Here is a 57,671-nt window from a genome sequence, read left to right on the forward strand (position 1 = left end):
AATCCAGCCCCTCCGGCGCCAGGCCCAGCTCCGGGTGGAAATCCAGCCCCTCCGGCGCCAGGCCCAGCTCCGGGTGGAAATCCAGCCCCTCCGGCGCCAGGCCCAGCTCCGGGTGGAAATCCAGCCCCTCCGGCGATTGAGGAGCGGGGTCCGGGGCGGAGCCCCGCGACCCGCGCTCGGACGCCCCGCGCCGACAAGCCCCCGCGGCCGCGCCCCGACGCCCCGCACCGAAGAACCCCGCACCAGATCCACCCCGCCGCCCCGCCCCCCGGCGGAGCCCTGAGCAAGCGCTTAGAAAAATGCGTCAGGCGTCACACGCCCACACCGGTGACCCGAGCGATACGTACGGGTAACTTCCCAAGCGGTCCTGCCATTCGCCGCACTCCCCCTGGAGCCGTGATGCCCGAAGCCGTTATCGTCTCAGCCGCCCGCTCCCCCATCGGCCGCGCCTTCAAGGGCTCCCTGAAGGACCTGCGCGCGGACGACCTCACCGCGACGATCATCCAGACCGCCCTCGCGAAGGTCCCGGAGCTGGACCCCCGCGACATCGACGACCTCATGCTCGGCTGTGGCCTGCCCGGCGGCGAGCAGGGCAACAACCTGGGCCGCATCGTGGCCGTGCAGATGGGCATGGACCACCTCCCGGGCTGCACCGTGACCCGCTACTGCTCGTCGTCCCTGCAGACGACCCGCATGGCCCTGCACGCCATCAAGGCAGGCGAGGGCGACGTCTTCGTCTCGGCGGGCGTCGAGATGGTGTCGCGGTTCGCGAAGGGCAACTCGGACTCGCTCCCCGACACCCGTAACCCCTTCTTCGCCGAGGCCGAGGCCCGCACCGCGGCCGTCGCCCAGCAGGAGGGCACCTCCTGGCACGACCCGCGCGAGGACGGCCTGGTGCCGGACGCGTACATCGCGATGGGCCAGACCGCCGAGAACCTGGCCCGCCTGAAGGGCGTCACCCGCGAGGACATGGACGCCTTCGGCGTGCGCTCGCAGAACCGCGCCGAGGAAGCCCTCAAGAACGGCTTCTGGGAGCGGGAGATCACCCCGGTCACCACCCCGGACGGGACCGTCGTGAGCAAGGACGACGGCCCGCGCGCCGGCGTCACCCTGGAGGGCGTGGCCGGCCTCAAGCCCGTCTTCCGCCCCGACGGCCTGGTCACGGCCGGCAACTGCTGCCCGCTGAACGACGGCGCCGCCGCCCTCGTGATCATGTCCGACACCAAGGCCCGCGAGCTGGGCCTGACCCCGCTCGCCCGCGTGGTGTCGACCGGCGTCTCCGGCCTCTCCCCCGAGATCATGGGCCTGGGCCCGGTGGAGGCCAGCAAGCAGGCGCTGAAGCGCGCCGGGCTCGGTGTCGGCGACATCGACCTGTTCGAGATCAACGAGGCGTTCGCCGCGCAGGTCATCCCGTCCGCCCGCGACCTGGGCATCGACGAGGACAAGCTGAACGTGAACGGCGGCGCCATCGCGGTCGGCCACCCCTTCGGCATGACCGGCGCGCGCATCACCGGCACGCTGATCAACAGCCTGCAGTTCCACGACAAGCAGTTCGGCCTGGAGACCATGTGCGTCGGCGGCGGCCAGGGCATGGCGATGGTGATCGAGCGCCTCAGCTGATCCCGGCGGGCCGAGCATGACCTGAATCCGGTCATGCAATCGTGATCCAATCTCCCCCAGGATGTGACGTACATCTCGGGGGAGAGTCGTTTTCGCAGGTCAGACCCGTACCCGCCCTATATGGGGGCTAAACGCCCGGCCAAAAGACCTGTCCAATTCGTGACGTAATGCACTGACAGCTGGTTCGTCCAGGCTTCAAGCTGATGTAGGAAGTCGGGGGTCGACTTGGAACCGGGAGTACGTCAGTGAGCGCCATCCCTCTTGCTTTGCTGCTCGCCACGGCCGCTGCCACGGCCGTCGGCGCCGCCACCCTGCACAACGTCCGGGGCCTGCGACGGCAGATCGCGGACCTGCGCGAGGAAGTGGCCCGCGGCCGCGCCACCGCCGCGCGGCCCGCCGTGCCCGCGGCGCGCACCACCACCGACGCGGACGCCATACGGGTCGCCGTCGCCGACGCCCTCGCCGAGGAGCGGGAGCGGGAGCTGGCGGAGGCGCGGGCGTTCTGGGCGGCGCAGGAGGCGCGCGACACCTCGGACCTGCCGCCCTTCCTGGCCGGCGGGGGCGCGCTGAGCGAGGAGTTCTTCCTGCCCCGGCAGGCCGACTTCGCCGGTCTTGAGCCGCTCGTCGAGTCGGCCCTGGAGCCGGAGGACGAGCTCTCCCCGCAGGACTCCGTCCCGGGCGGTTTCCCGGGTGAGTCGCCCGAGCTGGCGGCGGCCCGGCGCCGTCACCCCTCGCACCCGGACTTCGTCCCGGTCCAGTCGCCGGTCACCAGCGACCACGAGCGGACGGTGGCGTGTCTGGAGGAGCTGGCGCACACCCGCACGGCGCTCTGCGACGTCCGTCCCGGCCCGCTGGGCACGCTGGACGTCTACGTCTTCGCCGACGGTACGACGCTGTGCATGACCCCGGGCCACCGCGAGACGGCGGAACAGCTCGCCGCGGCGCTGCGGGACGGGGACACGCCGGTGCTGCTCGGCGGGTCCGGGGTCTCCGGTGCGTACGCCCTGACGTTCGAGTGCGGCGGGGACAACGTGTACATCCTGGCGGACCGGGTCATAGCGTCGGCCTGACCGGGCTCAGATGCCCGCCCGCTTCATGGCCGCCTCGACCAGTTCGACCGCCCCGGCCAGCGCCTCCCGGCCGGGCAGCACCACCGCCAGGTCCCGGGCCGCGACCGTCACCTGGTCCGCGGCGGCGAACATCCCCGCGTCCGGCATCTCGCGCACCACGCCCCCCGGCTCCTCCAGCTGCTGGGCCCGCGCGGACAGTTCCCTGGCCAAGGCCAGGGCCTCCGCGGCCGCGCCCCGTTGCAGCCGGCTCTGCGGCGCGGCCCGCAGCCGGTCCGCGAACTGGTCCACCGCGGCGGTCAATGGCGTCGTATCAAGCACTCGGCGACTGTAGCTGTTTACAAGCGGCCGGCGCTCAGGCACGGTGACGTCAAGGACCAGGCCACATCGAAGCGTTCCGGAGGCGCCGATGTCCCAAGTCTTCTCCGCGGAGACCCACCGCAATCTGCTGGCTCGCATCCCTCACTGCACCGGTCGTGAAGTCGCCGACTGGCTGCGCACCGTCGAAGACGGACCGTGCTTCCTTCGCTTCGAAGAGAAAGTCAGCTGGCTCCGCGGCGAGCACGACCTCGCGTACGGCCACGCCAAGGCGATCATCCACGAGTACGACCTGCGGCGCGCCGCGCGCAGGTTCGGCTAGGGCCTGTCGTCAAATTCCCGCCTGCCCCGCGACGCCTGGCACGCACTCTCGCCGCACCGGGCACAAGGCCAAGTACGTCCAGTACGAGGCCTTGCACCCGGCACGCCGAGAGCACGCACCAGACGCCGCGGGGCCGCCCTCCGGGCGACGGCGGGAATTTGACGACAGGCCCTAGCACCGCGACTCCCCCGCCCGCACACGGCAAAGGGGCCCGCGCACCCGGAGGTGCGCGGGCCCCTGACGTGCGGGACCGGGGTCCGCTAGTCGTTGCCCTGGAGGATCGCGAGGATCCGCAGGAACTCCATGTAGATCCAGACCAGCGTCATGGTCAGACCGAAGGCGGCGAGCCACGCCTCTTCCTTCGGGGCGCCGTACGCGATGCCGTCCTCGACCTGCTTGAAGTCCAGGGCCAGGAAGCACGCGCCGAGCAGGATGCCGACGACACCGAAGAGGATGCCGAGGCCGCCGCTGCGGAAGCCGAGGCCGTCACCGCCGCCGAAGACGGCGAACAGCAGGTTCACCGCCATGAGCAGGATGAAGCCCATCGCGGCGGCCATGACGAAGCCGTAGAAGCGGCGGTTGACGCGGATCCAGCCCGCCTTGTAGGCGATGAGGACGGCCGCGGCGGTCGCCATCGTGCCGAGCACGGCCTGCATGGCCGCGCCCTCCGCGATGCGGTTGTCCACGACGCTCGACACGACGCCGAGGAAGACACCCTCCAGCGCCGCGTACCCCAGGATCAGCGCCGGGGAGGCCTTGCGCTTGAAGGCCTGGACGAAGCCGAGCACCATCGCGACGAGACCGGCGCCGATCGCGATGCCGTACGACCTGGTGATGTTGGCGTCGTCGACCGGCAGCAGCGCCCAGGCGAGCGCGGCGGTGACGATGAGGACACCGAGGGTGGTGGCCGTGCGCATGACGACGTCGTCCATCGTCATGCGGCCGGTGGTGGCGGGCGCCTGCGGAGCGCCGTACTGGTCCTGCTGGGCGTAGGGGTTCTGCGCGTACGGGTTGCCGGCGGGTGCCTGGCCGTACGGGTTGGCCTGCGTGCCGACCGCGGGGCCCCCGGCCTGCGGCTGCTGCGCGGCGTGGAACTGCGCGTAGCCGTTGTCGCGGCTGAACCCCCGTCGCGAGAAGACCGGGTTGCTGCTCCTCATTTCACTCCTCCATGGCCACCGTGTATGGCCTTGCCACAAGAGTAATGGTCTGGCAAAGATCCGGCCCTAGTGCTCAGGGAGGATCTTTCCCATCCTGTTACCGGCAACGTCCGGGATACTCCCGGTGTTCCGCCCGGGGCAGGTCAGAAGGGAAATCCGGTGTAGGCCTCGGCCAGCTCGGTCTCCGCGGCGCGGGACGTGGTCAGACGGTCGAGCCCGGCGAGCTGGATGCGGTCGTCGAAGCCGGTGGCGCCGGGGGCGCGGTGCAGCAGCGTCGTCATCGCGTACGAGAAGCGCTCGGCCTGCCAGACGCGGCGCAGGCAGGTGGCGGAGTACGCGTCGAGGAGCGCCGGGTCGCCCGTGTCCAGGTGGGCCGTCAGGGCGCGGGCGAAGGTGACGACGTCGCCGACGGCGAGGTTGAGGCCCTTGGCGCCGGTCGGCGGGACGATGTGGGCCGCGTCGCCCGCGAGGAAGAGCCGGCCGTGCCGCATGGGTTCGTGGACGTGACTGCGCATCGGGGTGACGGAGGCGGCGGTGACCGGGCCGCGGGCCAGCCGCCAGGCGGGGTCCTCCACCTCCAGGCGGCGGTCGAGCTCGTCCCAGATCTCTTCGTGGCTCCACGCGCCGGCCTCCGTGCCCGCGGGCACCTGGAGATAGGCGCGGGTGACGGACGGCGAGCGCATCGACAGCAGGGCGAAGCCGCGGTCGCCGCGGGCGTAGACCAGCTCGTCGTGGGAGGGGGCGACGTCGGCGAGGATGCCGAGCGAGCCATACGGGTAGGTCCGCTCGTACGTGCGGGTGAGGGCGGCCGGGATCGCGGCGCGGGACACGCCCCGGAATCCGTCGCAGCCCACGACGTAGTCGCAGTCCAGGACGGCCTCGCGGCCCCGGTGGCGGTAGCGGACGCGCGGGCGGTCGGTTCCGGCGTCCTCCACTGCCAGCGCCTGGGCCTCGAACAGCAGCGGGGCGCCGTCGGCGAGGCGGGCCGCGATCAAGTCCTTGCAGACCTCGGTCTGGGCGTAGACGGTGACGGTCCTGCTGCCGGTCAGGGCGGGGAGGTCGACGCGGTGGCGGCGCCGGTCGAAGCGGAGTTCGATGCCGGTGTGTTCGAGGCCCTCGCGGTCCAGGCGCGCCCCGACGCCCGCGGCGCGCAGGGCGTCGGCGGTGCCCTGCTCCAGGATTCCGGCGCGCTGGCGGCGCTCCACGTACGGCCGGTCGCGGCTCTCCAGGACGACCGACCGGATCCCGGCGTTCTGCAGCAGCCTGCCCAGGAGCAGTCCGGCCGGGCCGGCTCCGATGATCCCGACGGTGGTGCGCATGCGGTTCCTCCCGCTCCCGGCGTTCGCCTGGCGAACTTTCGTTCACTACAGCCTCGTCCGGATCCTCCGCTCACCCCGGCCGGGTGTCAATGGATGTGCGGGGAGGTGCGGGGATGGGCGGGCAGCGCGAAGCGCCCCGCGACCGTGAGGAAGTGAAGGGTCGCGAGGGAAAAGCGGGGAAGGGGGTGCGAAGAAGTGAATCGGAGGTGCCCGGAACCGGACTTGAACCGGTACGCCCGCGAGGGGCAGCGAGGTTTAAGCTCGCCGTGTCTGCATTCCACCATCCGGGCAGGCTGTGGGGCTCCGCATCGACCGTCCGAGCCTATCCGGCGGCCTCCCCCGATCAGCAGGGCGACCTCCCTATGTTGTCTTATTTTATTGACGTCTGAGGGTGCATCAGCACCGGACAGTGGCCATACGCACTTGCCGGAGGCCCTTCCCGGGGCCTGCGCCGGTTTCTGCGGATTGACGGAATTTCACCTCCTGTCACGGTCTCGGCCGGGCGCTTCCCTCTCAGGGTCCCGTGTCATACCCAGGTATGACGTGGGCGGCTCCGGTGCGACCGGAGTCGCCCCCCGGAACGGGAACTGCGGCTGACTCCCCGCGCCCGATCGGCCGCGACGATGGGAACGTCCCCCCGCAGTCGTCCCGTCAGGAGCACCCCCGTGACCACCACCCCTCTCGCCGGCCGGACCACCACGGTGGCGGCCCGCGCCACGGAGCTGTCCAAGGTCTACGGACAGGGCGAGACCCAGGTGGTCGCGCTCGACCGGGTCTCCGTCGAGTTCCGGCAGGCCGAGTTCACCGCGATCATGGGCCCGTCCGGCTCCGGCAAGTCGACGCTGATGCACTGCGTGGCGGGGCTCGACACCTTCTCCTCCGGCTCGGTCCGCATCGGTGAGACCGAACTCGGCACCCTCAAGGACCGCCAGCTCACCAAGCTCCGCCGGGACAAGATCGGCTTCATCTTCCAGGCGTTCAACCTGCTGCCGACGCTGACCGCCCTGGAGAACATCACGCTCCCCATGGACATCGCGGGGCGCAAGCCCGACCAGCAGTGGCTGGAGAACGTCATCCAGATGGTGGGCCTCGCCGACCGGCTGCGCCACCGGCCATCCCAGCTCTCCGGCGGCCAGCAGCAGCGCGTGGCGGTCGCCCGCGCCCTGGCCTCCCGGCCCGAGATCATCTTCGGCGACGAGCCCACCGGCAACCTGGACTCCCGCTCCGGGGCCGAGGTCCTCGGCTTCCTGCGCAACTCCGTGCGGGAGCTGGGCCAGACCGTCGTCATGGTCACGCACGACCCGGTGGCCGCGGCCTACGCGGACCGCGTCGTCTTCCTGGCCGACGGCCGCATCGTGGACGAGGTGCACGGCCCGAGCGCGGACTCGGTCCTGGACCGCATGAAGCGCTTCGACGCCAAGGGCCGCACCAGCTGACACCGCCGCGCCCCGGAAGGGGCGCGGGGAACTGCGCGAGAACCGACGCACGCGCACCCGCCCACGAAACAGCAGCCCCTACGGCGAACAGGCCGGGGGCACCCCGCCGAACCCTGGACTGGCAGAAACCCATGTTCCGAACCGCCCTGCGCAACGTCTTCGCGCACAAGGCCCGCCTCCTGATGACGGTGCTCGCCGTCATGCTCGGCGTCGCCTTCGTCTCCGGCACCCTCGTCTTCACCAACACCATCTCCTCCGCCCTGGAGAAGTCGTCGTCCAAGGGCTTCGACCACGTCGACGTCGCCGTCACCCCCGGCTTCGTCAAGGGCGGCGCCGACAAGGTCGGCAAGGAGGTGAAGCTGACAGACGCCACCCTGAAGAAGGCGCGCAGCGTGCCCGGGGCGGCCTCCGCGTACGGCGTGGTCAGCGGGTACGCGGCCGTCGCCGACCAGGACGGCAAGCTCGTCGGCAACGGCTTCTCCACCAAGGGCGGCAACTACTGGGGCTCCGCGCAGGACCCGGACCCCCGCTACCCGCTGAAGGACGGCGCCGCCCCGCACGGGCAGAACCAGGTCGCCCTGGACGCCGAGACCGCGAAGCGCGCCGGGTACAAGGTCGGCGACCAGGTCCGGATGTCCGTCGACGGCCCGGTGCTCACCCCCACCGTGACCGGCATCTTCACCACCGACGACGGGAACGTCACGGCGGGCGGCTCCCTCGCCCTCTTCGACACCGCGACCGCGCAGTCGCTCTTCCACCGGCCGGGCGCGTACGACGAGATCGACGTGCGGGCCGCCGCCGGCACCAGCCAGGACCAGTTGCGCGCCGCGCTCGACTCCTCCCTGGGCAAGGACGCGGCCGACACGCAGACGGGTCAGCAGCTCGCCGACGACCAGGCGGAGGCGATCTCCCAGTCGATGAGTTCGATGAAGCAGCTGCTGCTGGGCTTCGCGGGCATCTCGCTCTTCGTCGGCATCTTCATCATCGCCAACACCTTCACCATGCTGGTCGCCCAGCGCACCAAGGAACTGGCGCTGATGCGCGCCGTCGGCGCCTCCCGCCGCCAGGTCACCCGCTCGGTGCTGTTGGAGGCGTTCGTCGTGGGCGCGGTCGCCGCGGTCACCGGTCTCGCCGTCGGCATCGGGATCGGCGCCGGTCTGCGCGCCCTGATGAACGGCACGGGCGCGATCATCCCGGACGGGCCGCTGGTCGTCTCCACCGGCACGGTCGTCTCCGCACTGGTCGTCGGCGTCCTCGTCACGATGCTGGCCGCCTGGCTGCCGGGCCGGCGCGCCGCGAAGATCCCGCCGGTCGCCGCGATGAACGCGGTGCACGCCGCGCCGACCGCCAAGTCCCTGATCCTGCGCAACACGCTCGGCTCGCTCGTCTCGGCCGCCGGCATCGCCGCGGTGCTCGCCGCGACGACCATGAAGGGCGACGCGGGGCAGGCCCCGATGGCGCTCGGCGCCGCGCTCCTGGTCATCGGCGTCTTCGTGCTCACGCCGCTGCTCTCCCGCCCGCTGATCGCCGCCGCGGCCCCGCTGCTGCGCGCCTTCGGGATCTCGGGCAAGCTGGCCCGGCTCAACTCCGTGCGCAATCCGCGCCGCACCGCCGCCACCGCCTCGGCGCTGATGATCGGCCTGACCCTGATCACGGGTCTGACGGTGATCGCGGGCAGCGTGCAGTCGGCGATCAACAAGATGGCCGCCGACTCCATCAAGGCGGACTACGTCGTCTCGATGGCGAACGGCAACGCGCTCTCCCCGGACGTCCGCGCCACCCTGGAGAAGACGCCGGGCACCACCGCCGTCAGCGGTCTTTCCACCTCGCCGTCGCGGATCGACGGCTCCGGCGAGGACCTGACCGGGGTGAACGGCAAGACGCTCGACCAGCTCGCCGAACTCCCGCTGAAGGACGGCGCGTTCACTGTCGGCGGCACGCGGGTCGTCGTCGACGACGAGACCGCGCGGGACCACCACTGGAAGGCCGGCTCGCCCTTCACCGTCACCTACGAGGACGGCAGGAAGCAGCGGCTGACCGTCGCGGGCGTCTACGAGGCCAACGAGATGATCCGCGGCATCATGGTCGACGCCCCCACCCTCGACCCGCACGTGACCGGCGCCGTCTCGGACATGCAGGTCATGCTGAAGGTGGCCGGCGGCACCTCCGACGGCGCCAAGGACAAGCTCACCAAGGCCCTCGGCGAGAACCCGGCGGTCAAGATCCAGGACCGCCAGGACATCTCCGACGAGGTCGCGCAGATGTTCACGCTGATGCTGAACATGGTCTACGGCCTGCTCGCCATGGCCGTCGTCGTGGCCGTGCTCGGCGTCATCAACACGCTGGCCATGTCGGTCTTCGAGCGGCAGCAGGAGATCGGGATGCTCCGCGCGATCGGCATCGACCGCAAGGGCATCAAGCGCATGGTCCGCCTGGAGTCCCTGGTGATCTCGCTCTTCGGCGGCGTGCTCGGCATCGGCCTCGGCGTCTTCTTCGGCTGGGCCGCGGGACAGCTCATCGGCAAGACCATGGCGACGTACGAACTGATCCTGCCCTGGGGCCGGATGGGCGTCTTCCTCGCGCTCGCCGCGGTCGTCGGCATCCTGGCGGCCCTGTGGCCGGCCCGGCGCGCCGCCCGCCTGAACATGCTCTCGGCCATCAAGGCCGAGTAGCAAAGGCGCGGTCGCGCGCGAGGGGCGCATCGGTGACGGGTGGTCGCCGATGCGCCCCTCGCGCGTGCGGGCGGGTCAGCCGGTCCAGGTGCGGGCCCGCAGCGGCATCCCCGACGTCCCGCTCTCGGGGGTCTTCACCGCGAGGATCTGGTTGACGCCGATGCGGTTGCGCTCGAAGCTCAACGCGGAGGCGGCCATGTACAGGCGCCAGACGCGGGCCCGGCCCGGGCTGACAAGCCGCAGGGACTCGGCCCAGCGCGCCTCCAGGTTGCGTACCCACTGGCGCAGGGTGAGCGCGTAGTGCTCGCGGATCGCCTCGACGTCCCGGACCTCGAACCCGGCCCGCTCCAGCAGGCCCGTGGTCGTGCCGACGGGCGCCAGCTCCCCGTCGGGGAAGACGTAGGCGTCGATGAACTCGTCGACCTCGTAGGAGGATTCGTCCGTCTGTGGCCGCCGGGCGATCTGGTGGTTGAGCAGCCGCCCGCCCGGCTTGAGCAGGGCGTACAGGTCGCTCGCGTACTCCAGGTAGCGCTCGGCGCCGACGTGCTCGGCCATCCCGATGGAGGAGATCGCGTCGTAGGGGCCGTCGCGCACGTCGCGGTAGTCCTGAACGCGGATCTCGACGCGGTCGGTGAGCCCTTCCTCGGCGACCCGCTTGCGGGCGTAGGCGGCCTGCTCCTGGGAGAGGGTGACGCCGACGACGCTCACCCCGTGCTCGCGGGCGGCGTGGACGGCCATGGAGCCCCAGCCGCAACCCACGTCCAGCAGGCGCATCCCGGGCTTGAGGGCGAGCTTGCGGGCGACCAGGGAGAGCTTGTCGTGCTGGGCGGACTCCAGCGTGGCGCCGGGCGACTCCCAGTACGCGCACGAGTAGACCATCGACGGGCCGAGGACCAGTTCGTAGAAGTCGTTGCCGACGTCGTAGTGGTGGCTGATGGCCTGCTTGTCGCTGCCCTTGGTGTGCAGGTGGAGGCGGCCCGTGCGGCGGGTCTCCTCGGCGGGCGGCGCCGGGGGCGGGAACGGTCCGGCCAGTTTGACCAGGTCGCCGGCGGCGGCCCGCACCGAGGGGTCCCGCAGCGCCCGCAGCAGGCTCCTGCCCTCGCCCCCCGCGTCGGGGTCCCGCTCCCAGATCAGCCCGGCCATGATGTCGAGCGCCGCGTACAGGTCGCCCTCGACGTCCAGTTCGCCGGCGACCCAGGCGCGGGCCAGGCCCAGCTCGCCCGGCTTCCACAGCAGGCGGCGCAGGGCGCGGCGGCTGCGCACGACGAGGAGGGGGGCGCCCGGGGGGCCGGCTTCCGATCCGTCCCAGGCACGAAGGCGCACCGGGAGCTCGGCGCCGAGCAGCCGCTCGGCGATGTTCTTCAGCCGCTGTGCGGCGTCCTGCATGGCGCACACCTCCGTGACAGGGGGGATCCCGGACCGGTCCAACACCACGTAAACACCGAGCGGCCGGTTCCGCAGTCCCGTTACTGCGTCACGGATGGGCAAAATACTTGTAGACACCACACACCCAGGGGTGCGGGAACGCCGAAGGGGCCACTCGCACCACGGATGGCGAGTGGCCCCTTCGGGCTGTTCACTGCTCGGAACTGCCCCGAGGTCAGGAGGCCTTGGCCTTCTCCTCGATCTTGTCGATCTTGTCGCTCTTCTCGGCGGCCGGCTTGGGCGCCGGAGCCGGCTTGGCGGCCTCGTAGAACTCCTCGCGCGGCGTCTCCAGGGCGCCGAGCGCGGTGATGTCCCGCTTCTGGAACATGTTGATCGTCCACTCGGCGATCACGCGGATCTTGCGGTTGTACGTCGGCATCGCCATGCCGTGGTAGCCACGGTGCATGTACCAGGCGAGACGGCCCTTGAGCTTGATCTTCATCTTGCCCATGACGATCATCGCGACGCCCTTGTGCAGGCCGAGACCGGCGACCGCACCCTTGTTGGCGTGCTTGTAGTCGGCCTGCGGGAAGCCCCGCATGCCGGAGACCACGTTGTCACCGAGGACCTTCGCCTGGCGCATGGCGTGCTGGGCGTTCGGCGGGCACCAGGCGCGCTCGGGCGGCGTGCCGTTCTTGAGGGCGACCAGGTCCGGGACCTGGGCGTTGTCGCCCGCGGCCCAGATGTAGTCGGTGCCCTGCACCTGGAGCTTCGCGCTGGTGTCCACGTGGCCGCGGGGGCCGAGTGGGAGACCGAAGCGGGCGAGCGCCGGGTTCGGCTTGACGCCGGCGGTCCACACGACCGTGTTGGAGTCGGCCTCCAGGCCGTTGCTCAGCACGACGTGACCGTCCACGCAGGAGGGCATCGTCGTCGAGAGGTAGACCTCGATACCGCGGGACTCCAGGTGCTTGCGGCCGTAGACGCCCAGCTCCGGGCCGACCTCGGGCAGCACCTTGTCGGCGGCGTCGACCAGGATGAAGCGCATGTCCTCGCGCTTCACGTTCTTGTAGAACTTGGCGGCGTCGCGCGCCAGGTCCTCGACCTCACCGATCGTCTCGGCGCCCGCGAAGCCACCGCCGACGAAGACGAAGGTGAGCGCCTTGCGGCGGATCTCCTCGTCCGTCGTGGACTCGGCCTTGTCGAGCTGCTCAAGCACGTGGTTGCGCAGACCGATGGCCTCCTCGACGCCCTTCATGCCGATGCCGACCTCGGCGAGGCCCGGCGTCGGGAAGGTGCGGGAGACCGCGCCGAGCGCGATCACCAGGTAGTCGAAGGGCACCTCGTACGCCTCGCCGACCAGCGGGGCGACCGTGGCGACCTTGCGGTCCTGGTCGATGGTGGTGACGCGGCCGGTGAGAATCTCGGCTCCCGGCACAGCGCGTCGCAGCGGGACGACGACGTTGCGCGGCGAGATGCTGCCGGCGGCGGTCTCGGGGAGGAAGGGCTGGTACGTCATGTACGAGCGCGGGTCGACGACCGTGACGGTCGCTTCCGCGTAACGCATCTTCTTCAGGATGCGTCGCGCCGCGTACAGGCCTACGTACCCACCCCCGACAATGAGGATCCTGGGACGCTCCGTGGTGCTCATGCCATCGAGTATCCACCCGTCTGGAGGGGGTCGCTCGTGCGCCCCTTCACAAGGACCGACGGTGCCTCTGCTACACTTCGCCGCCCACGTGAACCATGTCATGGCTCGCACGGGGAACCACGGTCGGCCGCCGGTCGTTGCTCACCCCTCTTGAGCAGCCACGGCGAGCCTTACGGTCCACTGGACCACTCCCGTCCCGGCACCCCGCGCAACACGCCGGAAACCCCGCGGACACCTCCCGTACGACCCCGCGGGCGACCCCGGACGGGCTCACGGCGGGCAATCATCGCCCAACGGGACCGAATTCCTTGTGAAGAACTTCACGAACTTTCCCGCCGGGGTCTCCCGGGACCGTGTCGCGGACCCCTGAGACCGTGCTCAGACGGTACGCGACACGCTCAGGCGAGATCATTCCGGGCCCTGCCCTCAGGCGAGGGACCAGCCGATCCCGTCCAGGATGTCGTGCTCGCTGACGACCACCTCGCAGGCGCCGGTCCGCTCCATGACCATCCGCAGCACCAGCGCCCCGGAGGCGATGACGTCGACGCGGCCGGGGTGGATCACCGGGTGCAGGGCACGCTGGTCGTGCGTGGACGTCAGCAGCCAGTCGGTGAGCTCCACGACCTTGTCGTAGGGGATGCGGGAGTGGTGGATCGCGGCCCAGTCGTACTCCTTGAGGCCGAGGGCGAGCGCCGCCACCGTCGTGACCGAGCCGGCAAGGCCGACCAGCGTGCGCGCGCCCGCGATCGGGACCTCCCGCTCCACCCGGTCCAGGGCCGCGGCGATGTCCCGCCGGACCGCCCCGACCTGCGCCGCGCCCGGCGGGTCGGTGACCGTGCCGTCCGCCGCGACGAGGTGCCGCTCCGTCATGCGGACGCAGCCGATGTCGACGGAGAGCGCGGCGCGCACGCCGTCGTCGCCGACCACGAACTCGGTCGAACCACCGCCGATGTCCACGACCAGATAGGGCTTCTCCAGGTCGGCGCGGCCCGTCAGCTCCTTCGTCGCGCCCAGGAAGGACAGGGCCGCCTCCTGGTCGCCGCTGATCACCTCGGGCTCGACGCCCAGGATGTCGAGGACGCCGCGGACGAACTCGTCCCGGTTCGACGCGTCCCGGGACGCCGACGTCGCGACGAAGCGGAGGCGCTCCGCGCCGTGCTCCTTGATCACCGCCGCGTACTCGCGACAGGCCGCGAACGTGCGCTCCAGCGCCTCGGGGGCGAGCCGGCCCGTCCGGTCCACGCCCTGGCCGAGCCGGACGATCGTCATCCGGCGGTCCAGATCGCGCAGTTCACCGGTGGCCGGGTCGGCGTCCGCGACGAGCAGGCGGATGGAGTTCGTACCGCAGTCGATGGCGGCGACCCGGGTCACTCGGCCACCTCCGCGGCCGCGGACACGCAGGCGCCCTTCCGCCACCACTCGGGCAGCATCGCGATCGCCTCGTCGCCCAGCGGGTTGACGCCCGGGCCCGCGGCCAGCGAGTGCGCCACGAGCACGTGCAGGCACTTCACGCGGTCCGGCATCCCGCCGGCGCTCGGGAAGTTCTCCAGGACCTCGATGGCGTCCCGACGGGCGATGTAGTCCTCGTGCGCGGCCCGGTACTGGCGGGCCAGCTCCGGGTCGGTCGCGAGCCGCTCCGTCATCTCCTTCATGACGCCGTTGGCCTCAAGGGTGCCGATGGCCGAGGCCGCGCGCGGGCACGTCAGGTAGTACGTCGTCGGGAACGGCGTGCCGTCCTCCAGACGCGGCGCCGTCTCCACGACGTCCGGGTTGCCGCAGGGGCAGCGGTGCGCGATGGCCCGCAGGCCGCGCGGCGGGCGGCCGAGCTGCTCCTGGAACGCGTGGATGTCGGCGTCCGTGGGCGCGGTGGGCTCGGTCTGGGGCGGGGGCGTTTCCATGCCTGTCTTTCACTTCGGTGGGTGCGGGGCGGTGGAGAGTAAAGCGGGTGCGCGGGTGCGCGGGTGAGCTGGTGCGCGGGCGGTGCGGGGGTGGGACGGGCGCGCGGGCCGTGCCGCGCTCAGTCCGCGCGGTCGGCCTTGTCGACGCCGTCCCACACGTTCGAGTACCAGGGGCGGTCGGCCTCGCCCTGCTCGGCGCGGCCGTCCTCGGTGGAGCGCGGATCGGGCACCACGTACCCGGTCTCCCCCGGCATCACCATGTGCAGGCGCTCGCGGATGCGCTGCTCGGCGTAGGCGTCGTCCTGCCAGCGCGCCTTCTCGTCGCGCAGCCGGTCGACCCGCTCCTTGGCCTCCTGCTGCTGGCGCTGCTGGTCGGCGATCTCGCCGCGCTGGGAGACGTACTGCCGCATCGGGTACGCGAGGGCGACCACCAGCGTGCAGACGACGAGCGCGAGCAGCGCCGCGCGGCCGGTGAGCCGCGAGCGGCGGGCCTGGCGCTTGTTCTGCGAGCGGTAGACCCGCTCGGCGGTCTGCTCGCCGAGCACGCGCAGCCGGGTGGCCGTGGAGAAGCGGGCCGAGTCGTCGCGGCCCCTGCTGCGGAGCTTTCCCGGCATCGCCTGGTGCCTCCCCGATCTGGTCCCCGTCTGGCTGCCTACGTGCGTACGTCCTCGCACACGGTACGGGACCGAGTGCGAGGACGTACGGAACTACGGCGCCGGAAGACGTCCCGGGGCAGGTCAGCCCTTGAAGCGGGGGAACGCGCTGCGGCCGGCGTAGACCGCGGCGTCGTCGAGGATCTCCTCGATGCGCAGCAGCTGGTTGTACTTGGCGACGCGCTCGGAGCGGGCCGGGGCGCCGGTCTTGATCTGGCCGCAGTTCGTGGCGACGGCGAGGTCGGCGATGGTGACGTCCTCGGTCTCGCCGGAGCGGTGCGACATCATGCACTTGAAACCGTTGCGCTGGGCCAGCTCGACGGCGTCCAGGGTCTCGGTCAGCGAGCCGATCTGGTTCACCTTGACGAGCAGCGCGTTGGCCGAGTCCTCCTCGATGCCGCGCGCCAGGCGCTCCGGGTTGGTGACGAACAGGTCGTCGCCGACGAGCTGGACCTTGTCGCCGAGGCGCTCGGTGATGGTGTTCCAGCCGGCCCAGTCGTCCTCGTACAGCGGGTCCTCGATGGAGACGAGCGGGTACGCGGAGACGAGCTCCTCGTAGTACTCCGTCATCTCGGCGGCGGAGCGCTCCTTGCCCTCGAACTGGTACTTGCCGTCCTTGTAGAACTCGGAGGCGGCGACGTCCAGCGCGAGCGCGACCTGCTGGCCGGGGATGTAGCCGGCCTCCTTGATCGCTTCGAGGATGAGGTCGAGCGCGGCGCGGTTCGACTCCAGGTTCGGGGCGAAGCCGCCCTCGTCGCCGAGGCCGGTGGACAGGCCCTTGGTCTTCAGCACCTTCTTGAGGGTGTGGTAGACCTCGGTGCCCCAGCGCAGCGCCTCGGAGAAGGACTCCGCGCCGATCGGGGCGATCATGAACTCCTGGATGTCGACGTTCGAGTCGGCGTGCGACCCGCCGTTCAGGATGTTCATCATCGGGACGGGCAGCAGGTGCGCGTTCGGACCGCCGAGGTAGCGGAACAGCGGCAGGTCGCTGGCCTCGGACGCGGCGTGCGCGACGGCGAGGGAGACGCCGAGGATGGCGTTGGCGCCGAGCGAGCCCTTGTTGTCCGTGGCGTCCAGGTCGAACATCGCCTGGTCGATCAGGCGCTGCTCGGTGGCGTCGTAGCCGACGAGCTCCGGGCCGATCTGCTCGATGACGGCGAGGACGGCCTTCTCGACGCCCTTGCCCTGGTAACGGTTGGGGTCACCGTCACGGAGTTCGATGGCCTCGAAGGCACCGGTGGAGGCGCCGGACGGAACAGCAGCACGACCCGTGCTGCCGTCGTCGAGGCCGACCTCGACCTCGACCGTGGGGTTGCCTCGGGAGTCCAGGATTTCCCGGGCTACGACGACGTCGATGGACGGCACGAGCATCTCCTTCTGGGATGTGACACAACAGCGCGGGCGGCTGGCCCGCACCCCTGAGCGTAACCGGCTCCGGGGCATCAGCCAGTCGGCCGACCGGGTTGTGGACAACGCCGATAGCGAAATGTTTCCAAACGGAACAAAGACGGCGACCCCCACTCCGGAGGACCGGAGCGGGGGTCGCCGACGTGAGCGGCCCGTGGACGGGGCGGTGCGGTGCGGCCGGGCCCGGCGTCCGCCGACGCCGGGGCCGCCTCCGCGAGGGGGTCCCTCGGTGCGCGAGGGGTCCTCTTTACTTGAGGTGCAGCTGCTGGTCCGGGTAGATCAGGTTGGCGTCGCTGATGATGTCCTTGTTGAGCTCGAACACCTTGTGCCAGTTGGTCCCGTGCGCCTCGGCGATCTTGCTGAGGGTGTCGCCGGACTTCACCTTGTACTCGCCGTCGCCCTTCTCGACCTTCTTGCCGGTCGGGGTGGTGACGGTGTCCTTCTTGGTGTCCTGCTGCGGCTGCGGCTGCGCCTGCTGCTGCTGCGGCTGCTGGCGCTCCTGCGAGCGGGTCGTCGTGGAGGAGTCGGAGCGCTCCTGCTGCTGCGGCTGCGACTGCTGCGACGACTCGGCCGGAGCGGAGTTGCTGGTGTCGGCGCCGGACAGGCCCACGCCACAGCTCGGCCAGGCACCCTTGCCCTGCGCGGCGAGGACCTTCTCGGCGACCGATATCTGCTGCGCCTTGGACGCCTGGTCGGCGGAGGAGGCGTAGGAGGTGCCGCCGTACGCGGCCCAGGTCGAGGCGGAGAACTGCAGGCCACCGTAGTAGCCGTTGCCCGTGTTGATCGCCCAGTTGCCACCGGACTCGCACTGCGCGACCTGGTCCCACTCGGAGGTGGAGGCGGCGGAGGCGCCCGTGGCACCCATCAGCGGAACGGCGACGGCGGCACCGGCGACGCCGGCGAGCGTGGCGACACGAACGGCCTTGGACGGACGACGGTGCTTGCCCGTGTTGGAGAACAGCATGAAGAGATCCCCTCACCGACGCCTACGAGGTGAGCTGTCGGGTTCGGACCAGTGAGTGCCCGGCGCGCATCCTGTGCGCGACTTGACCCCAAGCCGGATGTCCGGCGCTTACCTTGGGTCCCCCGCTCCTGCCTACGGCGCTGACGCGTCGACTGTTCCCGTACGGACGTCGGCAGGATTCGGCGTGACGTCCGTCGGGGCCCGCTGTGGCGAGCGGTCACGACCGTAAGCAGTCGATCCGCCCGATTTCAAAGACGATCAGGGTCTTTGAGACTCATGTCTCACTCTCGCAAAGCCGGACATACGAGCCTCAACCGCCCCTGAACTCCCGCTACTTTTCACCCGATTCGAGGCCAAGATCCAGACTCTGACCAGGCAGGATGAGGTCGGGGTCGGAACCGACCGTCTTCTTGTTCAGGTCGTAGAGCGCATCCCACCCGCCACGCACGTCGTGCGCGTCCGCGATGTCCCAGAGGTTGTCGCCGGAGCGGACCGTGTACGCCCCGTCGGCGCGCTGCTCCTCACGTGAAGCGTGACGCCCCTCACCCTGACGGGAGGCGGAGGCGTCGTCCGAGGCGCGGTCGCCGCGGTGGCGGCCGGCCGCCGAGGGGTCCGCGGCGGGGTCGGAGGGATCGGCGGAGGCGGACCCCTGCGCGCCACCCTCCTTCTCCGCGTTGTCCGTCGTGTCCGCCGCGCCCAGGCCGCCGTCCGAGCCGTCCGTACCGTCCGTGACCTCGTCCGACGCGGCCGCGCCCGGCTCGTCGCCCGCGTCGCCGGAGGCGTCCGAAGTGCCGCTGCCGTCAGCGGTGTCCGCGGAACTCGACGGATCGGCGGAACCCGACGGGCCGGCCGGATCGGACGCGTCGCCCGCACCGGACGGATCGGCCGTGGCGGAGCCCGCGTGATTCTTCTCTCCCGCGGACTCGGCGGGGGCCGTGGAGTCCCCGGAGTCCTCAGGGTTCTGGGAGTCCTTCGCGTCGGCCGAGCCGGAGGGCCGGGGGGACGCGCTCGCGCCCGGGTCGACCTCGGCCGTGTCGTCGCCCTGCGTGAGGCCGGCCACGATCGAACAGCTCGGCCAGGCACTGGGCCCCTTGGCCGCAAGCGCCTTCTCGGCCACGGCTATCTGCTGCGAGCGGCTCGCCTCGTCGGCGCGCGGGGCGAAGTCGAGCCCGCCGTACTGCTCCCACATCTCCTGCGAGAACTGGAGCCCGCCGTAGTAGCCGTTGCCGGCGTCCAGACTCCACTGGCCGCCGGACTCGCACTCGGCGAGCTTGTCCCAGGTGGCGGTGGAGGCGGCGCTCGCGCTGCCCGCCGCGAGCAGCGGGATCGCGATGGCGCTGCCGGTGACCCCGGCGGCGACGACGAGAGCAGGGGCCTGACGGGGGCGACGGTGTCGACCGTTCCCGGAGAGCATGCGGTTGCCTTTCGCGAGACTGATGCAGCACGCGACAGGGGTGGCGGAAGTGGTGCCGGTTGTGCCTGTGTCGCGATGACTGGTGAACGTAGCGGGACTCGAACGCTTGTCACAAGTCGATGCAGCGCAGATCACGTGAACATCACAATCCTGACGAGGTGTCAGTCAGTCACCGGCTCCGAAGTGTTGTGTCCGGGGACTCGATCCCGGAGATGACCTCCAGCGCCGGGACCAACACCTCTCGTCGGACTACCGACCCACCGCCTCTTGCGTTCAGTGCGTCCATGAGCGGCGGCCAGAACCCCCTCTTGAACCAGGAGTTCTGCCGGTCCTTGATCTGCCCGTGCGGGCCGTATCGCGCCGGGAGTTCGTCCCGCAGGCACCCCGTGCGCAATCGGTGGAGGATGCCGTTCACCTGCGTCCGGAGGTCGACGGGGCCGCGGACGAACTGAGGCCTCGGAAAATGGGCCGCCATCGCCTCCTCGACCCTCTCCCATTGCGTCTCCGTCACGTCGTCGGGCACGAGCACCGCGGTCCGCAGGTGCCACTCCGTCACCTTGCACCCGACACCGCTCCGCTGCCGCACCCGTTCGAGCGGCCTGGCTCTGATCTCAAGCAACTCGAACACGCGACGCAGTTGCTCAAGCGACATGACATCGCCTCGTGCCGCGCGCGCCAGTACTTCCTGGTCGGTCCGCACCGCGGTCGAGGCGGTCTCGTACTCCGCCGGCACCTCGCGTGCCGTGGCCAGCATCAGGGTCGCGCGCAGCACGTCTTCGTCGAGCCGACGCAATACCGCTTCCCTCACGTCCTGGGTCAGCCCCTCGACACCGGACAAGTCCTCCGCCGCCCGGGCCGACGCCGCCTCCCTCGCCCGGAGAGCGCGCTCGAAGCCGGCCACGCGCTCGCGCTGGCGCGCTTCGCTCCCGGGAAGAAGACGTGGCCTGCTCCTCTCGACCACTCCGATCAGTTCGGTATCCGCCGGCATCCGCGAGACCTCGTCCCGGACCGCTGCTTCGACACCTGCGGCAGCCAAGTACGGGTCATCGCACCCTGTGCTGGCGCCCCTTCCGTTGTTGCCGCCGGAACACCGGTAGTACCTGGTGCCGTTCGACTTCAGGTATGCGCCCACATAGTGGTGGCCACACGCTCCTTCGATCCGCCCGGTCAGGGGGTAGTCACCGGCCTCGGCGTGCACGGCGTGACCGTTCGCCGCCAGGACACGGGCGAGACGCGCGGCCCGCTCCTCCGTGATGATGCGAGGCAGCACGATGGTGACGCTGGCTCCGTACAGCGGTACCCCGTCCGGCCCCACCTTCGCACCGCGCTTGCCGGCCCCTGCAAGATTACGGAAGACGACCCCTCCGTCGAGCAGGGACGACGAGGTGAGGCGACGGTGGAGATTGGCCGGGCTCCATGGCCGGCCGCTGCGGGCGAAGAGCGCGCGCTCGTTCAATTCCCGCGCCGCCGCCGAGACGCTCAGCCCCTCGTCGATGACGGCGTGTACGGCTGTGCGCGCGACATGGGCTTCCGTCTCGTCGACGACGAGCCGAGAGCTCCGGCGCCCCTTCTCCTCGATGGCATAACCCCAGGGGGCCGGGCCACCGGTCCACCCACCACTGAGCGCCTTGCGCTGACGGCCGCCCTGCATGCGCTCACGGATGCGCCCCGCTTCGGTCTCCGCCGCGTCGGCGTGGAACTGCAGGTGTTCCTGGCCCGTGGCCGAGGTGGTGTCGACATCCTGGGTGACCGAGACGAAGGCGACACCGAGATCCTCCATGGCCCAGACCCATGCCCAGAAGGCCCGGCTCGTGCGCGCGATGCGATCGAAGCTGTGGACCACGATCACATCGACGCGCCCCTGCCGGGCCGCGTGTTCCAGCATCAGCATTCCGGGCCGCTCGATGAGGGCACCCGACACACCTTCGTCCCGGAAGACAAGGTCCTCGCCGAGTACCCACCCTGGTTGCCTGTCGACGTACGCGCGCCCGGCGGCTTCCTGTGCTTCGAGTCCGAACTTGGCGGCTTGCCTGCGGGTCGATACCCGGAGCATGAGAGCTGCCCGGATCTCCAGTGTCGCCCCCTGCCCACGGCTGGCAGGCGGTGTGGGCATGCTTGTAGCGTTCGTCACGTCAGCCGCTTCACGGCTGGCAGGCCTCGGAGCTCTGGCCGGCTCCGGGGCCGTTGTCACGTCAGGGGGAACGTAACGCCCAGTTGCGAGGTCCGCGGTCGAATCGGTGATTTCCGGTTCGACGCCTTTGTCAGGACACCGCGGGCGGCCCAGGGGCGCTCCGGATACGGTCGTCCGGTGAACGTCCCGAACACCGCACCCGAACTCTTCACGTGGGAGTTCGCGACCGACCCGTATCCGGCGTACGCCTGGCTGCGGGAGCACTCACCCGTCCACTGGACGAAGTTGCCCAGTGGCGTCGAGGCATGGCTCGTGACCCGCTACACGGACGCGCGACAGGCCCTGGCGGACGGCCGCCTGTCGAAGAACCCCGCACACCACGCCGAAGACGCCCATGGGAAGAGCCGTACCGGTATCCCGGGTGAGCGCAGCGCCAACCTCATGACGCATCTGCTCAACATCGACCCGCCGGACCACACCCGGCTGCGACGGCTCGTCTCCAAAGCGTTCACCCCGCGCCGCATCGCGCAGTTCGCGCCACGCGTACAGGAGTTGACCGACGGGCTCATCGACCGGTTCGCGGGCACGGGCGAGGCCGATCTGATCCATGACTTCGCGTTCCCGCTCCCGATCTACGCGATCTGCGACCTGCTCGGAGTTCCCGCCGAGGACCAGGACGACTTCCGCGACTGGGCGGGGATGATGATCCGGCACGGCGGAGGGCCGCGCGGCGGGGTCGCCCGGTCCGTGAAGAAGATGCGCGGCTACCTGGCCGAGCTGATCCACCGCAAGCGCGACGATCTCAGTGACGACCTGATCTCCGGCCTCATCCGCGCCTCGGACCACGGCGAGCACCTCACTGAGAACGAAGCCGCCGCCATGTGTTTCGTACTTCTGTTCGCTGGTTTCGAGACGACCATCAACCTCATCGGCAACGGCGTCCACACGCTCTTGCACAACCCGGAGCAGCGGGCCGTCCTGCAAGGTTCCATCGAGCGCGGCGAGCACGGGCTGCTCGATACCGGGATCGAGGAACTGCTCCGCTTCGACGGCCCGGTGGAACTCGCCACCTGGCGCTACGCGACGCAGCCGCTCTCCATCGGCGGCCGGCGCATCGCGGCCGGCGACCCCGTACTGGTGGTGCTGGCCGCGGCGGATCGTGATCCCGCCCGCTTCGCCGAGCCCGACACCCTGGACCTCTCCCGCCGTGACAACCAGCACCTGGGCTACGGCCACGGCATCCACTACTGCCTCGGCGCTCCCCTCGCGCGGCTGGAAGGCCGCACCGCCCTGGAAACGCTGATGCGGCGGCTGCCCGACCTCCGGCTCGCGGCCGACCCCGCCGAGCTGCGCTGGCGCGGCGGGCTCATCATGCGCGGTCTGCGGAGCCTTCCCGTGGAGTTCACGGCCCGCTGAGACGGGCGCACCCGCGAACCCGGGTCAGGATCCCACTCCCTCCACCGCCCGGATCCCCGCCCGGTACGCGCGGGCCGCCGCTCGCAGGGCGGCCTCCGGGTCCTCGCCCGCCGCTTCGGCGCGCAGGGCCAGGGTGAGGAGTTCGTGGCCGAGGCCGGCGCCGGTGGGCAGGGGCACGTCCAGGCCCGCCGTGCGGACGCGGGAGCCGAGTTTGGCGGCGAGGGCGAGGCCCGGCTGGCCGAGCGGGACGCCGTCGGTGACCGAGGCGCGGCGCTTGGCCTCGCCCTTGCGGCGCAGCCAGATCTCCCGCACCTCCTCGGGCGTGGCCGCGCTCTCGTCGCCGAAGACGTGCGGGTGGCGGTGGATGAGCTTGTCGACGATGCCGCCCGCGACGTCGTCGACCGAGAAGGGCTCGTCGCCGTCCTCCTGCGCGATGCGCGCGTGGAAGACGACCTGGAGCAGGACGTCGCCCAGCTCCTCGCGCAGCTCCGCGCGGTCGTGCGTCTCGATCGCCTCGACCAGCTCGTACGCCTCCTCGATGGCGTACGCCGCGAGGTCCTCGTGGGTGCGCCGGGAGGACCAGGGGCACTCGCGGCGGATGCGGTCCATGACCTGGACCAGGTCGAGGAGGCGGGCGCCGGGCAGGTCGTAGGAGCCGGGGAGGAGTTCCAGGGCGGGCAGCTGCTCGCGGCCGGAGCCGGCCAGGGCGGCCAGGCCGTCGGTGAGGCGCCGGTCGCCCTCGGCGGTGGTGAGGACGACGAGGGTGCGGCCGCCGTCGGCGCAGCGGTCGACGAGGTCGCGGGCGGCGAGCGGCGCGTGCGCGACGGTGACCTCGACGCCGGCCTCTTTCAGGTACGGCAGCTGCGGGTGCGCGGCGTCGGCGCACAGGACGGCGTCGGCGCCGCGCAGGACGTCCCAGGCCTGCCAGGACAGCAGTCCGGGGGCGACCCGGTGGCTGGTGGTGAGCAGGACGATGCGGCCCGCGTGGCCGGTGCCGCCGTCGGTGGGGTCGCTGGTGGTGCCGTGCACCTCTCGATCGTTCACCACCCGAACGTAACGCAGGGCACCGGCCGTCCCCGCTGCGGGCGGGGCGGCGGTCAGGCGCTCTGGGGTTCGGCGGGCTGCTGGGTGACCTGCTTGAGCCAGGGGGTCTTGGCCGCCACGAGGCGGCTCCTGGGGGTGACGTCCCAGGCGCCGTAGCGCGGGTTCAGGTCGACGTTCAGCTCCTTGGAGGCGGTGCCGAGGGCCTTCCAGAAGGTGGCCTGGCCGTCCGGGGTCTGCATGTCGGCGCCGAGTGCGGTGGCCAGCTTCTGCACCTCGATCTCGGTGCGCAGGCTCTCGGTGAGCCGCTTGGGCGCGACGCTGTACTGCGCCAGCCAGGCGGTCTCCAACTGCTTGGCGCCGCCCGCCTGTTGTTCCATGCCGGCGCGCATGTCCTGCATCTCTTTGCGGGTGACGGTGACGCCCGCGTCGGTGGCGGCGCGGTGCAGCACCCGGTCCAGGACCATGGTGTGCAGGGTGTTGCGGGTGAGGCTGCCGGTCTTGGCGATGGCCTCTTCGTACTGTGCGCTGTCCTTGGTGGCGGCCTGTTGCGCGTCCCGTACCTCGTTCACCCGGTTCTCCAGCTGGGAGACGGTGATGCGCTGCCCGCCGACCACGGCCGCGGCGCCGGGGTGCGCTCCGCTCCCGCAGGCGGTGAGGGCGGGGAGCGCGGCGATGGCGGTGGCGGACAGGACGAACGCGGTACGGCGACGGCTGCTGGTGCGGCGGTGCAAGGTGAGCCTCCCTGCGGCGAGTTTGTGCTTCGGTGCACAAAGTCCGTGATCGATGGTAGGAGGTGGCCGCTGGCTCGGCCACCTATTCGACAACGATTCGTCGGGAGACGAGGTACCGCTCCGGGCGCGGTTATGAGGTGGCCGCTGCCCGCACCGCCCGTGCCACGGCGGCCCGTTCGGCGCCGACGACGGTGATGTTGCCGCCGTCGCCCTCGGCCGGGGCGCCGCCCACGAGCAGGAAGCGCACCGTGCGGTGGGCGGGAGCGGCCAGCCGGGCCGCCGCGCGTTCGGCCCCGCCCGACGCCACGACGACCTCGCACGAGCGCTGGAGCTGGCCGTTGAGGAACGGGGTGGCGCTGCCCACCGTCTGTTCGCCGGTGACCGGGGTGTAGCTGACCCGGGCGTGGGTCGTGGCCGACGCGTCCTGCATCCCCTGCCAGACGGTGGCACCCCGGCTGCCCGCGGTGATGCCGGACCCGTCGGTGAGGAGGCAGGCGTCGGTCTCGGTGTAGTGGCGGGCGCGGGTGTCCGGTACCGGCGGCCGGTCGTCGCCGCCGCCGAACAGGGCGAAGGCGGTGACCACGGCGGCGACGAGGGCGCAGGCTCCGGCGGCCCAGGCCAGGTGACGGCGGCGCACCGCCCGCAGCGCCCGGACCACCGCCGCCCCGGCGGGCTTGTCCTGGGGGCGGTTGCTCCGGGCGCGCAGGGCCGCCTGGCGCTGCCGGGTCTTCGTGCTCATCGGATCTGTGCGCTCATCGTCATCGGTCGGACACCTGTAGCCGGTTCGGGGCGGATAGGAGGGTCGTACGGATGGAGGTCGTACGAGGTCGTACAAGTGGGGGTCGTACGGGTGGGGGCCGGTGTGCCGGCGCCGGCCTCAGCCGACGATCGCGACGGGCCCGTCCCAGGCGTCACGGTCCACGGTGATGGTGTAACCGCCGCGCGACTCCTTGCTGTTGACGATGTACTGGTGGCCCCGGCTGTGGCCGGTGTACAGGGACTTCGACCACGGCCAGTCGGAAGTGGTCGTGTTGACCTTGTCCCACTTGGCGTACCAGAGGTTGCCGGGCAGGTCAGTGCGGTCCTTGGCAGTGGCGATCGCGGCGGCGCTCGAACTGGAGAAGCCGTAGTAGCCGGCCCGGTACGTCTTGGCGTGCAGCGCCTTGTCGAAGGCGCGCACGTAGGAGAGGACGGCCGTGTTGCAGGAGCTGCTCGTGGTGTCGTACGGCTCCATGTCGAGGTAGACCGCGCTGCCCGCCTTCATGCCGAGGGCGGCGGCCTTGGCGACGGCGTCCTTGCCGTCGGCGGCGCCGAGCGTGGCGGCGTTGGACGTCGTCATCTTCTCGTTGCGGGTGCCGGTCTGGCACGGCGGCTGAGCGCCGACGTAGATCGGGATGAGCTTCCAGCCCTGCGCGGTGACCGTCCTGGTCCAGGTCGCGGTCAGGTTGGGCTGGGAGCAGCCCCGGTTCTTGCCGCCGACGTAGACGGCGGCGGCGCCGTAGAAGCCGGTGTGCCAGGCCTTCATCGCGCTCGCGGAGGGCGCGGTGCAGGCGTCGAAGGCGCGGCCGGTGAAGGTCTTCTGCGCGGGCCACGCGGTGGTGGCGGACGCGGAGGTCGCGGCGAACGCGCCGCCCGCCGCCACGACGACGCCGGCCGCGCCCCAGGCCACGTAACGGTTCCGCTTGGAGAGCCGGTGGCTGCCGGACGGCTTGCCGGGGGCCTTGCCCTCGGACGTGCCGGACGGCTTGAGCGCGCGCTTGGACATACGGTTCCCCACCCCTGGTTCTGCTGATGCTGGTGCCGCTCGGCGATCCGGGAACGCCCTGATGTGGCGGAGGTGATGTCCTGTCCGCGCAGGGGGCCCGAGTGAGCGCACCGAAAGGTATCCGAGGCACCCACCGCGAAAAGGAAACCCGGTCCCCGGATCCCGGCAAGCTTTGCCCAAGGGTGTGCAAAGGGAAGTCGGTTGCGCTGGGAGCGGGACCCCGGGCATCCCGTGCCGGCCGGGTCGCGCCGCGGCTCGGCGTAGGCGGTGGCGACGGGGATCTGCGCGACCCACGGGCACGGGTCGTACGGCGCGAGGGCCGCTGCCTCCCGGCAGGCGGGCACCGCCTCGGCGAGCACGCGGTGGAAGCCCTCGGCCTGCTCCCGCGTCGTGGCCGCGCCGGCCTGGGCCCCGCGCACCTGCCAGGCGAGGCTCACCAGCGCGTCGGCGTGGACGAGCGCGGCGCCGGGGTCGCCGGGGTGCGCGGCCCGCCAGGCCCGTGCCCAGCCGTCGTCGTCAACCGCGGCGTGGCTCAGGACGCCGACCCGGTACCAGCGCAGGTCCCAGTCCTGCCCGGCCTCGGCGAGGTAGGCGGCGGCGCGCGGCCAGTCCCCGGCGCGGGCCGCCGCGGCGACGGCCTCGCCCTCGTGGTCCGGTCCCGCGTGCTCGGTGTCCAGCCGGGCGGCGGGCACGAGGCCGTAGCGTTCGGGATCGATGACGATCCGCTGCGACGCGGCCTTGCGCTCGGCGCGCGCCGTGCGGGCGCGGCGGGCGTTGCGCGGGATGGAGTAGGCGGCGTAACCGAGGGCGCCGGTCCCGGCGATGGCGATCAGCGGGTTCATCGGCGGGTCCAGGTGTTCATCAGCGGGTCCAGGTGTTCATGAGCGGGTCCAGGTGCGCGAGTCGGTGCGGGTGAGCGTGCGCAGGGGGTAGGTGTCGGGCGGGTCCGCGCTCGCCCGGTCGAGGGCGCCGGCGAGGTCGGTGGCGAGGTCGGTGGCGAGGTCGGTGGCGAGCGCGGCCGGGGCGTCCTGGCGCACGGGCGGTCCCGCCCAGTCGAGGCGCCAGGCGAGGTGTCCGGCGCGGGCGAGGTGGAGAAGGGTGAGCGCGCGCAGCCCGGTGCGCAGCGAGGTACGGGCGTACTCGCGGGCGGCGCGGCCCGTTCGCGACGCCGCTTCCTCGGACCGGGGCAGCTGGGCGGCGATCTCGTCGAGGAATCCGTACTCGATCAGGAGGAGGAGCGTGGGCAGGTCCGGGCCGTACGCCGGGAGCGGGACGCCGCGCGACCAGGCGGTGCGGGCGGCGGCCTCAAGGAGCGGACCCGCTGCCGCCTGGCACCGCGACTCCTCTGTGCCGTGCGGGAGTTGCTCCCAGTCCTCGACGCGCCGCATCGCCAGCGCCGATCGGGTGAGGGTCGCCTGTTCCAGCGCGGCGAACACCTCCATCGGGGCACGCAGGAACTCCCAGGCCGGGCGGGCGGCCTCGCCGGTGTCCCAGGGCCGGTGCCCGTCGGCCGGCAGCCGGGTCAGGGCGGCGATGCGCTCGGCGGTGGGCGGGTGGCTGTCGTACGGGGTGCTCTCCTCGGCGGGCGGGTCCACGCACAGCGCGTCGAGTTCGGCGCGGCGGGCGGGGTGGGCGAGCATCCGGGCCAGGCCCGCGTAGAACTCGCCGACGGGCGGCAGCAGTTCCTGGTCCGCGCCCATCAGGGCGTAGCGGTCGAGGTAGACGCGCTGGGCGGCGTCGAGCGCGGGGAGGCGGCGCAGTGCGGCGACCGCGTTGTCACGCCCTGCCGTACGGGCGGCGGCGGCGTCGGCCGCGTACTCCTGGCGGCGGACGGCGGACTGGGTGGCGCGCAGCACGAGGCGGGCGTAGGCGGTGAAGACGCGGGCGAGGTGGGCGTCGGCGCCGGGCTTGCCGGGGTTCTTGCGCTCCTGCTCCGCGTGGTGGTGCAACGCGGTGACGGTGCGCAGGAGTTGCACACGGCCTGACCAGAGGGTCCCGGCCAGGCGCAGGTCGCCGCCCGCGTAGTGGCCCATCTCATGGGCGAAGCACGGAGGTCAGCTCGCCCTCGGTCATGGCGAGCAACAGCGGCACGCCGACCAGCAGTTCGCGCTAGCCCCGACGCAGCCCGAGCAGTCTGCGGCGCTCGCGGACCTGGGCGTTGACCTCGGCGGTGAGCCAGATCCGGGCCGGCGGCTCGGTGGCGGCCTGCGCGGCGAGAGCGCGCACCCGCCGCCACAGGTCGGGGTGGTCCGCCGGTTCGAGTCGTACACCGGGCACCTCGTCCCGCCGCCCCCGCTCGGCACGCACCGCCGGCCAGAACGACCGGCACAGCGCCCAGGCGAGGGCCACCGACCCGGCATAGACCCCGGCGGCGCCGAAGGTGTAGGCGTGCCCGCTGGTGGCGAAGGCGTAGTCGATCGCGGCGAGGGCGCCGAGTACCAGCAGGGCGAGCACGTAATGCCCGACGAGCACGACGCCGGCCAGCACGGCCATGTATATCGGCGAACGCCCGCCGCTGGGCTCCCCCACCACCACTCCCTCGCAGGACGGGACTAGCTCGTCCAAAAATTCCCACTCCCCAGGTCAGCACCACCGGAATCAGCCATCGGCAACTCTTTCCAGTAGATAGAGGGAAATCTCCACAGGGGTGTCATCGGGGTCTACGTGCTCCACTCCGAGAACCAGGTGAATATTTCCGATGTTCCAGCCATCACAATGGATGAAGAAGTACTCGTCGCTGTCAAGAGCCACGCCGCCCAATTCAATCTCGAAATCTCGTCCGAGCGCGGCGATCAGCCGAGCACCGAGTTCCCTGCACTCCTGGATCGCGGTCTTGTACTCATCGGCTACCACTGCGTCGGATTGCGGCCCCGTAGACCACTGCCGCAGCGTTACACCGAGAACCGTCTCATCCGCCTCGGTCTCAATGCCCAGGAAAAACCCTGCTCGTACCAATCGTTTGGCATAAGGCATGGAGACCGCTCCGGTCGGCTCCCAACCAGCTTCGACAAGAATTCGTGAAACCTGCTTGCCGCTCCAGGGACTCTCGAAGCGCACAGCCTGGCCGACGAGCTCGCGTAGTGGACTGAGGTCAATCTCTCGCGTCATTTCATCCCCACTGCAGACACATGGAAGACACTCAACGTGCCATTTTCCATTTCCTCCGGAAAATGTTCTCGAAGGACTGCCCGATAAAATGCAGCACCGCCCGGGTTCGAAACGGCGTAACGAACACCACTTCCACCCAGATCCGCATTCAAATCGAGCAGTCGCCGCGCCTGATCAACTGTCTTGCCCTCATCGAACACGGTACGGCTGTGTGACGGATTGTATCTGCTCTTGCCCCAGGCGTTCGGATGGTCGTTGCCCGTCCATTTGGCCTCGACAAGGTACCCATCGGGTCCTGGGCCGCCGTCAACCTTTGTCAGGCCACCGTTGTGCTGGAACCACTGCTCCTCGTCCAGCCCCGTCGCATGTTCCTGATACCGGAACCCGATGTTGGCGTTCTTCTGACCTTCTGTGATCGGGTACCGGCCCTGCAAAACAGGACAGCTGTCATTGTGAACCAGAACCGGCGACGCATCCCCCGCCACCACGTAATACGTGTGCAGGCTCCCGACCGTGAGGTCGTACGTGACCGTGTTCGCGTGGAACAGGCGGACGCTCGCGACCCGCGCCGTGCCGGTCGGCGTCTGGAGGACGTCGTCCGGCTTCAGGTCCTTCGCCTCGACGAACGCCGACTGGGTCTCGTCGTAGAAGGGGTGGTGGAAGGTCGTCGTCAGGTGGGCCGGAGCCCCGGTCGGCGCGTGGTGCCCCGATGTCGCCGTCGCCGGTGCGGCCATCGCGCCCAGCGCCGCCACCGAGGCGACCCCCACCGCCGCCTTGCGGCCCGCCTTGTGCAGCAGCGACTTCACGGCCGCCGCGGCCTTCTTGCCCTTGCCGGTCGCCTTCACCGCCACGTCCACGAAGTCGTGGTCCGTCTTGGTGACGATGACGCGGGTGACCTTGTGCGCCTCCGTGCCCGACACACCGGGCACCGAGTTCGCCACGACGTCACCGACCTTGACCTGGTCGATGCGCTTCGTCGTGCCGTTCGCCATCAGGACCGGCGTCGCGCCCGTGAAGCTGTGCGGCAGTTTGCAGGACGGGCCCGACTCCGACTGGGCCCGCGAGCCCGCCCCGTCGTCCGCCGCCCGGGCCGCAGCCGCGTCCGTGGCATCCGTGGCCGCCGCCTCCTCGGCCCCCTCCGCTCCCTTCCCGAAGAGCCCGCCCACGACCTTCATCGCCTTGGGCGCGGCCTTCGCCAGGAGTTTGCCGCCGAGCTGGCCGAGGGCGCCGCCCAGGGCGCCGGCCACGGCGCCCGTGACCGCCGCACCCGCGAACGCGCCCGCGCTGCACGCGGCCCCGCCCTGCTCCGCGCAGGAGAAGCCCTGTTCCACCAGGGAGCCCGCCGCGCCGGCGACCGCCGCGCAGCCGATCGAGCCGACGCCCGCCGTCAGCGCCTCGCAGCCCGCGAACACCGCCGTGGAGACCACGAACGAGGTGATCGCCGCCGCGTGGTTCTTGACGAACTTCGCCGTGGACTTCACGGCCTTGACCGTGGCGTGGTACGCGGTCCGCGCCGCGTGGGCGACCGCGTGGGCGGCCTTCTTGACCGTGTGCGCGACCTTGTGGGCGACCTTCTTCGCGGCCTTCACCACGCGGTGCACGGTCTTCTTGGCCTTGTGGTACGCGGACTTCACCGCGTGGACCACCCGGTGGTACGCCCGTTTCACATGTCTGACGGTGTAGTGGTAGACGCGCCGCACGACCCGCACCGTCGAGCGGTACACGTCACGCACCTTGTGCACGACCTTGTGGGCCACGTGCTTCACGGTGTGGACGATCTTGCGGGCCACCTTCTTGGCCGCGTGGTAGACCTTGTGCACCACGTGGTGCACGACCTTCTTCGCCTTGTGCACGGCCTTCTTCGCGCCGCACACCACGTCGTACCAGGAGCAGTTGCCCGACTCGTCGGTGGCCGCGAGCGGGTTGTCGTCGACGTAGGCGAACGGGTTGGCCGCCACCGAGTCGGGGACCGCGCCCAGCGCGATGCTGTCCTTGTTCAGGAAGGTGCCCGTGCCCGGGTCGTACCAGCGTGAGGCGGTGCCCACGTTGCCGTCCTGGCCGGTGCCCGTCGGCGTGCCCGGCTCCGTCCACCCGGACTGGAAGCCCAGGTGGCCCGTCATCGGCGTGCTCGCGGTGACCTTGCCGAGCGGGTCGTAGGTCGCCGAGCCCGCCAGCGCCGTCGCCCCCGCCGTGAACGTGCCGACCACGTCGTTGTGCTGGTCGGTCAGGGCGAACGCCCCGCCCGCCGCGTCCTTGACGCCGACGAGACCGCCGCCCGCGTCGTAGGTGTACGTGCTGTCGCCGTCCGAGGCGATCGTGTTGTCCGCGCCGGAATACTTGAAGGTCCGAGGGTTGGCCGCGTCCGAGGAGTCGGTGTCCGTGATGTTCCGGCCCATGGCGTCCTGCGTGTAGGACTGGGTGCCCGCCACGATCTGGCCGCCGAAGGCGTCCGTCTCGAAAGCGGCGTTGCCGGCCGAGCCCGTCTCCGAGGTGAGCGTGCCGCGCGCCGAGTACGTGTACGACGTCTTGCCGTCGCTGGTCAGCTCGTCACGGGCGTCGTAGGTGTAGACGTCCGCGCCGACCTGCACGCGGTTGCCGGAGGCGTCGTACTTGTACGCCGTGGTCTTCGTGCCGTCGTTCCATGACGAGATCCGGTCGGACCAGTCGTAGGTGTACGTGTTCGCCGACGCGCCCGTGACCCCTGTCGTCTTCTTCGACGTCAGGTTGCCGTTCTTGTCGTAGCCGTAGGTGAGGTCCGCGAGGTGCGTGGTGCCCTGGGTCAGGGAGTCGCCGGTGAGTTCGTGGTCGCTGTTGTACGTGAAGGAGCGGGTCTGGCCGCTCGTCCCGTACTTCACCGACTTGACCTCGTTCAGCTGCCCGTACGAGTACGTCAGCCGCTGGCCGGTGGCCGGGTCGTCCATGGTCGCGAGGCGGCCCGCCGTGTCGTAGCCGTACGACGTGGTGCCGGCCGCGTCGGTGCGGGTCAGCGGGGCGCCGTCGTCGTTGTACGTGAACGAGGAGGCGCCCGCGCTGCCGCCCGCCGTCAGCAGGTCGCTGCGGTCGTCGTAGCTGAACGTCTCGTGCGTGGCCGCCTGGTGGTCGAGGGCCCCGGCGATGCCGGCCTCGTCCGTGTCGGCGGAGAGCACGCGGCCGTCGGCGTCGTAGCCGAAGTGCCGGGTGGCGGTCGCCGCGTCGGCTCCCTGGCCCGACATGTCCGTCAGCTGGCCCATGTCGTCGTACGTCATCGACGTGGTGGTGCCGCCGGGCAGCGTCGCCTTCGTCATCCGGCCGTCGGCGTCGTAGACGAACCCGGTCGTGGAGTCGGCCGCGGACGTGTAGCGCGCCGTGGTCGGCTCGACCACCGACTGCTGCTGGCCCCACGGGGTGTAGCCGTAGCGCCAGGAGTTGCCGCGGCCGTCCGTGAAGCGGGTCTTGTTGCCCGCCGCGTCGTACCCGAACGACGTGGTGATCGACGTCGTGGCGTCGACCGGCTCGACCTGCTGGGTGATGGTGCCCGCGGCGTCGTAGGTCCAGCGGGTGGTGTGCCCGTTGGCGTCCGTGGCGGCCGTCAGGTTGCCGACGCCGTCGAACTGGTTGCTCGTGTGCGACAGCAGGGCGTTGTTCGCGTCGTACTGGTAGGTGTCCACGGGATCGGCGTCGGCGTTGTAGTCGACCTCGCTCCACGTGCCGTCGGGCAGCGTCGTCTTCTGCTGGTTGCCCATGTAGTCGTACGTGTAACGGGTGGTGTTGCCCGCGCCGTCGGTCACCGACGTGACGTCACCGGCCCGGTCGTAGCCGTAGGACGTGCTCACACCGCCCGGCGACCTCGTCGACGCCAGGTGCGCGCCGTAGGGGTTGCCGGTGCTCACGTCGTAGGAGTTCGTCGTGGTGAGCGTGCGCGTGGACGGGAAGCGCTCCAGCGTCGTGGAGGTCAGCCGGCGACCCAGGTAGTCGTAGGTCGCCTGCGTCTGCGCGCCCAGGCCGTCGGACGCGGAGAGCTGGTCGCCCGCCGTGTCGTAGGTGGCGTGCGTCTTCTTGCCGTCCGGGGTGGTGATCTGCGACAGGTCGCCCAGCTGGTCGTACAGGTACGACGTGGTGCGTCCGCCGGGTGTGGTGACCGACTTCTGGTTGCCTTCGCTGTCGTAGGTCCACACCGTGGTGCCCGGCAGCGCCGCGGGGGCGCCGGTGGGCGTGTACGGCGGCAGCGTCTCGGAGACCTTCTGTCCGTCCGCGTCGTAGGCGGTGGAGGTGGTCAGCCCGTTCGGGTCCTGCTCCTCGACGGCCTCGCCGAAGGTGTTGAACCCGGAGGTGGTCACCGGCCGCACGCTCGCGCCGCTCGCCTGCACCCCGTCCGGCTCCGCCTGCACGGCGGGCGCGGTGGTCACCGCGAGGTTGCCCGCCTCGTCGTAGGCGTACGTCGTCGTGTGGTGCTCGGCGTCCGTCTCGGAGGTCGGCAGGCCGCGCTTGTCGTACGTGTACGTCGTCTTCTGCTCGTCGGAGGAGCCGACGGTGCCGCCCGTGCGGCCCTTGCCGTACAGGGACGTCACGTCGCCGGCGGTCAGCGCCCGCTGGTAGGTCTGCGCGTTCGCCACCGAACCGGCGACGACGTTGGAGACGGTGCCGTCGGTGCGCTTGGCGCCGCCCACGGTCAGCGGTCCCTGCCCGGTCCACGGCTTGGCATTGGTGCCGGAGCCGGCGAGCTTGCCGTCGACGTACAGCTTCATCGAGCCGTTGGCGGAGTCGAAGACGCCGACCAGGTGCGTCCAGGTGTTCAAGGCAGGCGGGCTCGCGTCCACCGCGTCGTAGAACGCGGACGGGGAGGCGAGGTCCTCGCTCGCCGCGTGGAAGCGGTAGGTCTTCTCGTCCGGGGAGTACTGGAGGTAGAAGGACGAGCGGTTGTCACCGCCCTGCGAGACGAACGTGCGGTACGTGGAGGTGTCGGTGAGCCTGACCCACGCGGAGACCGTGTACGACGCGGTCGTGTCCAGGACCGGGCTGTTCGTGGCGACGACCGAGCCGGTGCCGGTGGTCGTGCCGTCGAACTTCGCCGCGTCGTCGGTCCAGGTCACGCCGGGACCCGCGACGGCCGAGTTGCCGGTGCCGGAGGAGTCCGTGACATGGGTGCCGGAGGTCTGGTTCAGCTTCCACCAGCCCGCCGGGTGACCGGAGGCGTCGCCGTACAGCGTCTCGCTGAGCACGTTGCCCATGGCGTCGTAGGCGGTCGTGGTGGTGCGGTCCCAGCCCGAGGAGTCGTGGTCGTTCTCCGTGGCGACCTGGTCGTCCGGGGTGTACGCGACGGTGGTGACGCGGTTGACGCCGGTCGGGTCGAGCGCCGTCTCGGTGGTCCGGGACGCCGCGTCGACCTTGTACTTCTCGACGGTCTCGCCGTTCTCCGTGGTCTGCGACAGGAGGTTGCCGGCCGCGTCGTAGGAGTCGGACTCCAGGACGTACGAGGACTTGGTGTCCGCGCTGGTCCGCTTGACCGACGCGGTCAGACCGTCGTCGGTGTACGTGTACGCCGTCTTGTTGCCCATGGCGTCCGTCACCGACGCGAGGCGCCCGGACGGGTCGTAGGCGCGCGAGGACTCGACCAGGGCGGTGGGCGCGGTCGGGCTGACCGGGTCGCCGGTGGACATCAGCGTCTGCGTGAGCAGGTCGCCGTTGTCGTCGTAGGCGTACCGGGTCTCGTTGCCCGCCGACGTCACCTCCTTGGTCTTGTTGCCGGAGGTGTCGTAGGTGTACGTGGTGGTGTTGCCGTTCGCCGCGCCCTCGGCGCCGTTGGCGTCGGTCTCGGTCAGCAGGTGGTCGTACGCGTCGTAGGTCTGCGTCTCGGTGCGGGTGCGGTCGCCGCCGCTGGCGTCGGCCACCGACTGCGAGGTGACGTTGCCGTCCTCGTCGTAGACGGAGGTGGTGACGGCGGCGTGGGTGGCGCCGGTGACCCGGTCGGTGAGCTGCGGGTCGTGCTCCTCGGTGACCTGGCCCTCCAGGTCGTACCGGTAGCTGGTCGTCAGGCCGTCCGGGTAGGTGTCGGAGACGACCTTCTGGCTGAGGACCTGGCCGAGCCCGTCGTAGGTGAACGTGGTGACGAGGCCGACGGCGTCCGTGGTGGAGGCGACGTCGCCGTTCTTGAAGTACGCCACGGAGTTGACCGCGCCGCCGGGGCTGACGGTCCTCACCGGCAGGCCCGCCGGGACGTTGCCGCTGTCGGCCGCCGGGAAGGCGCTGGTGCCGTCCGCGTAGACCGTCTTCGTGGCGCGCCCGTCGGGGAAGCCCGCCACGGCGGGGCCGGTGACGGTGGTCTGGTTGCCCGCGGTGTCGTACGCGTACTGGGTCAGGTAGGTGTCGTCGGTGGCCGACGCGGAGCGGCCGTCGCGCTCGGTGAGCACCTGGTCGTTGCGCGGGTCGGCGGTGGTCAGCTGCGCGGTCGTGTCGTCCGGGTAGTACGTGTAGTACTCGGACGAGCACTTCCCGGCGCTCTGGTCCTGGCAGGTCGTGGACGACACGATGTTGCCGCGCACGTCGTGGCCGGTGACCGTCTGGACGCCGTTCGGGTCGGTCACGGTGTGCTCGAACCCGGCCGTGTCGTAGCCGAAGCTGGTCCGGTTGCCGAGGCCGTCGGTCTCGGTGAGCGCCCGGTTGCCGTTCTCGACGTCGTAGGTGTACGTCATCGTCGACGCGGTCGGCGTGGTGACCTTCACCGTCTCCACCGGCAGTAGGCCCGTGGAGTTCTTCGACGCCTCCCACAGGGCGCTCACGTCGGATGCGGCCAGCTGCGAGCGGTGGAAGGACACGTCGGCGAGTGAGCCGTTGAAGTAGCTGGCGTAGCCGGTGCTGGCGGTGGTGGAGGTGTGCGGCTCGTCGGGCCAGTTGCCGCCGTTGAAGCCGGCGCCGACCGTGACGTAGCTCTGCCCGCTCATCGCCGCGGTGCCGGTCTGCGTGCCGACGCTCTGGCCGTCCAGGTAGAGGGACTGGCTGGTCGCGGAGGTGGCGAGGACGACGTGGTGCCACTTGCCGTCGGCGACGGAGGCCGCGGAGACCAGCGGCTTGGTGGAGCCGCCGGAGAAGTACAGCTCGCCGTGGAGTTTGCCGCTGGAGCCGACGTACAGCACCGGGGTGTAGGCGGTGGCCGTGGTGCCCGCGCTCAGCGCGGACTTGGCCGTGCCGAGCAGCACGCCGCCGTTCTTGGTGGACGTCTTGAACCACATGCCGACGGACTCGGCGCCCGAACCGGGCACCGCTCCCGAGGGGACGGTCAGCGCGGAACTGGTCCCGTTGAACGTCGCCGCCCTGGCGTCGGTGAAGGGGCCCGCGGCGCCGAGGGTGACACCCGCGTAGGTGCCGTCGCCGCCGCGCACCTCGTCGACGGCCGCGCTCGCCCCGGCCGCCTCGCCGAGACGGTAGTACTGCGAGGGCGCCTGGCCGAGGACGGCGCCGCGGTAGGTCTGGCTGGAGCCCGTGACGGTGGGCGTTTGCGGCTTCCACACGCCCCCGTTCTCGTCGGTGAGCTGGGTCAGGGCCGCCGTGTCGGGGTCGTAGGTCATCGCGGCGAACGTCTTGCCGGAGGGGCGCTTGACCGAGGTGAGCAGCGAGGCCGGGTGGTTGCCGTACGTGTACAGGGAGTTGACGTCGGCGGCGACGAGCGGCTTGTTGTAGAACGCGGCGTCGGCGATCTGGCCGTTGAAGTACAGCGGCTTGCCGGTGGGATCGGAGGCGTCGGCGTGGGACTCGTCGGGCCAGTCGCCGCCGATGAAGCCGGTGCCGAGGTAGTTGAAGACCTGGTTCTTGCCGAACGCGGTCGCCGACTTGATGGAGACGGTGCCCGAGCGGGAGCCGACCTTGGCGTTGTCCAGGAAGAGCGTCTGGGAGTTGCCGGCCGCCGACAGGACGACGTGGTGCCACTTGCCGTCGGCGACGGAGGCCGCGGACTGGATCGGGTTGATGCCGCCGCTGTACCAGAACTCGGCGTTCAGCTTGCCGTCCGCGCCGACGTACACGGACGGGGTGTAGAAGCCCGCGGCCTGGCCCGAGGAGATGGGCTGCGAGGCGTAGGAGTACAGCACGCCGTTCTTGGCGGACGTCTTGAACCAGAGCGACAGCGCCCCGGAGTCGGTGTCGTTGCCGGTGTTGTTCGGCAGGGCGACGTCGGAGGTGGTGCCGTTGAAGGTGGCCGCCTTCGTCCCGGCGAAGGGCCCGGCCGCACCCAGCGTCACGTTCTCGTACGTGGCGTCGTTGGTGCCCTCGTTGGCGAGGACGGCGTCCTTGGCCCTGGTGCCGGAGGCGTCAGCGAGGGGCCACAGGCCGTGCGGGTCGAGGTCGAGGGCGGCGTTGCGGTACTGCGAACCCGACGTGTAGCCGTACGTCGTGCACTGGGTGGCCGAGCGCGGTGAGCAGACGGTGGTGAGCTGGTCGCCGGTGTAGCCGTACGTCCAGGTCTGCGCGGAGCTCGCGTCGCCCGCGGTCACCGGGTCGGTGACGACGGTCGCCACGTGCGCGGCGCTCGCGCCCGACGGCGTGTTCCAGGTCAGGCCGAGGGAGCGCCCGGAGACGGCCGAGGCCATCTTGGAGACGTGCCCGGAGGTCCAGGTGAAGGTCACCTTGCGGCCGTTGGCGTCGGCGACGGAGGTGATGCCGTAGCCGCCGGAGCCGAGGGACTGGGTGAAGGTGTAGAGGGTGTCGTCCTTGTCGGTCAGCGTGTAACCGCCGGTGACGGACTTGAAGGTGGCGAAGCGGCCGGAGCCGGCGGCGAAGGTGCCGTCGCCGTTCTTGCCGTAGCCGACCTGGGAGCCGTCCGGGTAGGTGACGTTGGCGCCGACGACGGCGCCGGTGGCGGAGTACTGCTCGGTGGCGCGGGCGTCGAAGATCGAGGACCAGCCGGCGCCGAACGCGCCGGACCAGCGCGGGTCACGGGAGTTGTAGTCCCGCTCGACGTCGAGGGAGGGGCCCACGGTGGATATGGAGGCGTCGGTGTCGGACGTCGTGTAGTTGCCGATGGACGCGTCGAAGCCGTGGTCGCTGGAGTTCTGGGAGAGGCCGGAGGTGATGACGGGCTGCGGGACCTGCACGGACAGGGAGTACGGGGTGGCCGTGGAGTACAGGCCCGCGTCGTAGCTCTGCACCGTCCAGTAGTAGTTGCCGCCCCACTTCAGTTTTCCGGCCGGGACCGTCCAGTCGCCCGCGGTGAGCAGCCCGGAGTCGGCGACCTTGGTGTTCTGGGCGTCGAAGACCTGGAAGAGGTACTTCAGGGTGGTGGAGCTGCCCTGGGAGTTGGCGGCGCCCGACCAGGCGGTCAGCTCGGGGGTGGTGGTCCCGACGACGGCGTTGTCCGCGGGGAACTGCTCGTACACCTGGGGCGCGGTGTTGCCCGTGTAGGTGACGTCGATGTACGGGCCCTTGCCCGGGTCGTTGAACGAGCCGAACTGCTTCCACTGGGTGTTGTCCGTGCCGGACGCGTACAGGGCGAGGCCGTGGTCGGCGGTGGTGCCGTTGAACCAGCCCTGGATCGCCGAGGTGGACAGGGTCACGGTCACGTCGTCGCCCACGGTCCGGTCGGCGGCGCTGTTGGCGCAGGCGTGCGGGACGCTGGGGGTGGCGCTGCCGATCGAGGCGCCGTAGGCGGGGCCGGGGTAGGTGGTGACGGACTCCGGTGACCAGGCCTTGGTGACGAGGGCGACGTTGAACGGCTTGGCGGTGCAGGACGCCGCCCAGGTGTCGAACAGGTGCAGCTTGGCGGAGGTGACGGTGGCGCCGGAGCCGTCCCAGGCGGTGTCCCAGTGGTTGATGTACGACGCGGCGACGTGGGTACCGCCGTCGTAGGTGCCGACCTTGACGGTCTGCTCGTAGGAGTGGTCCTGGTCGTAGCCGGACTCGGCGTAGGTCGTGGTCCAGCCGTCGACGACGGTGGGGTCGACGGTGACCGGGAAGCGGCGGGCCGGGCTGTGCAGCCAGTCGGCGTCGAGGGTGACGCCGAGCGCGTAGCCGTCCCGCGTCCTCTTCAGGTCGTAGGTGACGTCGTACGTGGTGGCCGGGTCTCCGGAGCGCGGATCGACCTTCGCGTCGTAGGCGTACGCGTGCGGGATGCGCTCGACGGTCTCTCCGGTGGCGTCGCGCAGGTCGATGGACCCGTCGTGGCGCTGGACGGGCGCGAGGCCCTTGAGGTCGAGGGGGAAGGTCCAGTGGTGGTCCGCGTGGGCGGACCTGAGGACGATGGCCTCCTTGACGCCGGTGGCGGTGGCGGCGACCTGGAGGTCGGTGTCGTCGAGGACGCCCGGGTAGGTGACGGACGAGGCGTCCTCGGCGGGTTTGCCGGTGACGGCGGCGGCGCCGTCGAGGCCGTAGGCCAGGACGTGGTCGCTGTCCTTGGCGAAGGAGACGAGTGCGTCGGAGTCGGACGTGTGCGCGAAGTCGACGTCGAGGGAGTTGGCCTTCTCGTGCCAGCGGCCGTCGGGGCCGGCCCGGATGTCCACGTCGATGGGGGCCCATTTGCCCTTGCCGACCTGGTAGTTGACGGGCACTGGGGACATCCGGCGGGTCTGCGAGCCGTCGGCGTTGTCGAAGACGGTCACGTCGCGCGAGGACTTGCCCGCGTTGCGCTTGCTGGACTTGGCGTCGAAGCGGCCCGCGGCGGTGCGGCTGCGGCCCTTCTTCACCTCGGTGGCGTGCGCGTGGTAGGCGCCCAGCTCACCGTGGCCCTTGCCGCGGGCGTGGCCCGCGCCCCGGTGGGCGTCGGTGGCGGCGGCGGAGACCTGGTGGCGGTGGCCGGCGGCGGTACCGGACTGCTGGTGCGGCAGGCTTCCCCAGTGCGGATCCTTGAACCAGGAGGCCATCGACGCCATCGACGGCAGGCGGACGGCGCCGAGTTCGGCACCGTCGGCCATGGCCTGCTGGGTGCAGAACATCAGGGCGAGCGCGGTCAGCAGCAGCACGGCGAGGCGCCGCCGGACCGTGCGGGCACGTCGGAGCGATCGGGCAGGGCGGAACGGCCTGGCACGCACGGCAGGGGTCTCCAGCATCAGGAATGCCGCAGGCCGTGGAGGCACGGCACAGGCGACGGACAGAAAGCGCACAGCTCACGAGGAGCCGCATGATCGTGCCCGAACGTCTGCGCTAAACCCTAGGCAGGAAAGGTGATGTTGGACCGTCGTTGACCACTACTTGAGCAAGTGGGCCGTTTTGCTCCACTCTCCCGATTCCCGCTTGTCCATACCTTTGCAGATTGATCACACAACTGACGCCTTGTGTACATCATTTGACGAGCGTCCGGCGTGACCGGCTCAGCGGGCGTGGAACCGGGACGGCGCCTCGGTGGGGCTGCCGCCCGTGGGCAGTTTCTGGTCCGGGCAGCCGCCCAGGACCTTCTTCATCGCGGCTTGTTCGGCGGCGGTGACCCATACCCCGTACTTCTTCTTCACGGCGACCTGTCCGGCGACGTACGTGCAGCGGAAGTCCTTGTTGGGCGGCAGCCAGGTGGCCGTGTCGCCGTCGCCCTTGCTGCGGTTGGGGGTCGCGTCGACGGCGAGGAGGTTCAGCGGGTCGTTGGCGAAGGCGATGCGCTTGCCCGGCTGCCACTGGAAGGCGCCCTTCTGCCAGGCGTCGGAGAGGGCGACGAGGTGGTCGATGTCGACCTTGCTGCGGCCGCGGGTGAAGGTGATGTCCTTGCCGCCGTAGGGGTCGGGGTCGAGCCGGCCGGAGACGACCTTGCACTTCCCGCCGGAGTAGCGCACGGACTCCAGGTCCCGCTTGAGGATGTCGTCGCGGGTGTCGCAGCTGTTGGAGTCGGTGTCGGCCCACGCCGTGCCGAATCGTTCCCGCGCGTACCCCGTCTTGGGCGCGCGGCCCTTGACCGTCAGCTCGTCGACGGCGGCGAGCGCGCTGCCCGCCTTGCCCTGCCCCTGCGGCCCGGGCCCGGCCTCGCCGGCCCGGTCGATCTCGGCCTTGCACCCGGTGACGGCGACGGCGGCCATCAGCACGGCGGCCGCCCCCCGCCCAGCGCCTCGCAGCACGGCACTACCTCCCCTGTCGTTCGTGTCCGATCCGGCTCACCGTATCCGGGCACGAACGCGCGCCGCCCGGCCCGGAAAGACGCATACCCCCGACGGGCCGGGCGACGCCGCGCGGGCGGGCCGTGCCGCTACGACCCCAGGATCGAGGTGAGGAACTCGCCCACCCAGGCCAGCAACTCCCGTCCCAGCAACGGCTTGCCGCCCACCTTCGCCGTCTTCGGGCGCGGGACGAGGACCTGGTGCGAGGCCGCCTTGATCACCGTGCCGGGGTAGAGCCGCTTGAGGCGCAGTTCCTGCGACTCGCGCAACTCGACGGGCGCGAAGCGGATGTTGGCGCCCTGGAGCACGATCTCGCCGACGCCGCACGCCCGCGCGAGCATCCGCAGGCCCGCGACCATCAGAAGGTTCTCGACGGGCTCGGGGAGCTTGCCGTAGCGGTCGGTCAGCTCCTCGCGGACCTGCTTGACGTCCTCCTCCGTGTTCGCCGAGGCGATGGCCCGGTAGGCCTGGAGGCGGAGCCGCTCGCCGGGCGCGTAGTCGTGCGGGACGTGCGCGTCGACGGGCAGCTCGATCTTGACCTCCAGCGGCGGCTCCTCCTCCACGCCGCCTTCCAGCGAGGCACGGTAGTCGGCCACGGCCTCGCCGACCATACGGACGTACAGGTCGAAGCCGACGCCCGCGATGTGGCCCGACTGCTCGCCGCCGAGCAGGTTGCCCGCGCCGCGGATCTCCAGGTCCTTCATCGCCACGTACATGCCCGCGCCCATCTCCGTGTGCTGGGCGATGGTCGCGAGGCGCTCGTGCGCGGTCTCCGTGAGCGGCTTCTCCGGCGGGTAGAGGAAGTAGGCGTAGCCGCGCTCGCGGCCGCGGCCGACGCGGCCGCGCAGCTGGTGTAGCTGGGAGAGGCCGAAGTTGTCGCCGCGCTCGACGATGAGCGTGTTGGCGTTCGAGATGTCGATGCCGGACTCGACGATCGTCGTCGAGACGAGGACGTCGAACTTCTTCTCCCAGAAGTCGACCACGACCTGCTCAAGCGCCTGTTCGGACATCTGGCCGTGGGCCGTCGCGATCCGGGCCTCGGGGACGACGGCGCGCAGCCGGGCCGCCGCGCGGTCGATGGACTCGACGCGGTTGTGGATGTAGAAGACCTGGCCCTCGCGCAGCAGCTCGCGGCGGACGGCCGCGCCGATCTGCTTCTCCTCGTACGGGCCGACGAAGGTGAGGACCGGGTGGCGCTCCTCGGGCGGGGTGGTGATCGTCGACATCTCGCGGATGCCGGTGACCGCCATCTCCAGCGTACGGGGGATGGGGGTCGCGGACATGGTCAGCACGTCGACGTTGGCGCGGAGCTTCTTCAGCTGCTCCTTGTGCTCGACGCCGAACCGCTGTTCCTCGTCGACGATGACCAGGCCCAGGTCCTTGAACTTGGTCTCGGAGGAGAAGAGGCGGTGCGTGCCGATGACGAGGTCGACCGAGCCCTCCCGCAGCCCTTCGAGCGTCGCCTTCGACTCGGTCTCCGTCTGGAAACGGCTGAGCGCCTTCACGCTGACCGGGAACTGGGCGTACCGCTCGGAGAAGGTGCCGAAGTGCTGCTGCACGAGGAGCGTCGTGGGGACGAGGACCGCGACCTGCTTGCCGTCCTGGACCGCCTTGAACGCGGCGCGCACCGCGATCTCCGTCTTGCCGTAGCCGACGTCGCCGCAGATCAGCCGGTCCATCGGGACCGTCTTCTCCATGTCCTCCTTGACCTCGGCGATCGTGGTCAGCTGGTCGGGCGTCTCGATGTACGGGAACGCGTCCTCCAGCTCCCGCTGCCAGGGCGTGTCCGCGCCGAAGGCGTGGCCGGGGGCGGCCATCCGGGCGCTGTAGAGCTTGATCAGGTCGGCGGCGATCTCCTTGACGGCCTTCTTGGCGCGCGCCTTCGTCTTGGTCCAGTCGGCGCCGCCCAGGCGGTGCAGGGTGGGGGCCTCGCCGCCGACGTACTTGGTGATCTGCTCCAGCTGGTCGGTGGGGATGTAGAGCCGGTCGCCGGGCTGGCCGCGCTTGGCGGGGGCGTACTCGACGACGAGGTACTCGCGGGTCGCGCCCTGCACGGTGCGCTGCACCATCTCCACGTAGCGGCCGACGCCGTGCTGCTCGTGCACGATGTGGTCGCCGGACTCGAGGGTGAGCGGGTCGATGGTCTTGCGGCGCCGCGCGGGCATCCGCTGGCCGTCCTTGCCGGCGGCGCGCTGCCCGGTCAGGTCGGTCTCGGTGAGGACCGCGAGCTTCAACCCGGGGTGGACGAAGCCGACTTCGAGGCAGCCGCAGGAGACCTGCACGACGGCGGGGGCCAGCGCGCCGAGGTCCTTGTCGAGGCGGGCGGCGATGCCCTCGCCGCCGAGCACCTCGACGGTGCGGGCGGCGGGGCCGTGGCCCTCGGTGACGTAGACCGTGCGCCAGCCGTCGGCGAGCCAGCCCTTGGTGTCGGCGAGGGCCTTGGCGGTGTCGCCGCGGTAGGTGTCGGGGGCGTGCATGCCGAGCTGGAGGGTGTCGGCGTCCGAGCCCGCGGCGTCGGCGGCGAACGGCGACACCGACCACCACATCATGCCCAGCTCGCGGGCCCGGTCCCGGACGTCCGCGATGCCCCACAGCGAGGCCGCGCCGACGTCGATGGGGGCCTCGCCGCCGGTCGCGGACGCGGCCCAGGACGCCTGGAGGAACTCCTGCGAGGTGGCGACGAGGTCGGCGGCGCGGGTGCGCACCCGCTCGGGGTCGCAGACCACGGCCATCGCGCCCTCGGGCAACACGTCGAGCAGCAGCTCCATGTCGTCGACGAGGACGGGCGCGAGGGACTCCATCCCCTCGACGGCGATGCCCTCGGCGATCTTGCCGAGCAGCTCGCCCAGCTCCGGGTGCTGGGCCGCGAGGTCGGCGGCCCGGGCCCGTACGTCGTCGGTGAGCAGCAGCTCGCGGCAGGGCGGCGCCCACAAGCCGTGCTCGGCGATCTCCAGGGAACGCTGGTCGGCGACCTTGAAGTAGCGGATCTCCTCGACGTCGTCGCCCCAGAACTCGACGCGCAGCGGGTGTTCCTCGGTCGGCGGGAAGACGTCGAGGATGCCGCCGCGCACCGCGAACTCGCCGCGCTTCTCGACCAGTTCGACCCGGGCGTACGCGGCCGCGGCGAGCGCCTCGACGGTCGCGCCGAGGTCGGCGGCCTGCCCGCTGCGCAGGGCCACCGGCTCCAGGTCGCCGAGCCCCTTGACCTGCGGCTGGAGCACCGAGCGGACGGGGGCGACGACGACGGAGACCGGGCCGGTCTCGGGGTCGTCGGCGCGGGGGTGCGCGAGGCGGCGCAGCACGGCGAGACGGCGGCCCACGGTGTCCGAGCGCGGGGAGAGGCGCTCGTGCGGCAGCGTCTCCCACGAGGGGAACTCCACGACCTCGTCCTCGGGAAGCAGCGAGCGCAGCGCGGCGGCCAGGTCCTCGGCCTCGCGGCCGGTGGCGGTGACGGCGAGCACGGTCCGCCGGGTCTCGCGGGCGAGGGCGGCCACGGTGAAGGGGCGGGACGCGGGCGGGCCCACGAGGTCGATGTGCATGCGGTTGCCGTCGCCGGCGGCCTTCACCGCTTCGGTGAGGGCCGCGTCCTTGACGACGGCGTCGAGCAGTCCGTACAGGCTCATGGGTGGGGCTTGGCCTTTCCCGTCCGGGGTCCGAGGCAACGCGAGAGGCCCGACACGTCGAACGGGCCGGGGGTTCCAGGGTACGTCGCGCGGGGGGCTGCCGCCCGATCGAGGGACGGCGGCACCCGGCTGCCCCGGAGCCGTCCCCCGGGCGCCCCTGCCCCGCCGATCACGTGCACCGCCGTCGTGGCTGGTCGCGCAGTTCCCCGCGCCCCTGGAGCATGCGGCTTCGCCGCAGCCCCATGGGCGCCCCGATGAGAGGCCGCACGAGGTGCGCCTCTCAGGGGCGCGGGGAACGGCGCGAGAAGCCCCACCGACCGGCAGGCGACGACGGGGGCGCACGGAGTGCGCCTTTCAGGGGCGCGGGGAACTGCGCGACCAGCCCCCACCGGGCCCGCGGGCGGCGGCGCAGGCACGGAAGACCCCGGGGCCACCCGACCCCGGGGTCTTCCGCTCGACCGGCGGAGCTAATCCGTCGCGATCGCGTTCAGCACGTTCATCCGCCCCGCCCGAAACGCCGGGACCAGCGCCGCGAACAACCCCACGAAGGCCGAGCCCACGAAGACCGCGATGATCGTCGGCCACGGGATGTCCAGGACGCCGAGGCCCTCCAGGGCCAGCAGCTTCTGGGCGGTGGCGCCCCAGCCCATGCCGAGCCCGAGGCCCAGCAGCGCGCCGAAGAGGGCGATGACCACCGACTCCAGCCGGATCATGCGGCGCAGCTGGCGGCGGGAGAGGCCGATGGCGCGCATCAGGCCGATCTCGCGGGTCCGCTCGACGACCGAGAGGGCCAGCGTGTTGACCACGCCCAGGACCGCCACGATGATCGCGAGGGCCAGCAGGCCGTAGATCATGTTCAGGAGCTGGCCGATCTGGTCCTTGAGGGTCTCCTTGTAGTCGGTCTGGTCCTTGACCTTGACGGTCGGGTCGGCGGCGACGGACTTCTTCAGGGCCGCGTACGCCTGGTCGGCCCTGCCGTCGGCGGCCTTGGCGAACATCATCCCGTTCAGCGGCACCCGGTCCGCGGGCAGGTACCGCGTGGCGGTGGCGATGTTGGTGTACATCGCGCCCTTGTCGAAGACGGTGTCGTCGGAGGTGACCGCGGCGACCCTGAGCTTCGTGGTGCGGCCGTGGTCGAAGGCGACGGTCATCGTGGAGCCGACCTTGACGTGGTTCTTCTCGGCGAAGCCGGAGCCGACCGACATCGCGTCGCGCCCGTACGCCGCCGCCAGCTCGCCGGAGGTGGCCTCGCGCCGCAGGTCCTGGGCGTAGGACGGGCTGGCGGCGACGAGTTCCTGCTTCTCCTTCTTGCCGGCCGGGGTGGTGAGCGTCACCTCGACGTACTTGACCTCGGTGACGCGGGCGACGTCCCCGGCGGCCGTGAGCTTCTTCAGAGCGGCGGCGGCCTGCGGTGTGATGCCGCCGTTGCTGGGCTCGACGATGAAGTCGGCGCCGACGGACTTGTCGAGCTGGTCGGTGGCCGAGGCGACCATCGAGGAGCCGACGACCGAGAGGCAGGCGACGAGGGCGAGGCCGATCATCAGGGCGGCGCCGGTGGCGCCGGTGCGGCGCGGGTTGCGCAGCGCGTTGCGCTCGGCCATCCGCCCGACCGGGCCGAAGAAGCGGAGCAGGACGGCGCTGATGACGCGGACCACGAGCCCGGCCAGGAGCGGGCCGACGACGACGAAGCCGATGAGCGAGGCGACGATGCCGGCGCCGAGCCACAGGGAGCCCTGGCTCGCCTTGTCGGCCTGCGTGGCGAGGTAGAGGGCGAAGCCGCCGCCGCCGGTGAGGACGAGGCCGAGGGCGGCGCGCACGGCCCCGGCCTTGACGTCGGCGGGGGTGCCCGCGTCGCGCAGGGCGGCCATCGGGGAGACCTTGCCGGCCCGGCGCGCGGGCAGGTAGGCGGCGAGGACGGTGACGACGATGCCGAGCAGCAGGCCGATCGCGGGCGTCGTCCACTTGACGGTCAGGTCGTCCGTGGACAGGTCCATGCCCGCGGCCGACATCAGCTTCATCAGGCCGACGGCGAGCCCGACACCCGCGCCGACCCCGACGACGGAGCCGACGACGCCGAGGAGCAGCGCCTCGACGAGGACGGACCGGTTGACCTGCTTGCGCGAGGAGCCGATGGCCCGCATCAGGCCGATCTCCCGGGTCCGCTGCGCGACGAGCATCGAGAACGTGTTGATGATCAGGAAGATGCCGACGAGGAAGGCGATCCCGGCGAAGCCGAGCAGCGCGTACTTGATGACGTCCATGAAGGAGGAGACGTCGGAGGCGTTGGCGTCCGCGGCCTCCTTCTGCGTCTGGATCTTGTACGGGCCGTCGAGGGCCGCTGCGACCTCGGCCTTGAGTCGCGTGTTGCTGACGCCGGGCTCGGCGGTGAGGTTGACGGCGGTGAACCGGCCGGTCGCGCCGATGAGTTCGCGCTGGGAGGTGGCGGTGTCGAAGTAGACGACGGCCGCGCCGGGGTTGGTGACCTTGAAGGCGGCGACACCGACGATCTTCGCCTTGATGGAGCCGGTGGCGGTGATCGTGCGCAGCTCGTCGCCGAGCTTCAGGTGGTGCTTGTCCGCGGTGTCCGAGTCGATCATCGTCTCGGTCGGCCCGCGCGGGACGTGGCCCGCGGTGATCTCCATGGAGCGCAGGTCGTTGCGGGTCCAGTTGCCCGCGATGGTGGGCGCGCCGGTCTCGGAGCCCATGTTCTTGTTCTGGGCGTCGACGACGGTCACGTTCATCGAACTGACCGCGCCCTCGGCCGACTTGACCCCGTCGATCTTCGAGGCGGCGGCGACCGCGGAGGCGGGCAGCGACTCGGGGCGGCCGGTGGCGGAGCCCTCGGACCCGGCGTCCTTCGGGCTGACGGTGACGTCGGCGGAGGTCGCCATGAAGATCTTGTCGAAGGTCTTGTCCATCGTGTCCGTGAACACGAGCGTCCCGCAGACGAACGCCACCGACAGGAGTACGGCGACGGCGGACAGGGCCATGCGGCCCTTGTGCGCGACGAAGTTGCGCAGCGAGGTCTTCAGCACGGTGTTGGCGCTCATGACGTACGCCCCCGGGCGTCGAAGTCCTTCATCCGGTCCAGGACCGCCTCGGCCGTCGGACGGTGCATCTCGTCGACGATGCGGCCGTCGGCCAGGTACAGCACGCGGTCGGCGTAGGAGGCGGCGACCGGGTCGTGCGTGACCATGACGATGGTCTGGCCGAGCTCGTCCACCGAGCGGCGCAGGAAGCCGAGGACCTCGGAGCCGGCCCGCGAGTCCAGGTTGCCGGTGGGCTCGTCGCCGAAGATGATCTCGGGCCGGGCGGCCAGCGCGCGGGCCACGGCGACGCGCTGCTGCTGGCCGCCGGAGAGCTGGGTGGGCCGGTGCTTGAGGCGCCCGGCGAGCCCGACGGTCTCCACGACCTGCTGGAGCCAGGCGCGGTCCGGCCTGCGGCCCGCGATGTCCATGGGGAGCGTGATGTTCTCCAGGGCGTTCAGGGTGGGCAGCAGGTTGAAGGACTGGAAGATGAAGCCGATCCGGTCCCGGCGCAGCTGCGTGAGCCGCTTGTCCTTGAGCCCGGTGATCTCGGTGTCGTCGAGGAAGATCTGGCCGGAGGTCACGGTGTCGAGGCCGGCCAGGCAGTGCATCAGCGTCGACTTGCCGGAGCCCGAGGGGCCCATGATCGCGGTGAACCGGCCCCGCTCGATGTCCACGTCGACCTGGTCGAGCGCGACGACCCGGGTCTCCCCCGACCCGTACGCCTTCACGACCTGCCGCGCTCGCGCGGCAACGGCCGTCCGTTCTCCAGTGCCCCCGTGCCTGGGAATGCTCACAGCCGTCGTCACGGTTTTCTCCTATGTCGGTTACGCGGATCCGCAGTGGTCCGCGGCACGCTCAAGTCTGGTGACGCGGGGCCCCGGGCGCGCTGGTGGAAGTCACCGTCTTTCCCGGGGGAAAACCCCACCCCTCGACGGTAGGAAGAACCCCCGCACCGCTCCTCCTCCAGCGGGACGAACCGTCCCCCGTCCGTTGTACGGAGAACCCCCTAGGGGAGCTCCACCCCGGGGTGCGGCCCTACTCAGGGTCGACTCCACCCTTCTAAGCTCCTGGCCGGAGATGGATGCAGGGGGAAACGGATGCAGCGGAAGAACTCCACGGCCGCCGGCGGGCCCGGTGACCGGCGGCGCGGTGCCGTCGTCGCCGCCCTGATGCTGTCCATGGCGCTGGCCGCGCTGGACTCCACCATCGTCTCCACCGCGGTGCCGCAGATCGTCGGCGAACTCGGCGGGTTCTCCGTCTTCTCCTGGCTGTTCTCCGGGTACCTGCTCGCGGTCACGGTCACCCTGCCCGTCTACGGCCGGCTCTCGGACACCCTCGGGCGCAAGCCCGTGCTGCTCGCGGGCAGCGTGCTCTTCCTGGCCGGCTCGGTGCTGTGCGCCTGCGCGTGGAACATGGGCGCGCTGATCGCGTTCCGCGTGGTGCAGGGGCTCGGCGGCGGCGCCATCCAGGGCACGGTGCAGACCCTCGCCGCCGACCTGTACCCGCTGAAGGAACGCCCGCGGATCCAGGCGAAGTTGTCGACGGTGTGGGCCACCTCGTCCGTGCTCGGCCCGGCGCTCGGCGGCCTCCTCGCCTCCTACGCCGGCTGGCGCTGGATCTTCCTGATCAACGTGCCGGTCGGCGCCGTCGCGCTCCTCCTCGTCGTGCGCCACCTGCACGAACCCCCGCGGGAGCGCGGGCCGCGCCCGCGCGTCGACTGGGCGGGCGCGCTCGCCGTGTTCGCGGCCGGCGGCGTCCTGCTGACCTGGCTGGTGCAGGGCGGCGTGGCCTGGGCGTGGTCCTCCCCCGCCTCGGTGGCGCTGCTGTGCACGGGGGCCGTGCTCATCGGCGTCGTCGTGGCCGTGGAGCGCCGCGCGGCGGAGCCGATCCTGCCGGGCTGGGTGTGGCGGCGGCGCACGATCGCCGCGGTCAACCTCGCGCTCGGCGCGATGGGCCTGCTGATGGTGGCCCCGACCACGTTCCTGCCCACGTACGCGCAGTCGGTCCTCGGCCTCTCGCCCACGGCGGCCGGGTTCGTGCTCTCCGTGATGACGCTGAGCTGGCCGGTGTCGGCGGCCCTGAGCCAGCACGTGTACCGCAGGATCGGCTTCCGCTCCACGGCCGCGCTCGGCATGACGGCGGCGCTCGGGCTCCTCGTCGCGTTCCCGCTGCTGCCCTTCCCCGGGGCGGTCTGGCAGCCGACGCTGCTGAGTCTGCTGCTCGGCGCTGCCCTCGGCCTGTTCCAGCTGCCGCTGATCATCGGCGTGCAGTCGACGGTCGGCTGGGCCGAGCGCGGCACCGCGACCGCCTCGATCCTCTTCTACCGGCAGATCGGGCAGACGGTCGGCGCGGCCGTCTTCGGCGCGGTCGCCAACGGGGTCATCTCGGACCGTCTCGGCCGTGGCACCGACCTCGACTCGGTGGCCCGCGACCCCGGCGCGGACGGGGTGCGCCGGGCGATCGACGCGGCCGTCGACTCCGTCTACACGGGAGCTGCCTGCGCGGCCGGGCTCGCCCTCCTCGTCCTGCTGCTGCTCGCGCCGCGCCGCTTCCCGGTCCTGGACGCCGAGCCGCAGGAGAGCGGCGGCCCGCCGTCACCCCCGGCACAACGCCCTCCGCAGCACCACACGCCTCAGGGGCCCGACCGTCCGCGGCACACCGACTGACCGGTTCGCGCAAACCCTCGCCCGACTCCACTACCTCCGAGTAACGTTCCGGCTCCCCACGCACTCCCTGCGGTCCGCCCGTCCCCGGCGGACCCGAAGCGCGCAAGGAGAACGGGATGCCGCACCCCGCCCACGCCCACCGCTCACCGGCGCACCGCTCCCGGCCCCACCGCTTGCCCCGCCACCCCGATCTGCCGCCGCCGGGCGGACCGAGCCGCGAACTGGTCCTGCTGCGCACCGCCTACCGCCGCCAGCGCCGCGTCGCCACCCTCACCGCGCTCGGCTACTTCACGCTCTTCCTGCTGCTCTCGGCGTTCGCCCCCGCCGTGATGAACCGCTCGGCCAGCGGCGGCCTCTCCACGGGCATGCTCATCGGGCTGTGCCAACTCCCGGTCAGCTGCGTGGCGTTGCTGCTCTACGAGTACACGGCGCGCCGCCGCGTCGACCCGCTCGCCCACCGGCTGCGGCGCCGGGGCCGGCGCCCGGCGGGCGGCGGGCGATGACCGGCCCGACCGCGGAGTCGATGTCACTGGTGGCGTTCACCGCGGCCGCCACGGTCACGCTGCTGCTCTGCGTCATGACCGGACCCGACCGCGACGACCTGGAGGAGTTCTACACCGGCTTCGGGCAGCTGACCCCGCTGGGCAACGGGCTTGCCGTCGCGGGCGACTACATCTCGGCGGCGACCGTGCTCGCCACCGGCGGCGTCATCGCCCTGATGGGGTACGACGGCGTGGTCCTGGCCCTGAGCACCGCGCTCAGCCTGATGCTGCTGATGTTCCTGCTCGCCGAACCGCTGCGCAACGCGGGCCGCTTCACGATGGGGGACGCGCTGGCCCGCCGGATGCCCGGCCGGTCGGTGCGGATCGCCGCCTGCGCCACCACCCTCGTCGCGCTGACCCCGCTGATGCTCGTACAACTCGCCGGCGCGGGTGACCTGCTGGCGTTCCTCCTCGGGTTCACCAACGAGGGGTTCAAGACCGGCTGCGTCGTCGCGCTCGGCGCCCTCATGATCAGCTACGCGGCGATCGGCGGCATGAAGGGCACCGCCGTCATCCAGATCGTGAAGATGGTGATGCTGCTCGGCTCGGGCGCCGTGGTGACCGCCCTGATCCTGCACCGCTTCCACTGGGACCCCGGGGCGCTGCTCGCGACGGCGGCGCGGCAGAGCGGCGCGGGCCGCGCCTACCTCAGCCCCGGCCTGGAGTTCGCGGGCGGCCCCAGCCCCCGCCTGGACATGATCAGTTCGCAGCTGACGGTGGTCCTCGGCGCGGCCTGCCTGCCGCACGTCACCATGCGCATGTACACCGCCCGCAACGCCCGTCAGGTGCGCCGCTCGATGTCCTGGGCCGTGGCGTCCGTGGGCGCCTTCGCCCTGATCATCTCGGTCGTCGCGATCGGTGCGACGGCCCTGCTCGGCCGCCGGGAGATCACCGCGGCGCACGCCCAGGGCAACACGGCGTACCTGCTGGGTGCCCGGGCGGCGTTCGGTCCGACGGCGTCCACGGCCGAGTCGCTGCTCTTCACCACGGTCACCACCGCGCTGTTCCTCACGCTGCTCGCGTCGGTCGCCGGCATGATCCTGGCCTGCGCCAACTCGCTGGCCCACGACGTGTTCGCGTACCGCAGGCGGGAGCCGACCGCCCGCGCCGAGCTGCGGACCGTACGGATCGCGGCGCTCGCCGTCGGCGCCCCCGCGATCCTGCTGGCCACCCTGGTCCAGCACCGCAACCTCCAGCCGCTGGTCACGCTCTCCTTCTGCCTGGGCGCCTCGGCGCTGGCCCCCGCCCTGGTCTACAGCCTCTTCTGGCGCCGGTTCACCCGCGCGGGCCTGTTGGCGACGCTGCTGGGCGGCACGGCGGCGTGCCTGGTCCTGATGACGGGGACCAACCTGGTCTCGGGGTCGCCCGGCGCGGCCTTCCCCGACCGCGACTTCAACTGGTTCCCCTTCACCACGACCGGCCTGGTCTCCGTCCCCATCGGCTTCCTCCTCGGCTGGCTCGGCACGGTCCTGACCCCGTCCCACCGGGCCGCCGAACAGCGCCGCCAGTACGAGGCGGTGGAGGAGTGGATCCTGGCGGGGGCCGTCCGCCAGGAGCCCGGCGACCTGCCCGGGGCGCGCGGCCGGTGACCCGGGGCGCTCCTCGCCCGGCCCGGCTCACTTGCCGATGCGCTCCGCCGTCGCCGCCCGGCGGGCGAGCACCCCGTCCCGCAGCTCCGTCATCTCCCGCAGCGCGTCCCGCCGCTCCCGCTTGCCGAGCCGGTCGAGGTAGAGGCGGCCGTGCAGGTGGTCCGTCTCGTGCTGGAGGCAGCGCGCGAAGTACCCCCGCCCCTCGACGACCAGCTCGCGCCCGTCCTTGTCCCGGCCCCGGACGACCGCGTGGTCGGCGCGGGCCAGCGACTTGAACGGGCCGGGCACCGACAGGCAGCCCTCGCTCTCCTCGACGAGTCTGCGCCCGGCGAGCGGCTCCTCGTCCAGGACCGGGTTGGCGATGTGCCCGACGTGGCGCACCCCCCAGTCGTCCTCCATGTCCCAGACGAACAAACGCAGGTCCACGTCAACCTGGTTGGCGGCCAGGCCCGCGCCGTGCGCGACGTGGTTGGTGGCGAACATGTCGTCGATCAGCCGCGCGAGGTCCGCCGTGCCGAACTGCGCGTCCGTGACCGGTGCGCAGCGGCGGCGCAGGATCTCCTCGCCGACCTCCGTGATGCGCCGCACCGAGCCCCGCTCGACCTCCGGCCGCAGCCCCTCACCCATCGCCGCCAACTCCTCGCCTCGTGCCCGCACTTGACCAACTGCTTTGCAAAGTAGCACTCTTTGCAAAGTGATCGAAGAGGAAGCACCCGAAGGAGCGGACGCGGCCGGGAGTTCCGCGGAGGCGTCCGCCGCCGGACCGCGCCGGGCGTCCCGGCCGCTGCCCGACCACCCTGTCCGCCTCGCCCTGCTCGACCTGCTGGCCGAGCTGGGCACCGTCACGTCCTCGCAGGCGGCGGCCCGGCTGGGCCACAGCTCGGGATTGTGCTCGTTCCACCTGCGCCGGCTGGCCCGGGCCGGGCTCATCGAGGAGGCCCCGCACAGCGGCGGCCGGGTCCGCCCCTGGCGCCTGCGCTGGGACGACCCGCGCCGGGCGCCCCGCGCCCCCGACCGCAGTGTGACGGCCACCCTGCACCTGACCCCGGACGAGACCGCCGACCTGGCGGACCGCATCCAGGAGCTGCTCGCGCCCTTCGAGCGCCGCCGGGGCCACCCCGCGGGCGCCGCCCCGGTGGCCGTGACCGCGCGGCTGCGCCCGGAGCGCTGACCCCGCGGTCGCCCCGGCGGGGCTACTCCGCGGCGACCCGACCGGTCAGCGCGGCGAGCGACGTGCGCACGTGCTCCATGTGGGCCCGCATCTCGTCCCGGGCCTCGTCGTGCTCGCGCACCACCCGGTCGGCCTCGCGGCGGATGCCGTCCGCCTCGGCCCGGGCCCGCGCCAGCACCTCCGCGGCCGCGGCCTCCGCGTCCTCCTGCCCGTGCCGGGCGGCCTCCCCCGCCTCGGCGAGCGCCCGCTTCGCCGCCGACAGCCGCTCCTCGGCCCCGGCGACGGCGGCCGCCTCCCGCTCGTCGGCCGCGGCCACCAGACCGGCCGCCTCGCGCCGGGCCGCCTCGGCCCGCTCGGCGTGCTCCTCGGCCTGCTCGGCGAGGGCCGCCTCGCTCCGCCGCCGCGTCTCGGCCAGCACGGCCAGCGCCTCGTCCCGTACGTCCTTCGCGTCGCCCCGCGCGGCGGCCCGCACCCCCTCGGCCTCGGCCCGCGTCTCCCGCTCCCGGCGCGTGGCCTGCTCCTCCGCCGCGCCGCGCACCCGCTCCGCGTGGGCCCGGGCGCTCTCCCCGGCCGCGCGGGCGGCGGCCCCCGCGGCCTCGGTCAGGGCCTGGGCCTCGGTGAGCGCGGCGTGCCGCAGGGCGGTGGCCTCCTCCTCGGCCAGCTCCAGCAGGTACTGCGCGCGCTTGCCGAGGGTCTCGTAGGTCTGCGGGGCGAGGTGGGCGACGACCTCGCGCAGCCGCTCGCCCTCCGCCGCCGCCTCCTCGGCGAGGGTGGTCAGCCGCGCGACCCGCTCCCGGGCCTCGTCGCGGGCCCGGTAGAGCTCCGCGGCCCGGGCCTCCACCTGCTCGGGCCGGTAGCCACGACCTCGTACGACGACGAAGCCGTACGGCGACGCCGATGCGCCTGCACCGCTCATCTCGATCCCCTTCCACCCGTGCGACGTTCTGCGCGACTGGCGCACATCCTGGTGGATCGGAAGGAAGCGCCCATAACGCGACACACGCGGCACACCGCCCGACCCACCCGGTCAAGGATGCGTCAATTGGTGTCGAAAGTCGGAATCGCCTTGTCAGCGCGGAGCGCGCCGAAGAGCTGCCGGGCCTGAGCGCGGTTCCACACGACCACGTCGCCGACCCCGGGCACGTACGGTTCGCTCGCCACCGGCACCGTCGCCGTCCCGGCGAGCGCGTCCATCTTCGTCCCCATCGTGGCGAGGGCGCCGACCCCCGTGCCGGGGTCGACGGTGAGCGCGTCGAGCGTGGTGCGCACGAACGGGACCAGCTTCCACGGCGGGATCAGCACCGCGGGCCCGAGCGCCTTGCCCGCGACCGCGTCGAGCAGCTGCCGCTGCCGCTTGACCCGGCCCAGGTCGCCCTGCGGGTCGGAGTAGCGGGCCCGCGCGTACTGCAGCGCCTGGACGCCGTCCATGTGCCGGCAGCCCGCGTCGAAGTCGGCGCCGGACTTCTCGTCGTGCAGCCCGCCGTCCGGTACGCAGAGGGTGACGCCGCCGACCGCGTCGACGACGTCCACCAGGCCCAGGAAGTTGATCTCCGCGTAGTGGTCGAGGCGCAGCCCCGTCGCCTGTTCGACGGTCTGGGTGAGCAGCTCGGCGCCGCCCAGCGAGTACGCCGCGTTGATCTTGCCCCGGCCGTGGCCGGGGATCGGGACGTAGGAGTCGCGCGGGACCGAGACGAGGTACGGGCCGCTGTCGCCGTGGTGCAGGATCATGATCGTGTCGGTGTTCAGCCCCTCGTCGTTGCCGACGTGCAGCTGCTTGCGCTGTTCGGGGGTCAGGTCCGCGCGCGAGTCCGAGCCGACGAGCAGCCAGTCCGTGCCCTTGCCGGCCGGCGGGCGGCCGGCGGCGTCACCGAACGCCTCCGTGGTGCGCAGCCGCGAATCCGCCCAGAAGTACAGCCCGGTGCCGTAGCCGACGAGCAGCACGACGACCAGCAGCAGGACCGCCAGGACGCGCCGGGGCCAGCGGCGCCGCCTTGCCGCCCCGGCCCTTCTCCGTGTGCCCGCCATGAGCGCATGATCGGGGCGCCCGGCCGATCCCGCAGGTCGAGCGGGCGGGCCGGGCAGCCTGCTGTAGCCGGCCGGCCGGCTACAGCAGGCCGTCCCACATCTGTTCCAGCAGCACCGACCACCAGGTCTCGGGCGAGCCGAGCGCCGCGGGGTCGACCATGTTCAGCTGCGCCTGGAAGTCGACGGTCCACCGGCCCGCCTGCTCCGGGTCGAGCCCGTAGCGCAGCCGCCACATCCGGCCGAGCAGCCCCAGCGAACGCGCGAACTCGGGCAGCCCGCTGTTGACGAACTGCGGCGGCACGGGCGCGCCGGCGCCCGCCTCCACCGGCACGGCCACGATGTGCGCCGTCCCGTACTGGACGCAGAGCGCCTTGCCGAAGTCGCTGCCCATCACGAGGTACGAGCCCGCGTCCTGCGCCGGCCGCACCCCCCGCTCCTGCGCCAGCTCGGCCAGGGTCGGCACCGGGCGGCCCGGCTGGGCCTGCGCCCAGAAGAACGGCCCGAAGTCCGCGGGCAGCCCCGCCACGACCAGCGTGTGCGCCACGATGTCCGGCACGCCCTGGCGCGACACGGCCCGCTGGTCGAACCGGAACACGCCGGGTCCGAACGCGGCGGCCAGCTCCTGCGCGATGCCCTCCGGCGGGACCGGCGGCGCGGGGTGCGCGGGCGGCAGCGGCGCCCGCACCGGGGCGGGACGGGCCGGACCGTCCGCGACCTGGTGCAACTCGCCCTGGTGCGCGATGAGTTGCTGCATGCCCTGCTGCCGCGAGGCGTGGTCGGTGCCGTACGGGGCGATCGACGTGATCCGCGCCTGCGGCCACTGCTCCCGGATCATGCGGGAGCAGTAGGCGCCGGGCAGCGCGCAGGACTCCAGCTCCGTGTGGAGTTCGAGGACCTGGTCCGCCGGGACGTTCATGGCGCGCAGCTCGTGGAAGATCTGCCACTCCGGGTGCGGCGTGCCGGGCGCGGAGCGCCGGATGAGCTGCTGCTCGGAGCCGTCGGGCGCGCGGTAGCGCAGCACGGCCTGGTAGCCGGGGCCCACGGTCGGCTGACCGCCCTGCGGATATCCGTACGCGGCGGGGGCGGGCGGCGGCATCGCGCCGGGCGGCGGGGGCCCCGCGGGTCCCTGCGGGCCCGGCATCGGGCCCGGTCCGGCGAGCATCGTCGCGGCGTGGTGCACACCGCCGCCGGGGGGCGGGGGCGTGCTGCCGGGCGGATTCGGCGCGGCGGGCGGCCTGGGAGCGCCGGGTGCGCCCGGGGCGCCGGGCGGTCCGGGCGGCGGCGGGGTCTGCCCGCCGGGGCCGGGGACGGCGGGTCCGGCGAGCATCGTCGCGGCGTGGTGCACGCCGTCGCCCGGGGGCGGCGGGGTGCCGGGCGCGCCCGGCACCTGCGGCTGCCCGTCCGGGCCGAGCGAGGAGACCAGCTGCGTCGGGACGTAACCGCCCGCGGGCGCGCCGGGAGCCCCCGGCGGCGGCGGGGTCTGCCCGCCACGCGCCGGGCCCTGCGCCTTGCTGGTGGCGACATCGGCGATGT

38 protein-coding genes, 1 tRNA gene and 1 riboswitch (1 of these 40 cut by a window edge) are annotated in these 57,671 nt (G+C 71.8%); of the genes, 10 read left to right on the forward strand and 29 right to left on the reverse strand.

Annotated features, from left to right (window positions below):
* The first annotated feature begins 399 nt into the window (after positions 1–399).
* Positions 400–1,620, forward strand: coding sequence for an acetyl-CoA C-acetyltransferase (locus ACIBW6_RS19655; protein WP_399061182.1), 1,221 nt, complete (start codon positions 400–402; stop codon positions 1,618–1,620).
* Positions 1,621–1,874: 254 nt separating this feature from the next.
* A complete protein-coding gene (locus ACIBW6_RS19660; protein ID WP_399061522.1) occupies positions 1,875–2,690 on the forward strand; it encodes a hypothetical protein in 816 nt (271 codons plus the stop codon).
* A 6-nt stretch (positions 2,691–2,696) separates the two neighbouring features.
* On the opposite strand, the gene ACIBW6_RS19665 is transcribed toward ACIBW6_RS19660, so the two are convergent.
* Positions 2,697–3,008, reverse strand: coding sequence for a hypothetical protein (locus ACIBW6_RS19665; protein WP_399061184.1), 312 nt, complete (start codon positions 3,006–3,008; stop codon positions 2,697–2,699).
* A gap of 88 nt (positions 3,009–3,096) precedes the next feature.
* Here ACIBW6_RS19665 and ACIBW6_RS19670 point away from each other — a divergent pair, with 88 nt between their 5' ends.
* Positions 3,097–3,327, forward strand: a complete 231-nt coding sequence (locus ACIBW6_RS19670; RefSeq protein ID WP_399061186.1) for a DUF4287 domain-containing protein — start codon at positions 3,097–3,099, stop codon at positions 3,325–3,327.
* A 260-nt stretch (positions 3,328–3,587) separates the two neighbouring features.
* Here ACIBW6_RS19670 and ACIBW6_RS19675 read toward each other — a convergent pair whose 3' ends face one another.
* The 3 genes from ACIBW6_RS19675 to ACIBW6_RS19685 all read right to left on the reverse strand — a co-directional run bounded on the left by ACIBW6_RS19675 (position 3,588) and on the right by ACIBW6_RS19685 (position 6,093).
* A complete protein-coding gene (locus ACIBW6_RS19675) occupies positions 3,588–4,484 on the reverse strand; it encodes a Bax inhibitor-1/YccA family protein (protein WP_399061188.1) in 897 nt (298 codons plus the stop codon).
* 143 nt (positions 4,485–4,627) lie between these two features.
* Positions 4,628–5,803: a 4-hydroxybenzoate 3-monooxygenase gene (locus ACIBW6_RS19680; RefSeq protein ID WP_399061190.1), complete on the reverse strand. Its 1,176-nt coding sequence runs from the start codon at positions 5,801–5,803 to the stop codon at positions 4,628–4,630.
* Between the two features lie 207 nt (positions 5,804–6,010).
* Positions 6,011–6,093, reverse strand: a tRNA-Leu gene (locus ACIBW6_RS19685).
* A gap of 375 nt (positions 6,094–6,468) precedes the next feature.
* Between ACIBW6_RS19685 and ACIBW6_RS19690 the strand changes: the two genes are divergently transcribed.
* Together ACIBW6_RS19690 and ACIBW6_RS19695 are read left to right on the forward strand one after the other, a co-directional pair.
* On the forward strand, positions 6,469–7,239 hold the full coding sequence (locus ACIBW6_RS19690; protein ID WP_399061192.1) for an ABC transporter ATP-binding protein: 771 nt from the start codon (positions 6,469–6,471) through the stop codon (positions 7,237–7,239).
* A gap of 131 nt (positions 7,240–7,370) precedes the next feature.
* Positions 7,371–9,911 (forward strand): ABC transporter permease, encoded by a 2,541-nt coding sequence (locus ACIBW6_RS19695; protein WP_399061194.1) that lies wholly within the window; start codon positions 7,371–7,373, stop codon positions 9,909–9,911.
* 75 nt (positions 9,912–9,986) lie between these two features.
* Here ACIBW6_RS19695 and ACIBW6_RS19700 read toward each other — a convergent pair whose 3' ends face one another.
* From ACIBW6_RS19700 to ACIBW6_RS19740, 9 genes are all read right to left on the reverse strand, one after another.
* A complete protein-coding gene (locus ACIBW6_RS19700) occupies positions 9,987–11,297 on the reverse strand; it encodes a class I SAM-dependent methyltransferase (RefSeq protein WP_399061196.1) in 1,311 nt (436 codons plus the stop codon).
* 214 nt (positions 11,298–11,511) lie between these two features.
* The gene (locus ACIBW6_RS19705; RefSeq protein WP_399061198.1) at positions 11,512–12,924 is read right to left on the reverse strand and encodes an NAD(P)/FAD-dependent oxidoreductase; all 1,413 of its coding nucleotides are present in this window, start codon (positions 12,922–12,924) and stop codon (positions 11,512–11,514) included.
* A gap of 426 nt (positions 12,925–13,350) precedes the next feature.
* Complete coding sequence (locus ACIBW6_RS19710) at positions 13,351–14,295, reverse strand: exopolyphosphatase (protein ID WP_399061200.1); 945 nt, start codon at positions 14,293–14,295, stop codon at positions 13,351–13,353.
* Entirely contained in the window at positions 14,292–14,822 is a 531-nt protein-coding gene (locus ACIBW6_RS19715) for a DUF501 domain-containing protein (RefSeq protein ID WP_399061202.1), read from the reverse strand. Before ACIBW6_RS19715 ends, ACIBW6_RS19710 begins: the two co-directional genes overlap by 4 nt.
* 119 nt (positions 14,823–14,941) lie before the next feature.
* Positions 14,942–15,436: a septum formation initiator family protein gene (locus ACIBW6_RS19720; protein ID WP_399061204.1), complete on the reverse strand. Its 495-nt coding sequence runs from the start codon at positions 15,434–15,436 to the stop codon at positions 14,942–14,944.
* Between the two features lie 123 nt (positions 15,437–15,559).
* Positions 15,560–16,846: a phosphopyruvate hydratase gene (gene eno / locus ACIBW6_RS19725; protein ID WP_399061206.1), complete on the reverse strand. Its 1,287-nt coding sequence runs from the start codon at positions 16,844–16,846 to the stop codon at positions 15,560–15,562.
* Positions 16,847–17,129: 283 nt separating this feature from the next.
* Entirely contained in the window at positions 17,130–17,846 is a 717-nt protein-coding gene (locus tag ACIBW6_RS19730; protein WP_399061208.1) for a transglycosylase family protein, read from the reverse strand.
* Positions 17,847–17,850: 4 nt separating this feature from the next.
* Positions 17,851–17,996, reverse strand: a riboswitch (cyclic di-AMP (ydaO/yuaA leader).
* 181 nt (positions 17,997–18,177) lie between these two features.
* On the reverse strand, positions 18,178–19,260 hold the full coding sequence (locus ACIBW6_RS19735) for a transglycosylase family protein (RefSeq protein ID WP_399061210.1): 1,083 nt from the start codon (positions 19,258–19,260) through the stop codon (positions 18,178–18,180).
* 169 nt (positions 19,261–19,429) lie between these two features.
* Entirely contained in the window at positions 19,430–21,373 is a 1,944-nt protein-coding gene (locus tag ACIBW6_RS19740; protein WP_399061212.1) for a recombinase family protein, read from the reverse strand.
* 195 nt (positions 21,374–21,568) lie between these two features.
* Between ACIBW6_RS19740 and ACIBW6_RS19745 the strand changes: the two genes are divergently transcribed.
* On the forward strand, positions 21,569–22,807 hold the full coding sequence (locus ACIBW6_RS19745; RefSeq protein ID WP_399061214.1) for a cytochrome P450: 1,239 nt from the start codon (positions 21,569–21,571) through the stop codon (positions 22,805–22,807).
* Positions 22,808–22,831: 24 nt separating this feature from the next.
* Here ACIBW6_RS19745 and ACIBW6_RS19750 read toward each other — a convergent pair whose 3' ends face one another.
* The 12 genes from ACIBW6_RS19750 to ACIBW6_RS19805 all read right to left on the reverse strand — a co-directional run bounded on the left by ACIBW6_RS19750 (position 22,832) and on the right by ACIBW6_RS19805 (position 48,951).
* Positions 22,832–23,836 (reverse strand): nucleoside triphosphate pyrophosphohydrolase, encoded by a 1,005-nt coding sequence (locus ACIBW6_RS19750; RefSeq protein ID WP_399061524.1) that lies wholly within the window; start codon positions 23,834–23,836, stop codon positions 22,832–22,834.
* A gap of 68 nt (positions 23,837–23,904) precedes the next feature.
* Entirely contained in the window at positions 23,905–24,582 is a 678-nt protein-coding gene (locus tag ACIBW6_RS19755) for a SurA N-terminal domain-containing protein (protein WP_399061216.1), read from the reverse strand.
* Between the two features lie 130 nt (positions 24,583–24,712).
* Positions 24,713–25,321 carry a hypothetical protein gene (locus tag ACIBW6_RS19760; RefSeq protein WP_399061218.1) on the reverse strand — a complete coding sequence of 203 codons (609 nt, stop codon included), beginning with the start codon at positions 25,319–25,321 and terminating at the stop codon, positions 24,713–24,715.
* Positions 25,322–25,459: 138 nt separating this feature from the next.
* A complete protein-coding gene (locus ACIBW6_RS19765; RefSeq protein WP_399061220.1) occupies positions 25,460–26,347 on the reverse strand; it encodes a glycoside hydrolase domain-containing protein in 888 nt (295 codons plus the stop codon).
* Positions 26,348–27,225: 878 nt separating this feature from the next.
* Positions 27,226–28,380: a M48 family metalloprotease gene (locus tag ACIBW6_RS19770; protein WP_399061222.1), complete on the reverse strand. Its 1,155-nt coding sequence runs from the start codon at positions 28,378–28,380 to the stop codon at positions 27,226–27,228.
* 76 nt (positions 28,381–28,456) lie between these two features.
* A complete protein-coding gene (locus ACIBW6_RS19775) occupies positions 28,457–28,876 on the reverse strand; it encodes a hypothetical protein (protein ID WP_399061224.1) in 420 nt (139 codons plus the stop codon).
* A gap of 69 nt (positions 28,877–28,945) precedes the next feature.
* Positions 28,946–29,455 carry a hypothetical protein gene (locus tag ACIBW6_RS19780; protein WP_399061226.1) on the reverse strand — a complete coding sequence of 170 codons (510 nt, stop codon included), beginning with the start codon at positions 29,453–29,455 and terminating at the stop codon, positions 28,946–28,948.
* Entirely contained in the window at positions 29,452–40,377 is a 10,926-nt protein-coding gene (locus ACIBW6_RS19785) for a LamG-like jellyroll fold domain-containing protein (RefSeq protein WP_399061228.1), read from the reverse strand. The genes ACIBW6_RS19780 and ACIBW6_RS19785 overlap by 4 nt, the downstream gene beginning before the upstream one ends.
* A 348-nt stretch (positions 40,378–40,725) precedes the next feature.
* Positions 40,726–41,415, reverse strand: a complete 690-nt coding sequence (locus tag ACIBW6_RS19790) for an HNH endonuclease family protein (protein ID WP_399061525.1) — start codon at positions 41,413–41,415, stop codon at positions 40,726–40,728.
* A gap of 167 nt (positions 41,416–41,582) precedes the next feature.
* Entirely contained in the window at positions 41,583–45,116 is a 3,534-nt protein-coding gene (mfd, locus tag ACIBW6_RS19795) for a transcription-repair coupling factor (RefSeq protein ID WP_399061230.1), read from the reverse strand.
* 467 nt (positions 45,117–45,583) lie between these two features.
* The gene (locus ACIBW6_RS19800; RefSeq protein ID WP_399061232.1) at positions 45,584–48,166 is read right to left on the reverse strand and encodes an ABC transporter permease; all 2,583 of its coding nucleotides are present in this window, start codon (positions 48,164–48,166) and stop codon (positions 45,584–45,586) included.
* Positions 48,163–48,951 (reverse strand): ABC transporter ATP-binding protein, encoded by a 789-nt coding sequence (locus tag ACIBW6_RS19805; protein ID WP_399061234.1) that lies wholly within the window; start codon positions 48,949–48,951, stop codon positions 48,163–48,165. The genes ACIBW6_RS19800 and ACIBW6_RS19805 overlap by 4 nt, the downstream gene beginning before the upstream one ends.
* 291 nt (positions 48,952–49,242) lie before the next feature.
* Between ACIBW6_RS19805 and ACIBW6_RS19810 the strand changes: the two genes are divergently transcribed.
* The 3 genes from ACIBW6_RS19810 (at position 49,243) to ACIBW6_RS19820 (ending at position 52,942) form a co-directional block, all read left to right on the forward strand.
* A complete protein-coding gene (locus ACIBW6_RS19810) occupies positions 49,243–50,811 on the forward strand; it encodes an MDR family MFS transporter (RefSeq protein ID WP_399061236.1) in 1,569 nt (522 codons plus the stop codon).
* A gap of 116 nt (positions 50,812–50,927) precedes the next feature.
* Positions 50,928–51,314: a DUF485 domain-containing protein gene (locus ACIBW6_RS19815; RefSeq protein WP_399061238.1), complete on the forward strand. Its 387-nt coding sequence runs from the start codon at positions 50,928–50,930 to the stop codon at positions 51,312–51,314.
* Positions 51,311–52,942 (forward strand): cation acetate symporter, encoded by a 1,632-nt coding sequence (locus tag ACIBW6_RS19820; RefSeq protein ID WP_399061240.1) that lies wholly within the window; start codon positions 51,311–51,313, stop codon positions 52,940–52,942. Before ACIBW6_RS19815 ends, ACIBW6_RS19820 begins: the two co-directional genes overlap by 4 nt.
* 27 nt (positions 52,943–52,969) lie before the next feature.
* On the opposite strand, the gene def is transcribed toward ACIBW6_RS19820, so the two are convergent.
* Entirely contained in the window at positions 52,970–53,569 is a 600-nt protein-coding gene (def, locus tag ACIBW6_RS19825) for a peptide deformylase (RefSeq protein WP_399061527.1), read from the reverse strand.
* 67 nt (positions 53,570–53,636) lie between these two features.
* Between def and ACIBW6_RS19830 the strand changes: the two genes are divergently transcribed.
* Positions 53,637–54,113, forward strand: coding sequence for a helix-turn-helix domain-containing protein (locus tag ACIBW6_RS19830; RefSeq protein ID WP_399061242.1), 477 nt, complete (start codon positions 53,637–53,639; stop codon positions 54,111–54,113).
* A gap of 22 nt (positions 54,114–54,135) precedes the next feature.
* Here the strand turns inward: ACIBW6_RS19830 and ACIBW6_RS19835 are convergent, their stop codons facing one another.
* The 3 genes from ACIBW6_RS19835 to ACIBW6_RS19845 all read right to left on the reverse strand — a co-directional run.
* Positions 54,136–55,029 (reverse strand): cellulose-binding protein, encoded by an 894-nt coding sequence (locus tag ACIBW6_RS19835; RefSeq protein WP_399061244.1) that lies wholly within the window; start codon positions 55,027–55,029, stop codon positions 54,136–54,138.
* Between the two features lie 122 nt (positions 55,030–55,151).
* Complete coding sequence (locus ACIBW6_RS19840; protein WP_399061246.1) at positions 55,152–56,138, reverse strand: LCP family protein; 987 nt, start codon at positions 56,136–56,138, stop codon at positions 55,152–55,154.
* Positions 56,139–56,217: 79 nt separating this feature from the next.
* Positions 56,218–57,671, reverse strand: partial view of an SUKH-4 family immunity protein gene (locus ACIBW6_RS19845; RefSeq protein WP_399061248.1) — the end only. The gene runs 1,756 nt beyond the window's last position; 1,454 of the gene's 3,210 nt are visible here — the last part of the coding sequence; the start codon falls outside the window, past its right edge — the gene reads right to left on this strand; it ends in the stop codon at positions 56,218–56,220.

Origin of the sequence: Streptomyces sp. NPDC049813 (assembly GCF_044465085.1) — a bacterium.
Classification (GTDB): domain Bacteria; phylum Actinomycetota; class Actinomycetes; order Streptomycetales; family Streptomycetaceae; genus Streptomyces.

Bases quoted from the DNA above. Each gene is read 5' to 3' on its own strand.
- ACIBW6_RS19655 (WP_399061182.1), top strand. From the start codon at position 400: ATGCCCGAAGCCGTTATCGTCTCAGCCGCCCGCTCCCCCATCGGCCGC.
- ACIBW6_RS19670 (WP_399061186.1), top strand. From the start codon at position 3,097: ATGTCCCAAGTCTTCTCCGCGGAGACCCACCGCAATCTGCTGGCTCGC.
- ACIBW6_RS19675 (WP_399061188.1), bottom strand. From the start codon at position 4,484: ATGAGGAGCAGCAACCCGGTCTTCTCGCGACGGGGGTTCAGCCGCGAC.
- ACIBW6_RS19680 (WP_399061190.1), bottom strand. From the start codon at position 5,803: ATGCGCACCACCGTCGGGATCATCGGAGCCGGCCCGGCCGGACTGCTC.
- ACIBW6_RS19695 (WP_399061194.1), top strand. From the start codon at position 7,371: ATGTTCCGAACCGCCCTGCGCAACGTCTTCGCGCACAAGGCCCGCCTC.
- ACIBW6_RS19700 (WP_399061196.1), bottom strand. From the start codon at position 11,297: ATGCAGGACGCCGCACAGCGGCTGAAGAACATCGCCGAGCGGCTGCTC.
- ACIBW6_RS19705 (WP_399061198.1), bottom strand. From the start codon at position 12,924: ATGAGCACCACGGAGCGTCCCAGGATCCTCATTGTCGGGGGTGGGTAC.
- ACIBW6_RS19715 (WP_399061202.1), bottom strand. From the start codon at position 14,822: ATGGAAACGCCCCCGCCCCAGACCGAGCCCACCGCGCCCACGGACGCC.
- ACIBW6_RS19720 (WP_399061204.1), bottom strand. From the start codon at position 15,436: ATGCCGGGAAAGCTCCGCAGCAGGGGCCGCGACGACTCGGCCCGCTTC.
- eno (WP_399061206.1), bottom strand. From the start codon at position 16,846: ATGCTCGTGCCGTCCATCGACGTCGTCGTAGCCCGGGAAATCCTGGAC.
- ACIBW6_RS19730 (WP_399061208.1), bottom strand. From the start codon at position 17,846: ATGCTGTTCTCCAACACGGGCAAGCACCGTCGTCCGTCCAAGGCCGTT.
- ACIBW6_RS19735 (WP_399061210.1), bottom strand. From the start codon at position 19,260: ATGCTCTCCGGGAACGGTCGACACCGTCGCCCCCGTCAGGCCCCTGCT.
- ACIBW6_RS19740 (WP_399061212.1), bottom strand. From the start codon at position 21,373: ATGCCCACACCGCCTGCCAGCCGTGGGCAGGGGGCGACACTGGAGATC.
- ACIBW6_RS19760 (WP_399061218.1), bottom strand. From the start codon at position 25,321: ATGAGCACGAAGACCCGGCAGCGCCAGGCGGCCCTGCGCGCCCGGAGC.
- ACIBW6_RS19765 (WP_399061220.1), bottom strand. From the start codon at position 26,347: ATGTCCAAGCGCGCGCTCAAGCCGTCCGGCACGTCCGAGGGCAAGGCC.
- ACIBW6_RS19770 (WP_399061222.1), bottom strand. From the start codon at position 28,380: ATGGGCCACTACGCGGGCGGCGACCTGCGCCTGGCCGGGACCCTCTGG.
- ACIBW6_RS19780 (WP_399061226.1), bottom strand. From the start codon at position 29,455: ATGACGCGAGAGATTGACCTCAGTCCACTACGCGAGCTCGTCGGCCAG.
- ACIBW6_RS19790 (WP_399061525.1), bottom strand. From the start codon at position 41,415: ATGGCCGCCGTCGCCGTCACCGGGTGCAAGGCCGAGATCGACCGGGCC.
- mfd (WP_399061230.1), bottom strand. From the start codon at position 45,116: ATGAGCCTGTACGGACTGCTCGACGCCGTCGTCAAGGACGCGGCCCTC.
- ACIBW6_RS19800 (WP_399061232.1), bottom strand. From the start codon at position 48,166: ATGAGCGCCAACACCGTGCTGAAGACCTCGCTGCGCAACTTCGTCGCG.
- ACIBW6_RS19810 (WP_399061236.1), top strand. From the start codon at position 49,243: ATGCAGCGGAAGAACTCCACGGCCGCCGGCGGGCCCGGTGACCGGCGG.
- ACIBW6_RS19815 (WP_399061238.1), top strand. From the start codon at position 50,928: ATGCCGCACCCCGCCCACGCCCACCGCTCACCGGCGCACCGCTCCCGG.
- ACIBW6_RS19820 (WP_399061240.1), top strand. From the start codon at position 51,311: ATGACCGGCCCGACCGCGGAGTCGATGTCACTGGTGGCGTTCACCGCG.
- def (WP_399061527.1), bottom strand. From the start codon at position 53,569: ATGGGTGAGGGGCTGCGGCCGGAGGTCGAGCGGGGCTCGGTGCGGCGC.
- ACIBW6_RS19835 (WP_399061244.1), bottom strand. From the start codon at position 55,029: ATGAGCGGTGCAGGCGCATCGGCGTCGCCGTACGGCTTCGTCGTCGTA.
- ACIBW6_RS19840 (WP_399061246.1), bottom strand. From the start codon at position 56,138: ATGGCGGGCACACGGAGAAGGGCCGGGGCGGCAAGGCGGCGCCGCTGG.